At 69.9% G+C, this 57,671-nt stretch carries 44 protein-coding genes and 1 riboswitch (2 of these 45 cut by a window edge); of the genes, 18 read left to right on the top strand and 26 right to left on the bottom strand.

Annotated elements, in window-relative coordinates:
- A protein-coding gene (locus AC069H_RS12645; RefSeq protein ID WP_478232333.1) for an MFS transporter crosses the window boundary here: on the top strand, nt 1–911 show its 3' portion. It extends 634 nt beyond the left edge of the window; only the last 911 of its 1,545 coding nucleotides appear in the window; its start codon lies off the left edge, out of view; the stop codon is at nt 909–911.
- A 343-nt stretch (nt 912–1,254) separates the two neighbouring features.
- On the top strand, nt 1,255–4,017 hold the full coding sequence (locus AC069H_RS12640; RefSeq protein ID WP_478232332.1) for a helix-turn-helix transcriptional regulator: 2,763 nt from the start codon (nt 1,255–1,257) through the stop codon (nt 4,015–4,017).
- Nucleotides 4,018–4,024: 7 nt separating this feature from the next.
- On the opposite strand, the gene AC069H_RS12635 is transcribed toward AC069H_RS12640, so the two are convergent.
- The 7 genes from AC069H_RS12635 to AC069H_RS12605 form a co-directional block, all read right to left on the bottom strand.
- A complete protein-coding gene (locus tag AC069H_RS12635) occupies nt 4,025–6,748 on the bottom strand; it encodes an AAA family ATPase (protein WP_478227600.1) in 2,724 nt (907 codons plus the stop codon).
- A 9-nt stretch (nt 6,749–6,757) separates the two neighbouring features.
- Nucleotides 6,758–9,496 (bottom strand): AAA family ATPase, encoded by a 2,739-nt coding sequence (locus tag AC069H_RS12630; RefSeq protein WP_478232331.1) that lies wholly within the window; start codon nt 9,494–9,496, stop codon nt 6,758–6,760.
- Entirely contained in the window at nt 9,493–12,189 is a 2,697-nt protein-coding gene (locus tag AC069H_RS12625) for an AAA family ATPase (protein ID WP_478232330.1), read from the bottom strand. Before AC069H_RS12625 ends, AC069H_RS12630 begins: the two co-directional genes overlap by 4 nt.
- A 472-nt stretch (nt 12,190–12,661) precedes the next feature.
- Nucleotides 12,662–13,327, bottom strand: a complete 666-nt coding sequence (locus AC069H_RS12620) for a helix-turn-helix transcriptional regulator (protein ID WP_340683040.1) — start codon at nt 13,325–13,327, stop codon at nt 12,662–12,664.
- Between the two features lie 501 nt (nt 13,328–13,828).
- Nucleotides 13,829–14,164, bottom strand: a complete 336-nt coding sequence (locus AC069H_RS12615; protein ID WP_478232329.1) for a hypothetical protein — start codon at nt 14,162–14,164, stop codon at nt 13,829–13,831.
- Nucleotides 14,165–14,336: 172 nt separating this feature from the next.
- The gene (locus tag AC069H_RS12610) at nt 14,337–15,122 is read right to left on the bottom strand and encodes an SDR family oxidoreductase (protein WP_478232328.1); all 786 of its coding nucleotides are present in this window, start codon (nt 15,120–15,122) and stop codon (nt 14,337–14,339) included.
- Nucleotides 15,119–15,871, bottom strand: a complete 753-nt coding sequence (locus AC069H_RS12605) for an SDR family oxidoreductase (RefSeq protein WP_340683043.1) — start codon at nt 15,869–15,871, stop codon at nt 15,119–15,121. Before AC069H_RS12605 ends, AC069H_RS12610 begins: the two co-directional genes overlap by 4 nt.
- 122 nt (nt 15,872–15,993) lie before the next feature.
- Here AC069H_RS12605 and AC069H_RS12600 point away from each other — a divergent pair, with 122 nt between their 5' ends.
- The gene (locus AC069H_RS12600) at nt 15,994–16,608 is read left to right on the top strand and encodes a TetR/AcrR family transcriptional regulator (RefSeq protein ID WP_340683044.1); all 615 of its coding nucleotides are present in this window, start codon (nt 15,994–15,996) and stop codon (nt 16,606–16,608) included.
- 158 nt (nt 16,609–16,766) lie between these two features.
- Nucleotides 16,767–18,137, top strand: coding sequence for an MFS transporter (locus AC069H_RS12595; RefSeq protein ID WP_478232327.1), 1,371 nt, complete (start codon nt 16,767–16,769; stop codon nt 18,135–18,137).
- Here the strand turns inward: AC069H_RS12595 and AC069H_RS12590 are convergent.
- Nucleotides 18,096–19,055, bottom strand: a complete 960-nt coding sequence (locus tag AC069H_RS12590) for a helix-turn-helix transcriptional regulator (protein ID WP_478232326.1) — start codon at nt 19,053–19,055, stop codon at nt 18,096–18,098. The two genes, AC069H_RS12595 and AC069H_RS12590, sit on opposite strands and share 42 nt — an antisense overlap.
- Nucleotides 19,056–19,198: 143 nt before the next feature.
- On the opposite strand from AC069H_RS12590, the gene AC069H_RS12585 reads away from it, so the two are divergent.
- Nucleotides 19,199–19,636, top strand: a complete 438-nt coding sequence (locus AC069H_RS12585) for a nucleoside deaminase (RefSeq protein ID WP_478232564.1) — start codon at nt 19,199–19,201, stop codon at nt 19,634–19,636.
- On the opposite strand, the gene AC069H_RS12580 is transcribed toward AC069H_RS12585, so the two are convergent.
- Nucleotides 19,633–20,892 (bottom strand): GGDEF domain-containing protein, encoded by a 1,260-nt coding sequence (locus AC069H_RS12580; protein WP_478232325.1) that lies wholly within the window; start codon nt 20,890–20,892, stop codon nt 19,633–19,635. The two genes, AC069H_RS12585 and AC069H_RS12580, sit on opposite strands and share 4 nt — an antisense overlap.
- A gap of 223 nt (nt 20,893–21,115) precedes the next feature.
- Between AC069H_RS12580 and AC069H_RS12575 the strand changes: the two genes are divergently transcribed.
- On the top strand, nt 21,116–22,066 hold the full coding sequence (locus AC069H_RS12575) for a chitinase (RefSeq protein WP_478232324.1): 951 nt from the start codon (nt 21,116–21,118) through the stop codon (nt 22,064–22,066).
- Nucleotides 22,067–22,209: 143 nt separating this feature from the next.
- On the opposite strand, the gene AC069H_RS12570 is transcribed toward AC069H_RS12575, so the two are convergent.
- From AC069H_RS12570 to AC069H_RS12510, 13 genes are all read right to left on the bottom strand, one after another.
- Nucleotides 22,210–23,748, bottom strand: a complete 1,539-nt coding sequence (locus tag AC069H_RS12570) for an ABC transporter substrate-binding protein (RefSeq protein ID WP_478232323.1) — start codon at nt 23,746–23,748, stop codon at nt 22,210–22,212.
- Nucleotides 23,749–23,797: 49 nt separating this feature from the next.
- Nucleotides 23,798–25,828 (bottom strand): hypothetical protein, encoded by a 2,031-nt coding sequence (locus tag AC069H_RS12565; RefSeq protein ID WP_478227589.1) that lies wholly within the window; start codon nt 25,826–25,828, stop codon nt 23,798–23,800.
- A 177-nt stretch (nt 25,829–26,005) separates the two neighbouring features.
- Complete coding sequence (locus tag AC069H_RS12560) at nt 26,006–26,521, bottom strand: hypothetical protein (protein WP_478232322.1); 516 nt, start codon at nt 26,519–26,521, stop codon at nt 26,006–26,008.
- 123 nt (nt 26,522–26,644) lie between these two features.
- Nucleotides 26,645–26,914 (bottom strand): hypothetical protein, encoded by a 270-nt coding sequence (locus AC069H_RS12555; RefSeq protein WP_034311873.1) that lies wholly within the window; start codon nt 26,912–26,914, stop codon nt 26,645–26,647.
- A gap of 86 nt (nt 26,915–27,000) precedes the next feature.
- Nucleotides 27,001–27,633, bottom strand: coding sequence for a TetR/AcrR family transcriptional regulator (locus AC069H_RS12550; RefSeq protein WP_478227587.1), 633 nt, complete (start codon nt 27,631–27,633; stop codon nt 27,001–27,003).
- A complete protein-coding gene (locus AC069H_RS12545; protein WP_478232321.1) occupies nt 27,630–28,481 on the bottom strand; it encodes an SDR family oxidoreductase in 852 nt (283 codons plus the stop codon). Before AC069H_RS12545 ends, AC069H_RS12550 begins: the two co-directional genes overlap by 4 nt.
- Before the next feature lie 67 nt (nt 28,482–28,548).
- On the bottom strand, nt 28,549–29,715 hold the full coding sequence (locus tag AC069H_RS12540; protein WP_478232320.1) for an acyl-CoA dehydrogenase family protein: 1,167 nt from the start codon (nt 29,713–29,715) through the stop codon (nt 28,549–28,551).
- Entirely contained in the window at nt 29,712–31,664 is a 1,953-nt protein-coding gene (locus AC069H_RS12535) for an acetyl/propionyl/methylcrotonyl-CoA carboxylase subunit alpha (RefSeq protein WP_478232319.1), read from the bottom strand. The genes AC069H_RS12540 and AC069H_RS12535 overlap by 4 nt, the downstream gene beginning before the upstream one ends.
- Before the next feature lie 183 nt (nt 31,665–31,847).
- Nucleotides 31,848–33,446 (bottom strand): acyl-CoA carboxylase subunit beta, encoded by a 1,599-nt coding sequence (locus tag AC069H_RS12530; RefSeq protein ID WP_478232318.1) that lies wholly within the window; start codon nt 33,444–33,446, stop codon nt 31,848–31,850.
- Complete coding sequence (locus AC069H_RS12525; protein WP_478232317.1) at nt 33,443–34,591, bottom strand: acyl-CoA dehydrogenase family protein; 1,149 nt, start codon at nt 34,589–34,591, stop codon at nt 33,443–33,445. The genes AC069H_RS12530 and AC069H_RS12525 overlap by 4 nt, the downstream gene beginning before the upstream one ends.
- The gene (locus AC069H_RS12520; RefSeq protein ID WP_478232316.1) at nt 34,588–36,279 is read right to left on the bottom strand and encodes an acyclic terpene utilization AtuA family protein; all 1,692 of its coding nucleotides are present in this window, start codon (nt 36,277–36,279) and stop codon (nt 34,588–34,590) included. The genes AC069H_RS12525 and AC069H_RS12520 overlap by 4 nt, the downstream gene beginning before the upstream one ends.
- Nucleotides 36,276–37,070 carry a TIGR03084 family metal-binding protein gene (locus AC069H_RS12515; RefSeq protein ID WP_478227580.1) on the bottom strand — a complete coding sequence of 265 codons (795 nt, stop codon included), beginning with the start codon at nt 37,068–37,070 and terminating at the stop codon, nt 36,276–36,278. Before AC069H_RS12515 ends, AC069H_RS12520 begins: the two co-directional genes overlap by 4 nt.
- Nucleotides 37,071–37,340: 270 nt before the next feature.
- On the bottom strand, nt 37,341–38,201 hold the full coding sequence (locus AC069H_RS12510; protein ID WP_478227579.1) for an NAD(P)-dependent oxidoreductase: 861 nt from the start codon (nt 38,199–38,201) through the stop codon (nt 37,341–37,343).
- A 50-nt stretch (nt 38,202–38,251) separates the two neighbouring features.
- On the opposite strand from AC069H_RS12510, the gene AC069H_RS12505 reads away from it, so the two are divergent.
- The 10 genes from AC069H_RS12505 (at nt 38,252) to AC069H_RS12460 (ending at nt 51,837) form a co-directional block, all read left to right on the top strand.
- Nucleotides 38,252–38,644, top strand: coding sequence for a MerR family transcriptional regulator (locus AC069H_RS12505; protein ID WP_478227578.1), 393 nt, complete (start codon nt 38,252–38,254; stop codon nt 38,642–38,644).
- Entirely contained in the window at nt 38,641–39,120 is a 480-nt protein-coding gene (locus AC069H_RS12500) for a tetratricopeptide repeat protein (protein ID WP_478227577.1), read from the top strand. The genes AC069H_RS12505 and AC069H_RS12500 overlap by 4 nt, the downstream gene beginning before the upstream one ends.
- 41 nt (nt 39,121–39,161) lie before the next feature.
- The gene (locus tag AC069H_RS12495) at nt 39,162–40,001 is read left to right on the top strand and encodes an enoyl-CoA hydratase-related protein (protein ID WP_478227576.1); all 840 of its coding nucleotides are present in this window, start codon (nt 39,162–39,164) and stop codon (nt 39,999–40,001) included.
- A complete protein-coding gene (locus AC069H_RS12490; protein WP_478232315.1) occupies nt 39,998–40,606 on the top strand; it encodes an acetoacetate decarboxylase family protein in 609 nt (202 codons plus the stop codon). Before AC069H_RS12495 ends, AC069H_RS12490 begins: the two co-directional genes overlap by 4 nt.
- 222 nt (nt 40,607–40,828) lie before the next feature.
- A complete protein-coding gene (locus AC069H_RS12485; protein ID WP_340683062.1) occupies nt 40,829–43,813 on the top strand; it encodes a ribonucleoside-diphosphate reductase subunit alpha in 2,985 nt (994 codons plus the stop codon).
- A 74-nt stretch (nt 43,814–43,887) separates the two neighbouring features.
- A complete protein-coding gene (locus AC069H_RS12480; RefSeq protein ID WP_340683063.1) occupies nt 43,888–44,964 on the top strand; it encodes a ribonucleotide-diphosphate reductase subunit beta in 1,077 nt (358 codons plus the stop codon).
- A 154-nt stretch (nt 44,965–45,118) separates the two neighbouring features.
- Nucleotides 45,119–45,341: riboswitch (cobalamin riboswitch) on the top strand.
- 99 nt (nt 45,342–45,440) lie between these two features.
- Nucleotides 45,441–47,714: a 5-methyltetrahydropteroyltriglutamate--homocysteine S-methyltransferase gene (gene metE, locus AC069H_RS12475; RefSeq protein WP_478232314.1), complete on the top strand. Its 2,274-nt coding sequence runs from the start codon at nt 45,441–45,443 to the stop codon at nt 47,712–47,714.
- Nucleotides 47,715–47,852: 138 nt separating this feature from the next.
- Nucleotides 47,853–49,298, top strand: a complete 1,446-nt coding sequence (locus AC069H_RS12470) for a cytochrome P450 (RefSeq protein ID WP_478232313.1) — start codon at nt 47,853–47,855, stop codon at nt 49,296–49,298.
- A 209-nt stretch (nt 49,299–49,507) separates the two neighbouring features.
- Entirely contained in the window at nt 49,508–51,355 is a 1,848-nt protein-coding gene (locus AC069H_RS12465; protein ID WP_478232312.1) for a putative bifunctional diguanylate cyclase/phosphodiesterase, read from the top strand.
- A 17-nt stretch (nt 51,356–51,372) separates the two neighbouring features.
- Nucleotides 51,373–51,837, top strand: coding sequence for a peroxiredoxin (locus AC069H_RS12460; protein WP_034311845.1), 465 nt, complete (start codon nt 51,373–51,375; stop codon nt 51,835–51,837).
- Here the strand turns inward: AC069H_RS12460 and AC069H_RS12455 are convergent.
- The 4 genes from AC069H_RS12455 to AC069H_RS12440 form a co-directional block, all read right to left on the bottom strand.
- A complete protein-coding gene (locus AC069H_RS12455; RefSeq protein WP_478232311.1) occupies nt 51,824–52,354 on the bottom strand; it encodes a GNAT family N-acetyltransferase in 531 nt (176 codons plus the stop codon). The genes AC069H_RS12460 and AC069H_RS12455 overlap by 14 nt on opposite strands.
- A 61-nt stretch (nt 52,355–52,415) precedes the next feature.
- Nucleotides 52,416–53,630, bottom strand: coding sequence for an LCP family protein (locus AC069H_RS12450; RefSeq protein WP_478232310.1), 1,215 nt, complete (start codon nt 53,628–53,630; stop codon nt 52,416–52,418).
- 94 nt (nt 53,631–53,724) lie between these two features.
- On the bottom strand, nt 53,725–54,987 hold the full coding sequence (locus AC069H_RS12445) for a class I SAM-dependent methyltransferase (protein WP_478227570.1): 1,263 nt from the start codon (nt 54,985–54,987) through the stop codon (nt 53,725–53,727).
- A 21-nt stretch (nt 54,988–55,008) separates the two neighbouring features.
- The gene (locus AC069H_RS12440) at nt 55,009–55,704 is read right to left on the bottom strand and encodes an alpha/beta hydrolase (RefSeq protein ID WP_340683070.1); all 696 of its coding nucleotides are present in this window, start codon (nt 55,702–55,704) and stop codon (nt 55,009–55,011) included.
- Nucleotides 55,705–55,835: 131 nt separating this feature from the next.
- On the opposite strand from AC069H_RS12440, the gene AC069H_RS12435 reads away from it, so the two are divergent.
- A complete protein-coding gene (locus AC069H_RS12435; RefSeq protein WP_478227569.1) occupies nt 55,836–56,564 on the top strand; it encodes a sugar isomerase domain-containing protein in 729 nt (242 codons plus the stop codon).
- Nucleotides 56,565–56,656: 92 nt separating this feature from the next.
- On the top strand, nt 56,657–57,671 hold the 5' portion of the coding sequence (locus AC069H_RS12430; RefSeq protein WP_478232309.1) for a serine hydrolase domain-containing protein. 131 nt of this gene lie beyond the right edge of the window; only the first 1,015 of its 1,146 coding nucleotides appear in the window; its start codon is at nt 56,657–56,659; its stop codon lies beyond the right edge, outside the window.

Genomic DNA, 57,671 nt, shown 5'->3' with positions numbered 1-57,671 from the left:
ACGCGCTGAAAGGCGCGTTCTACGCCGGGCTTTGGTATCCGGAGGTGCTCGGCGCGTTCGCTCTCGGAGGTGCGTCGCTGCTGTGGTTCGGCAGGCGCCAGCGTCGGCTGGAGCAGCCGCTGATCGATCTCGATCTGTTCCGGCGCCGCGGTTTCTCGGCGTCGGTCGGCTCGAATCTGGTGTCGGTGTTCACGATGTCGGCGTTCGCGCTGATCTCGAGCCAGTACTTCCAGCTCGTGCTGGGCTGGAGTCCGCTGCGCTCCGGGCTGGCCTTCGTGCCCGGCGCCGTCGCCGCACTCGTCGCGGGCGGTGTCGTGGCGGCCAAGGCGGTGCGCCGGTTCGGCCGGGCACCGACGGTCTCGGGCGGGCTGGCGCTGGCGTCGATCGGCTTCGGGCTGTTCGGCGCGGTGAGCACGGACTCGCCGTACCTGCTGGTGCTGGCCGCGCAGGTGGCTTTCGGCGCGGGCGCCGGGCTCACGCTGACCGTCACCGGCGACACCATCCTCGGCACGGTGCCTCGCGACCGCGCCGGTGCCGCGTCGGCGATCTCCGCCACCGCCTACGAACTCGGCGGCTCACTCGGGATCGCGGTGGTCGGCAGCGTGCTGTCCGCCGTCTACCACGCCGAACTGACGCTGCCCGCCGGAGTGCCGCCCGATCTGGCCGCCCAGGTGCGGGAATCGTTCAGCGCCACCGCGGCGGTCGCGACCGGCCTGCCCGAACCGGTGGCGACGGCGGTCCGCACCGCTGCCGAGGAGTCGTTCGTCGGCGGCATCCGGACGAGCATGCTGGGCAGCGCGGCGGTGATGACGATCCTCGCGCTGGTGGCGCTGCGGAGCCTGCGGGGCGTGCCGAAGGTGATCGAGACCGACGTGCCGCCTCCGCGGCCCGCTCCGAGCCCGCTGCCGTGACTTGGTGGGCGTCGCGCAGGGTCCGAAGTACACGAAGCGGTCCTTCACGGACGTACGGCCAGGAACGACGTGAAGGCCTCCTTCCCTACTCTCAAGGTAGGGAAGGAGGCCTTCACGGACTTGGCCGGGCGTGTCTCGCCGGCCCCCTCATGACGAAGTGACGTTCCCTTCCGCACTGCCACGGACCATCCCGAAGAGCGGCCGACCGTGGTCCGCCGGGGCAACTATGCTGGCCGAAGGTGCCCCGGCCGCCTGACCTCCCGACCGAACGGTCCTCCTTGCGCCATGCTCGGAGCGACCGTCGCCCGGCCGCGCCGTGGACCCGCGACGGCCGAGGAGGGAAATGGGAGCGACGGCCGTCACGAGCGCCGGACCGGAGGACGCGCAGGCCGCGTTGGACCGGGTGCTCACGGGGCCCGGCGCGATCTGGGTGGTGCACGGGCCTTCGGGCAGTGGCCGCAGCACCGTTCTCTCCGGTCTCGCCCAGCGCGGCCGCCGCTCCGGTGCCGCCGTGCTGGCCGTGCCCGCCGGCCTCGAGCCCAGGACCGTCCTCCTCCGGCTGACGACCCAGCTGGCCGAGCTGATCACCGTCCTCGACCGCCCCGAGCTGGTCAGCATGCTCAGCGCGGTCGCCTGGCTGCGAACCCGGCTCGAATCGGGTTCCGGCGCCGGACCGCAGACGACGGCCCACGATCTGGTCACCGTCCTCGCCACGCTCGCCCCGCGCGGCCGCATCGTGCTGCTGTTCGACGACTTCGACCTGCTGCCGCCGGAGCTCGCCACCGTGCTCACCCTGGTCGCCGAAGGCGCCCGCGCCACCGGGACGGTCACCGTCGCGACCGTGACCGGCCGGAGCAGGCGGGACGGCCCGGTCGGCAAGGTGTTCGCCGTCGCCGACGGCGCGATCGGTCTCCTGCCGCTGACCGCCGACGAGGCGACCGCGCTGCTCCCCGCCTGGACGACCCGCGCCGGGCGGATCGCGAGTGATCCCGCGTTCGTCACGGCGGTGCGCGCCGCGCTCGGGCCGCTGTTCGGCAATCCCGGCACGGTCGGCGCGACGGTCGCGGGCCTGCGCGCCACCGGCAGGCTGGCGGTCATCGACGAGCACGTGTGCCTGATCGGCGCGGGAACGCCGATCGTGCTGCCCGGCGGGCATCCTGAGACGCTCCGCCTGCGACGGCTCGGGCCGCGCGCCCGGCGGCTGGCCGCCATCATCGCGGTGCTGGGCGAACAAAGCGCCGTCACCCTCGAAAGACTGCCTTGGCTGGCCTCCGCGGCGGGAATGACGCCGTCCATCGTGGGACAGGCCCTCGACGATCTGGTCCGGGCCGGGATCCTTCGCACCGGCAGCGGTACCGACGGCGCGATCGAGTTCGCCGTCCCCGCCCTGGCCGACAGGCTCCGGCTGGAGCACGGCGCGCGCTGGCGCGCCGTGCTGCATCGGCGGATCGTCCGGGAGCGGCGATCCGCCGAGATCGCCCCGCATCTCGCGGAGCTTCCGCCGTCGCCGCCGGATCCCGAGGCAGCGAGCCCGCTGCTGGAAGCCGCGGCGAACGCCGACCTGCCCACGGCCCGCCGCTACCGGAGGGCGGCGCTGCGGCTGCTCGCGCCGGCCGACGCCCGCTTCCCCGAAACGCTCCGTGCGCTGCTCGCGGACAGCCTCGCGGCCGGTGAGTACGGCACGCTGGCCGACGACCTCGCCATCGTCGTCGCACCGCGACTCGCCGACGCCGAGCCGTCCGCACGGCTGTCCGTCACCGCGCTGCTGTGCTGGCTGGGTGCCCTCGCCCACGATCAGCGGCTCGCCGAACTCGACGTCGTACGATCGCTGGCCGTCGAGGTCGCCCGCGCCCTCGACTCGGCTCACGAATGCCACCGCCTGCTGGACGCGGTCAACCGGGCCGACCGGCCGGTGGCCGCCGAGGCGGTCCGGGCGCTCGCGCGTGCCTGCGGCGCCGAAGACGACCGTCTGTTCGCCCTCGGCGCCGGGATCCTGCTCGGCTCGTTGCCCGGCGACGGTGGCAGGCCTGCCGAAGAATGGCTGGTATCGACGGAGATGCCGCCGCACGAGGACGTCGCCGAGGCCGCCGAGGTCCTCGACACGGTCAGCGTGCTGAAGGTCCTGCTGTGCGGCCGGTACCAGCCGCCCTCGACCGGGTTCTCGTGCGACTGGCACGCCGTCCGGCAGGCCTACCGCGAAGGCGAGTGGGACACGGCGCTGTCGCTGGCGCGGCGACTCGAAGGCGACCGCCTGTGGTGGGATCCACCCCGTCGCCACCGGTTCGCGAGTGTGTTCGCCGCGGAGATCTGCGCCCAGCGCGATCAGCCGGAACGAGCAGCGGATTGGTTGCGCCGCTTGCCTTTCCGGACGTCCGTCGACGCCTGTGCCGCCTGGGTCCGCTGCCGGCTGCGCCAAACCGAAGGACGGCACGACGAGGCGGTGGAGCGCGGCTGGCGGGATTACCTCGACTGCCGCGAACGCGGCGTGCGCGCGGGTATGGAACGGCTTCTCGCGCGGCTCCTGTACGGCGCGCGGCGTCAAGGTGACACCGAGACCGTGACCCGTCTGCTGGCCGAATTGGAGAACCTCGCGACCCGATGCCCGACCCCGTCGGTCCAGGAGGCGGCCCTGGTGTGCGGCGGTCTCGTGCGCGGGGACAGGGAATCGGTGCACGCGGGGGTCAAACTGGCCCGGCAGTCCGGCGACGTGTTCCGGATCGCCGAGGCGTGCACGGCGTTCGGCGAGGTGAGCCCGGTTCCCGCGCCGTCGCTGCTGGAAGCGCGCCGGACGCTGGAGCGGCTCGGCGCGGTCGCCGAGCTGGCGTCCGTTTCGGCGCTGCTCGACCGGCACCGCATCGCCGTCTCGCCGGAGCAGGCGGACCGGACCGACCGGGCGGCGCTGGATCCCTTGGAGCGCCACATCGTCGGCCTGATCGCGAGCGGCCACACGAACCGGCAGATCGCGGCCGCGCTGCAGGTCAGCGAGAAACGCGTCGAAGCGCGGCTGACGTCGCTGTTCGAGCGCACCGGCAGTCATTCCCGTGTGGAGCTGGCCGCGGCGTGGCTGCAGGGCCGCCTCGACACGGCGGCGCCCACCGGATCCTGATCGGCATTCACCCCGCCCGGTGGCCCCGCATCGCCGCGGCCAGCTGGGCGCGGCCGGTGATGCCCAGCTTGCGGTACGAACTGGTGAGGTGCTTCTCCACCGCGCGCACCGTGACCTCCAGCAGTTCCGCGATGTCGCGGTTGCGGCGCCCGGACACCGCCAGTTCCACGACGCGCTGCTCGGTCGCGGTCAGCAGGCCGTCCGCCTGATCCGGCGGCTCCCCGGATCCGGTCAGCCAGCTCGCGCCGCATCCGGCCGCCAGGCTCCGGCCCTCCCGCAGCCATTCGCGGGCGTCGGGCCCGGTGGCCCGTTCGCCGAGCAGGACCAGGGTGCGGGCGAGTTCGAGACGATCTCCCGAGCGGGACAGGGTTTCCGCGGCTTCGCGCAGCACCGGGACGGCGTCCTCGTCCCGATCGAGCAGCGTCGCGCGGATCCGCAACGCCCGGCCGACCGAAGACGGCGCGCCCCACGACAACGCCCGCTCGACCTCGCCCTGCGCGACGGCTTCGGCCCGCTTCGGGTCGTCGGTCGCCGCGAGCAGCAGCGCGATCTGGCCGCGCAGCGGCAGCAGCACCCGGTTCCCGAACCGTTCCAGCTGGTGCACGCAGTCGAGGAAGTACTCGGCGGCCGCGGTGTGATTGGCCTCGGTCAGCGCCAGGGTGCCGTAGGCCAATGACCGCAGCCACGGATCGTGGTCGGCCTCCAGGTTGTCGACGAGCAGCCGCGCGAGCGCCGGATCTCGTTGCTCCATCGCGATTTCGGCCAGCACCCGCATCGCCGTCATGGTGATCCCGACCCGGCTGGGGCCCGCCGAGGCGAGCACCGCCTGCGCGCGGTCGCGGGCGACGCCGAGCAGCCCCGTGGCGGAGGCCACCAGCGCCTGCCCCGCCCACGCGACCAGCGTCGGGAGGTCGGGGTCGGCGGCGGGGCCGCACGCCGCCGCGAGCCAGGAGTCCACTCCCTCCAGCGAATCCGCCGCCGCCAGCACCAGCACGGTGAGCGGGAACGTGGTGTACATCTGGTCCGGTGAACCGGGTTCCCGCGCCAGCACCTGCCTGGCTAGGTCCACAATGGACTCCCGGGGTGCGACACCCGCGACGGTCATCAGGTACAGCAGGACCGCGACCAGTTCCCGCTGGGCCGAAGACTCCTGCGCGGGCGCGGGACCGAGTTCGGCCAGCCGGTCCGCCGCCGCGTCCCCGGCACCGGGCACTCCTCGTTCGAGGTAGCGAAGCCGGGCTTCCATGCGCAACGCCGCTTCGGCCGCGGCCGGGCCCGGGACCTCCCGCAGTTCCACGAGCACCTGCCGGAGGCGGCGGACATCCGCGGCGAAACGGAGCCCGGCCACCACCGGGAGCAGGCCGAGCGCGAAGGCGCGATCGACCGGATCCCGCATCAGGCCCAGTGCCTGGTGCAGATGCCGGTGGGCGGCGGGCAGGTCGTAGCCGCGTTCGACGGCGGCGAGATCGACGAGCAGTTCCGCGCGATCGGCGCCCGGATGCGCCAGCGCGTGCCGCAGGTACTGGGCGGCCGTCCGGGGCGACGAGTTCGCCAGCGCGGCACTGGCCGCGGTCCGCAGGACGTCCGCGGCCCACGGCTCGGGTTCGGCGACCGTCGCGAGCAGCTGGCGGCCGATCTGCTCGACCGGCCTTCCGTTGCGGTACAGGACGTTCGCGGCACGCAGGTGCAACCGGTCCTGTTCATCGGCGCTCAGCTGGTCGGCGACGAGATCACCGGCCATCCCGCCGGCGAACCGCAGCAGCCCGTCGGCGGGGGTCTCGACGATGCCCAGCCTCCGCAGCGCCCGCAGCGCCGCGTCGAAGTCCGGGGAATCGAGTCCCGCGAGTTCGGCGAGGACGCCGGCCTCGGTCTCCTCGCCGAGCGCGGCCATCGCCTTGGCCACCGCGCGGACGTCGTCCGGCTGGGCGCGCAGGCAACGGGTCAGCCGGGCCGCCGCGGGCGAGGGGCGCAACGCGGCGAGTTCGGCCGCGGCCGAGGCGACCGGGCGCAGCCCGTGCCCGAGTATCGTGTTGACCAGCGCGTCCAGCAACATCGGCGAACCACCCGTGCGGGCGAAGCAGGCGTCCGCGAACTCGGGGGCGGGTTCGGCTCCGCAGCGGGCGGTCAGGTAGGCCCGGACGCCGGCGGCCGAGAGCGGGGTGGCGTGCACCGTACGCGCCGCGGTGCGGGCGATGTCCTTGACCACGATGTCGTCGGCGGAGTCGTCGCCCTCCAGCAGGGTCGCGACGACGAGGACCCGCAGCCTGCTCATCCGTTTGGCCAGGTAAGCGAGCCAGCGCGCCGACGCCGCGTCCGCCCATTGGAGATCGTCCACGAGCAGGGCCACCGGGCCGGTGTCGCGCACCATTTCGGTGAACAGTTCCAGCAGTTCGTGCAGCACGAGATGGGCGCGGCGCGCGTCGGGCGGGCCGGCGGGGAATTCGCTGTCGGCCCGGACCGCGGTGAGCAGTTCCCCGCGACGGCCCGCCTCCAGCAAGGGTTCCAGCAGCAGCCAGACGACGCCGTGGGCGACTCCGCGCTCCAGCGGTGTCGCCGCCGCCCGGACCACGCGCACTCCCCGCGCGGCGGCCTCCTCCCCCGCCGCGTGCAGCAGGGCGGACCGCCCCGCCCCCAGGCCGCCGCGGACGACGACGAACTCGCCCGCCCCGGCACGGGCCTCGGCGACCGCCCCGGCGATCGCGGCCAGCTGATCCGCTCGCTCGATCATCATGACGGCGGCTCAGAGCTCCTTGTCCAGCGCGTCGAACAGCTCGCGCAACTCGGCCCGCCCGGTCACCTCGAGCTGCCGGTAGATCGCGGTGAGCCGCAGCTCGACGGCGCGTTTGCTCACGCCCAGTTCTTCAGCCAGTTCGGCGTTGGAGGCGTTCGCGAGCACGCGGCGGACGAGGTCGGTCGCACCGGGCGAGAGCGCCCGCCAGCGCCGGGACGCCGTGCGGTAGGACCGCCGCGGCCGGTCGGACAGCCGTTTCCCGAGGTCCGCGATCCGGGACGTGGCCCACGCGAGCTGATACGCGGTGGCCAGCCGTTCGGCTTCGCGCAGCAACCGCGGCACGCCGCTGGTCTGGCCGCGGTTGAGCTGGGCGGCCGCGAGCAGCAGGACCGCCTCGACGTAGAGCACCCTGGCCGGCGACTGCTGGAGCGCGTTGACCGCCTGTGTCAGCCGGAACACCGCGTCCTCGGCGCGGACCGCGACACCTGCCCCCAGATGGGTCCGCCCGATCGCGGTGCGCGTGCCCCAGTTCTGCGCCAGCCGCCATTCCTCGCTGATCATCGCGGCCGCGGTGTGCTCGTCGCCGAGCGCCTGCGCCGCGATGGCGACATGCGAACGCCACGGCACCAGGCCCGGGTTCAGCCAGCCCGCCGCGTTCATCCGCCTGCCGCATTCCTGGAACAGGCCCAGCGCCCGGCGGTGGCGTTTCAGGTCCAGTTCCAGGAGCCCGCGCATGAAAAGCAGGTAGGGCGCGGAGTACAGCGGCCCGCCGTCGCCCGCGGCGTCGACGGCGCGCTGGGCGGCCTCGAGATCCCCGCGGGTGAGGGCCGCCGCGATCTGGATCGTGCTCAGCGACGTGGCGACCGTCGACGGCCAGCCCTCCGGTGGGCCGGAGGCGGCGGCTTCGGCGAGCGCGTCCTCGGCGGCCTGCACGCGACCGCGCTGCAGATGGATCCAGGCCTTGCCGGTGAGCCCGAGGGCCACCGGCACGCCCGCCCCGGCCGCGCTCGCGTCCGCGATCATCTCCTCGTACACCGAAAGCGCTTCCAGGACGTCGTCGGTCTGGGTGAAGGTGATGGCCAGCGCCAGCCGCGGCGAGTAGAGGGTGATGGGTTCGCGGGACGGATCCGCCGCGCGCCGGGCCAGCCGCCGGGCGGCTTTGCCGTCGCGGCAGGCGATCGTGGCCAGCCAGGACGCGGCGGCCGCCTGCGCGGAGGTCAGTGCCGCCGGGTCGAGATCCGGCAGTGCGGGGATGCCGAGATGGACGGCGCCCGCGCCGCTCCCGTCGGCCAGCCAGTACAACGCCGCCAGATCCGCGCGGTCCCGGTCGTCGACCGCGGCCTCGCTCAGGAGGGCCAGCTCGCGCAAGGCGTCTTCCCTGGCGCCTCGCTGCATCATCAGGTCCACAGCGGACAGTCGCGTTCGGACGGTGTCGTCACCGGAAACCCTGGTCGCCCTCGCCAGCCGCAGCCCTCCGGTGAACGGGCACGACGACGCCTCGACGGTCTCGAGTTCCAGCCGCAGCCGCGCCGACATCCCCGGCGGCGCCGGTTCGGCCAGCGCTCTCCGGTAGTAGCGCGCCGCTTCGGCGTGATCCCCGGCTTCGCGGCGGCGCAACGCCGCGGCGTGCAGCGTCTCCAAGGCCCAGGCCTCGCCGACCGGTTGCGAGCCGAGCAGCAGCCCGGCGACGACCTCCTCCGGGGCGGCCCGGCGATGCCCGAGTTCGGCGGCCCGGCGACGCGTCCCCGCCCGCTCGTCCGCTCCGGTCTCGGCGAGCACCCAGGTGGCCACCTGCGGGTTCATCGGCTCGGCGGGATCGGTCCCGATCAGGCCGGAGTCCGCCAGCACCCGCAGCGCCCGGCCCAGCGGCATCCCGAGCGGCCCGGCGAGCGGCCGCAGGTAGGCCTCGTCGAGGGTGCCGATCGCGGCGATCGTCCGGACCAGCGCGGCGAGATCGGACGGCAGCCGGGCGAGCAGGTCGAGCACGGTGTCGCGGCGCACGTCCGCGGTGACGGCGGTGATCTCCGGACCGGCGGACGACCGGGCGAGCACCTCCGCGAGCAGGGCGGGATTCCCCCGCGTGGCCGCGTAGACCTCGGCCACCGGCGGCCGCGGCGCGGGGACCGCGTGCACCAGCCGCCGGACCGCCGCCTCGCTCAAGGGCCGTAACCGGACGACATGCCGGTTCTCCCAGGGAAGACCGCCGAGCGACAAGGGATCCGCTTCGTCGGCGTCCTGCGGGCCGGAGTGCGCGGCGATGAGCAGCACGGGGGCGTTGCCCCGGCGTCGCTGCAAGGCGGCCAGCCAGGCTTCGGACTGCTCGTCGGCCAGGATGAGGTCGTCGACGACCAGCAGGACCGGGCAGCGCCGGGCCGACTCCAGCAGCCGCTGGCAGAGCAGTTCGTGCAGGACCTGCACGTCGGTGCCGTCCGAGAGCGCGGCATGCAGCCACGGGACGTCCGCGAGCTCCGGGATCGGTGCCAGCAACTGGGAAAGAAGCCCGTACGGCAGCTGCGCCTCGGTGGCCGAGCCGCACGCGGTGAACACCTGCAGTCCCCGCTCGGCGGCCAGGGACGCGACCTGGTCCAGCAGCGCCGTGCGCCCGCTGCCCGCCGGGCCGAGCACGGCCGCGGAGCCGCCGTGGCCGTGTTCGAGATCCCCGATCAGGCGAGTGAGCAGACGCAGTTCGGTCTCGCGTTCGACGAGTTCGTCCGCACCGTCGGCTTCGAGCCGCCGGACGGCGCTCACCGGGCACCTTCGAGGACGGCCGGACGCTCTTCGGTCTCCTCCAGCACCACGGCCAGTTCGGTCCGCCCGCTGATCCGCAGCTTCCGGTACACGCTCGTCAGATGTGTCTCGATGGTCCGGACGGTGACGAAGAGCCGTTCCGCGATGACCCGGTTGCTGATCCCGCGTCCGGCGAGCCGGGCGATATGCCGTTCCGCGGGACTCAGCGAGGCGAACGGGGACATCTCGCCCGGGATCCCCGCGTCGGCGGCGGTCCGCTGGGCGCGGCGGAGCAGGAACCGGTCCCCTGTCCGCAGGCTCAGCTCGGCGCAGCGCCGCAACCGGGTGCGCGCGGCGACGGTGTCCCCCGCTTCGACGAGCGCGCGGCCGAGGTGGTACTCCGCCAGCGCCTCCTCCAGCCGGGCGGGTGAACCGGCCAGGATGCCCGCCGCCTCTTCGATCAACGCGATCCGGTCGGGGCCGCGGGTGGCGACCGCGGTCGCGAGCCGGGCCATCCCGACCGCCCTCGGGGTGCCCCACCGCAGTGCCGGTCCGGTTCCTTCGGCCGCGAGGTCAGCGGCGGCCTCGAAACGTCCCTCGTCGGCCAGCATGCAGGCGGCCTCGAACCACCACGGCGCCAGCAGCGGGTTGGCGATGCCGACGTCCGCGAGGCTCTCCCCGCAGCGGTTGAAGAGGTTCAGCGCGGCCTCGCGGTCTCCCGCCGCCCAATGCACCCGCGCGTCGACGAGCTGGAACCACGGGCGCATCACCGTGTGCTCCCACAATTGCGGGGAATCCGCTTCCCGCAACAACTTCATCGCCTTCGCGGTCTCGCCCTGCTGCGCCGCGACGGTCGCGTACGCGATCCGCGGGACGACACCGCCGGTCCGGCCTTCGGCGCGACGGCTGAGCGCGTAGGCCTGTCCGGCGTCGGCCGACGCGGTGGCGAGATCACCGCACCAGTGCCCGAGCAGGCCGCGGAAGGCGAGATATTCGCTGCGCTGGGCCGGCACGAGTTCGATGGCCCTGGTCAGTTCGTCCCTCGCGACGTCGATCTCGTCCGCGAGCAGCAGGGCCAGCACGGCGGAGCTGACGGCCGAATCGTCGGTGGTCGGGGTGTACCCGCGGATCGCGCGCATCGCCCATTCGGCGGCTTCACGCGGCCGGGTGCCGTCGAGTGCGGCGACGACGGCGCAGACGGCCAGATGCCTGGCGTCGACGACCGCGTTGTTCGACCGCGGCTGGATCCGGGTGTCGAGTTTCGCCAGGCTGTCGCGGTCTTCGATGCCCACCAGGCACAACAGTCCTTCGAGCTGCCCGCGCAGCTGCTGGTCCATCTCGCCGCCGAGCACGGTCAGCACCCGGTCCAGCACGGTGACGGCGGTCCCGCAGCGGCGGGCGACGAGCGCCGCGCGGCCCAGTTTCACCGCGGCCCTGGCCTGGTCCACCGGATCCTGTTGCAGTTCGAGCGCGCGGCGCAGGAGGTCGAATCCGCTGTCCGGTTCCAGCAGCGCGACCGTCTCGGCGAGTTGAACGGCCAGCCCGGCGTCGGAGGGCCGGGCGGCCGCGGCGGGCCGGAGATAGCGCAGCGCGTCCCAGGGCGCGCCCCGGTCGCAGGCGCAGGTCGCGGCGTCACGCAGCAGGTCGACCATCCAGGTGTCGAGCTCGGCGAGTTCGAGCAGGTGTTCCGCCACTTCCTCCGGTGATCCGGCCGCGTCGCTCAGCAGGATCGCCGCGGTCCGCCGCCACCGGCCCAGTTCGGCGGGTTCGAGAGCGTCCAGCAGCCCTTCCCGCACCGGATCGTGCCGGAAGGAAAGCCCTTCCGCGGCGAGGATGTGCCTGCCCCGGAGCAGCTCGACGGCGGTTCCGGCGGTGCGGGCAGGCACCTTGGCCAGACGGGCGACCAGTGACAGGTCCTGCCCGCCGAGCACCGCGATGGCGGTGGCGACCGCCTTGGCGTAGTCGGGGACGCCGGCGAACAGGGAGCGGATCAGCGCCGCCCCCGCCGCGGACCCGGCCACCGGGGCGATCCCGGACGCGACCTTGCCCAGTTCGTCGAGCATCTCCCGCAGCAGCAACGGATTCCCGCCGGACTGCTCGACGCAGTGCCGCACGAACGGCTCGCCCGGGTCCGACCCGACGGCCTCGCGCGCGAGCGAGGCGACCGCCTCGGCGGGCAGCGGGCCGAGGTCGAGCGCTTCGGTGCCGTACCAGGATTCGAGATCCGCTAGGCGTTCCGCCGCGCCGTCCGGCCCGTCGGCGGCCGACCGGACCAGGATCATCCGCACCGGCAGCCTGGTGGAATGCCGGGCGATCAGGCTCAGCCACCGCACGACCGCTTCGTCACACCAGTGCACGTCGTCGACGGCGAACACGATCGCGGGCAGTCCGGTCGCCCATTCGGCGAAAGCCTCGTACCAGGCGGCGAAGTCTTCCGGGTCCGGGACGCGGGCGCCCGCGCGGCGCAGCTCCGCGAGTAGTTCCCCCGCGACCGCGGCCCCGTCACCCGGAACACCGGTGCCCCGGCAGACGACGGTGTCCGTGAGAGCCGCCAGCGCGGTGTCCAGCAGGCTGGACTTCCCGATACCCGCTTGCCCCCGCACGACGATGACGGAGCCTTCACCGGGTGCACCGGGGCGCAGCCGAGCGGCGAGCCAACGGAGCTCGTCGTCACGTCCGGCCAGCGCGCGTCCGGGTCTGTTGGCGTCCCTCATCTCCCGCCTCCCTGTCGTCCCATCGGGGCCGTTGCCGTCACACAGAGCGAACAATCGCTTACGTGCTTCCATCTCATCGTGTGATCGTCTTACCGAATAGAGCGTGCAACCTCGATAAGGGTTATCCCTCACTACGGGGACGGCGGGCGCTCAGATGAGCACGGCACCCATCAACGGCGGGATTTCGAGCGCGAAGCGGCGCGGGTCGGCGCGCGGACCCGGGTCGATCAAGACCGACAGAAGTCACAACCGAAGGAAACAAGGCATGAACCAGCGACACCATCGAAGTGACCGCCCGGCTACCAGCTGACTCGCTCGACAGGCCGCTATCCGCTCAAACGAGCGAAATCACCGCGCGGGTCATTACGAATTCTGCCGAAATACATGCAAACGAAGTGGCCGTTCACTGGGACCGCACCGTGATCGCACGAGCACGTCACGCGATGGCCACCCGCGCGTCAGATCCCGGCGATCAGCTCGCGCGCCGGGACTCCGGCACCCGCGGCGGCCAGGCCGTCGAGTCCAGCAGGCCGGTGGCGAAGGCGCGTGAAACCAGTTCGACCCGGTTGCGCGCCTTGAACTTCCGCTGGAGGCGGGCGACGTGATAGTCGATGCCCTGCCGGCTCAGGTAGAACTTGTCGGCCATCTCCAGACTGGACAGGCCACTGGCGATCCCCTGGAGGATCTTCGCCTCGATGTCGGTGACCGAGCCGAGGTGTTCGGCGCGGGCGACGGCGGGCGCCGCCTCCGGGAGCATGGTCAGCAGGATCGCCGTACCCGGCGCCCGCATCCGGCCCGCCATGATGGTCAGCCTGTCGGAGCCGCCGGAACCGAGCCCGGTGACACTGCCGCGGAACCGCTGTTCCCAGCCTTCGGCGACCCGGTTCAGCCGGTCGCGTAAATGGTCCGGACCAGTGGTGACCAGCTCGGGGAACGATTCGCCGAGCACGTCGGCGGGACGGCGGCCGAGCAGGCGGAAGAACGCGGCGTTGCCGCTGCCGAGCCGCAAGCCGGCACTGAGCGCCGCGAGCGGCATGTCGGCGACTTCCACGAATTCGCTGATGGTTCCGGGTCGTACGGTGCGACCCGCGTCGAAAGCGCGCGTGCCGATCGGGGAAATCGTTCGGATGCCGGCCATGGAAAGCCCCCTTCTGCCTGAGCCAAATGTGTCCACCAAAGCCGTCCCTGCCCAAGACTCGGCAAACACTACGAAGCGGCGATCCACGAGGTCAACGAATTCCGGAGCAGTTCGTGGCCACCGAACCCACCGTGCGGACGGGCCGCACCGAAGGTTCGGTATCGGGGCCTCGGCTGGAGAATCCTCAGCTCAGCGGCCGGTTCGGCGACCGAACCTCGCACCGAGAGGGAGGCGAAGCGAATTCCACGTGAAGAAACTCTCGCGTTTTCGCTCCGTCACGATAGCACCGAATCCGCCGATCCTTAACATTGATTTAAGGTGGGCCCGGATCGCGATTCGCGAAGCGGGTGGCCCGATGATCGGTACACGGCCGGTGACCGCCTGTCGATCGACCGAATGGCCTTCAGCGAAGAAAACGATCGGCCGACCGGAACCTTCTATCCATTGTAGACACAGAGCCGCCACGGGCGTGGTGACACCCGGGGCGGCTCCGCTGGAGAATCAGACGGTTTCGCGCGTGGTCACCGCGTCCTTCTCGGCGGCCAGCGCGGTGCAGGTGCGCACCCAGAGTTCCCAGCCGCGCAGCGCCTGGTTGCAGTTCCAGCCGGTCCAGCGGCCCGCCTGCGCGCCCTCGTTGCCGGCGCGGTTGCAGGCGGTTTTGCTGCTCCAGCCCTCACTCACCTTGCGATACGGCGTGCAGGAAGCCGCTGCGACGTCGCCCGGCACCCCGGCCGCGCACGGTTCCGCGGTGCTCGCCATCGCCGATCCCGCGGTCAGCACCGACCCGGCGAGGGTGGCGGCGAGAACGGCACCACGGATCACGAAGCGTTTGTTCATCGAGTTTTCCTTACCGCGAGCAAGACCCCTGCCCACAGTGGCCGATCCGCCGACGAAGATCAACCGCCTTGTGCCGGGCGAGTCACCGTGGTCGTGAGTGGCGATTCGGGTTCTAAGCCGAATCGCCACTCACGACCACCCGGACCTGCGCAGCCTCCGCAGCCGGGCGAGGTCATTCACCGATGACCTGCTCCACCTTGCGCTGCAGCTTGTTCATCCCGCCGAGCCAGCGGTCGGTCTGCGTGGCCCGCGCGGCGTAGTAGTCCGCGACCTCGGGGTGCGGCAGCACCAGGAACCGGTCGGCGGCGACGGCTTCGAACAGCGCGTCCGCGACCTGCTCAGGCTGGATCGCCGACGCGCCCATCAGCAGCTCGCCCGCGGGGCCGGTGTTTTCCAGCATCGCCGTCCGCACGCCCTGCGGGCAAATGGCCTGCACGGTGAGCCCGCGGTGCCGATAGGTCGCCGACAGCCATTCGGCGAAGGCGAGCGCGCCGTGTTTGGTCACCGAGTAGGACGCCGAACCGAGACTGGTCAGCAATCCCGCCGCCGACACCGTCGAGATGAAGTGGCCGCGGCCACGTTCGAGCCACGGCGGCAGGAGCAGCCGCGCCGCGCGCACGTGTGCCATGACGTTGACGTCCCAGATCCGCGCCCAGTCCTCCTCGGGCGCGTCCACGCCGCCCATCGGCGCGATCCCGGCGTTGGCGCAGAAGACGTCGATCTCGCCGAGGGTTTCGCGCGCCGCTTCGATCAGGGACGCGACACCCGCTTCGCTCGCGGCGTCACCGGCGACGGCGGTCCCGCCGATCTCCTTCGCGACCTCGGCCGCGGCCTCCCCGTTCAGGTCACCGACGACGACCCGGGCGCCCTCGGCGGCGAACCGGCGGGCGAGGACGGCCCCGATGCCGCCGCCCCCGCCGGTGACGACGACCCCGGAACCGGTGAACGACGCGGTCACAGGCCACCCGCCAGCGTGACGCCGCCGTCGAGGACCACCGTCTGCCCGGTGATCCAGCCTGCCTCTTCCGACAGCAGGAACGACACGGCGCTCGCGATGTCCGCCGGAACGCCGAGGCGCTTCATCGGGTACGACTCGGAGACCTCTTCTTCGCGGCCTTCGTACAGCGCGGTCGCGAACTTGGTCTTGACCACGGCCGGCGCGACGGCGTTCACGCGGATCTTCGGGCCCAGTTCGAAGCCGAGCTCCTTGGTGAGCCGGATCAGCGCGGCCTTGCTGACGCCGTACATGCCGATCCCTGGCGAAGCGCCGAGCCCGGCGATGGACGCGACGTTCACCACCGCGCCGCCGTGCTCCCCCATCCACGCGTCCCGCGCCCGGCGGGTCCACGAAAGCGGCGCGAGCACGTTGACGGCGAAGATCTTCGCGGCGGCCCCGGGGTCGATGTCCAGGGTCGGCCCGAACACCGGGTTGATACCGGTGTTGTTGACCAGCATGTCGAGCCTGCCGAAGGTTTCGATGGTCTTGGCGACGGCCTCGTCCTGGTGCGCCTCGTCGTCGGCCTTCCCCGGAACGGCGATGGCGACGGCCTCGCCACCCAGTTCGGCCACGGCCTCGGCCAGCGGCTCCGGCTTGCGCGCGGTGATGCACACCTTCGCGCCGCGCTCGACCAGTTCCTTGGCGATCCCGAGGCCGATACCCCGGCTGGCGCCGGTGACGATCGCGACGCGATCCTTGAACGAGTTCACTCTTCGATCTCCTCTGTGTTCACTGGCGACGCAATCACTAAGCGAGCGCTCACTTACAATGGGAAGGTCCGGAGACGGTGTCAAGCCCGCCATCCGGAACGAGCGTCTGGGAGGATCTGCGGATGACCATGTCGCTGTCGGCCGAGCTGTGGCCCGACGTCCAGCCGGAGACGGCACGGCGGCTGATGCTGGCGGGGGTCGAATCCTTCGCGCGCCGTGGCTATCACGCGACCACCACCCGGGACATCGCCTCGGCGGCGGGCATGAGCCCCGCGGCGCTGTACGTGCACTTCCCGTCCAAGGCCGCCCTGCTGTTCGCGATCTCGAAGTACGGCCACGAGCAGACGCTCTCACTGGTCGAGAGTGTCGTGGCACGGGAGACCGACCCGGTCGTGCGGATCCGGCTGCTGGTCGAGGACTTCGTGGCATGGCACGCGCGGAGGCACACCGTGGCCCGCGTCGTGCAGTACGAACTGCACGCGCTGCCCGACGAGGAGTTCGAGATCGTCGCGAAACTGCGCCGCCGCATCGAGCAGGTCGTGCGCGAGGTCATCACCGAAGGCGCCGCGGCGGGCGTGTTCACCGTCGGCGACCCGCACACCGCCGCCCGCGCCGTGCTCTCGCTCGGCGTCGACGTCTCCCGCTGGTACAGCGAGCGAACGCGCCAGACCCCGAAGAAGCTGGGCCAGGAGTACAGCGAGCTGGTGCTGCGCATGCTCGGCACGAAACTCTCCTGACCAGTACTGATCGACCTTTCCCGGCGATACCGCCACCAGAGTGACATACCAACTGGTCGGTATCTAGAATTACCCGTTGAGACGTTGACCACATACTAAGCGGTTGTTAACTTGCCCGGACTGCATCGCCGCAGCAGCGCCGAGCGAAGGGCATCCAGATGGCCGACACCGCACCGAACGCCCCTGAAACCGCCGCCGAACCGACGATCACCGTGTCCCAGCGCAGGAGGGCCGCGACCGCGGCGGCACTCGCCTCCTCGGTCGAGTGGTACGACTACTTCGTCTTCGGGATCGCGGCCGCCCTGGTCTTCGGGAAGACCTTCTTCCCCACCAGCAACGCGGCGGCCGGCGTCCTCGCCTCGTTCGCGACCTTCGCGGTCGGCTTCCTCGCCCGGCCGCTCGGCGGGATCATCGCGGGCAGCCTCGGCGACAAACGGGGCCGGAAACCCGTGCTGGTGCTGGCGATCGCGCTGATGGGCGCGGCGACCACGCTGATCGGCCTGCTGCCGACCTACGACACGATCGGCATCGCCGCACCGATCCTCCTGGTCCTGCTCCGGCTCGTACAGGGGGTCGCCGTCGGCGCCCAGTGGGGTGGCGCGATGCTGCTCGCCACCGAGTACGCGCCGCCCGGCAAACGCGGTCTCTACGGCAGCCTCGTGCAACTCGGCGTCCCGATCGGGGTGGTGCTGGCGAACACGGTGTTCCTGGTCGCCGCCCAGGTCGCGCCGCCGTCGGATTTCCTCGTCTGGGCGTGGCGGATCCCGTTCCTGGTGGGTGTCCTCGTGCTCGGGCTGGCCTGGTACATGCACGTCAAGATCGACGAAACCCCCGAATACCGTCGTGCGGAAGCGAAACTCGCCGCCGAGGAACGCGGCCGCGCCAAGTCGCCGCTGCGCGACATCCTGCGCGACCACAAGGGCACGGTGCTGCTGGCGGGCGGCTCGTTCATGGTCAACACCGCCACCTTCTACATCCTGCTGAACGGTGTCCTCGACTACGCCACCCGTTACCTGGGGATGTCGCGGACCACCGTGCTCGTCGCGACCCTGCTGATCAGCACGCTGCAGCTGGCGATCATCCCGCTGGCGGCGAAACTGTCCGACCGGATCGGCAGGCTCAAGATCTACACCTTCGGCGCGGTGGGGGTCGCGCTCTGGGCGATCCCGATGTTCCTGCTGATCGACACGGCCTCGCTTCCGCTGTTCGTCATCGCCTCGTTCGTCGGGTCGCTGTTCCTCGGCATCATGTACGGCCCGCAGGCGGCGCTGTTCGCCGAGCTGTTCACGGCCGAGATGCGCTACACCGGCGCCTCGCTCGGCTACCAGATCAGCGCGGTCGTCGGCGGCGGGCTGGCGCCGTTCATCATGGTGCTGCTGGAATCCACCGGGACCTCGATGTCGGTCTCGCTCTACATCATCGTGCTGGCCCTGATCTCGCTCGGCTCGATCGGCCTGCTCGCCAAACGCGCACGGTCCACTTCGGACTCAGACGACCGCGCGCGCGAAGCGGTCGGCGACCAGCCGTAGCCGCTCCTTGACCTCGTCCGGCGCCTCCTCCACGACGAAGTCGACGTCCCAATGGGCTAGGTAGTAGGGCATCACGGAAAGGTCGTTGGAACCGACCCGGACCCGGCAGGTGTGCTCGTCGATGGCCTCGATCGTCCCGGCGGTCGGGGACACGTATTCGGCGAGCGCGTCCGCCGAGGCGCTCACCCGCAGCACCATCTGGTGCGGATACGGCGAAGACGTGATCCCGCGGGAGACGTACGCCGCGAGGTCCTCGGCGGGCGGTTCCCTCGGCGTGAACCGGAAACTCGTGTCCGGGACGCCGTCGATGCGGTCGACACGGAAGGTCCGCCAGTCGTCCCGGTCGAGGTCGAACGCGACCAGGTACCACCGGCGCCCGGTGTGCACCAGGCGCAACGGCTCGATGTAACGCTCGCTGACGTCACCGTTGTGGCTGCGGTAGCCGAACCGCAGCCGCTGATGGTCACGGCACGCGGACGCGATGACCGTCAGCGCCGCCGCGTCGATGACCGGGACGACGCCGCCGAGCGGGATCATCGCCGTGTTCAGCGCGGTGATCCGATGCCGCAGCCGCGCGGGGAGCACCTGCTCCAGTTTCGTGAGCGCGCGCACCGAGGTCTCCTCGATCCCCGAGACCGTCCCGTTCGCGGCCGTGCGGAGCCCGACGGCGACCGCGACGGCCTCGTCGTCGTCCAGCAGCAGCGGCGGCAACGCGGCCCCCGCGCCGAGCCGGTAGCCGCCCGCGACGCCGGGAGTGGCGTGCACCGGGTAGCCCAGTTCGCGCAGCCGCTCGACGTCGCGCCGGACCGTTCGGACGTCCACCTGCAGCCGGTCGGCCAGATCGGCGCCCGGCCAGTCGCGGCGTGCCTGCAGCAGGGAGAGCAGCCTCAGCAGCCGTGCCGACGTGCCCGTGGTCATCGGTTCGCTCGCTTCATGGGAGGAGTGTCGCAGATATTCAGGACAGTTCCGGTCCGCATTGGGCTCGTGAGTGGTAATGACGGTTAGAACCGTCCTAGCCACTCACGAGCCGTAAGGTGACTCAGGTGATCGATCCCGCGCGAATGCTGTCCGTCGCCCGTGAAGAGGCCGAACTCGGCAAGGCCGAGGGCGGGGTCCCGATCGGCGCCGCCCTCTTCGACACCGCCGGCGTCCTGCTCGGCCGCGGCCACAACCGCCGGGTCCAGGACGGCGACCCGTCGATGCACGCGGAGACCTCGGCCTTCCGGAACGCGGGCAGGCGGCCGCACTACCGGGACACGATCATGGTCACCACGCTGTCCCCCTGCTGGTACTGCAGCGGGCTGGTGCGCCAGTTCGGCATCGGCCGGGTCGTCATCGGCGAGGCCACCACGTTCGAGGGCGGCCACGGCTGGCTCGAGGAACACGGCGTCGAGATCACCCTGCTCGACGATCCGGCGTGCACCGCGCTGATGACCGAGTTCATCCGGGATCACCCGGACCTGTGGTTCGAAGACATCGGCGTCCCGGCCGAGGACTAGGTTTCGGCCTCGAAGACGACGGTCCGGTTGCGCCCGGCTCCCTTCGCCGCGCGCAGCGCCTGGTCCGCCGCGCCGACGAGCCGGTCGAGTGTCTCGCCGCAGGTGGGATGCGACGACACTCCGATCGAGACGGTCGTCCCCGCGAACGTCCCACCCAGTGAGACGAACGTCGAGGAGATCCGCAGCCGGATGCGTTCGGCGATCGCGTGCGCGTCGAACCGGCTCGTGCCGGGCAGCAGGACCACGAATTCCTCGCCGCCGAACCGGCCGACCAGGTCCGCGGCACGGACCTCGGCGCGCAAGGTGTCCGCCACGGCCCGCAGGACGTCGTCCCCGACGTGCCTGCCGTGCCGGTCGTTGAGCCGGGCGAAATGGTCGAGATCGAGCATCAGCAGCGAAAGATCGGCGCCACGGCCGCGAAGCAGCTCGAACTGGGTGCGGGCACCGTCCAACCAGGACGACGCGGTGAGCAGTCCCGTGCCGGAGTCCGTGCCCGCGTGACCACGCAGCGCACGCATCGTCCCCGCCCGGTGAAGTACCACGAGCGCGCCCGCGAGTACCACGGTGACGAACGGCCAGTCCGCCGCCGACCACGCGAGCAACAGTCCGAACGCGACCATCGCCGCGTCGAAGGCGAATCCCGACGGTTCCGCCCCGAATTCGGCCGCCGGTGCGGCCAAGGCCGCGTCGACGGACAGGAAAACCAGACCGGTCGCGAAAACCAGGGCGAAACTTTCGAAATCCCTTGCCGCGCCGATGAACGGCGGCGCACCCAGCAGTACCGGGATGATCGAGGCGCCGAGCGCCGAAAGCATGGTCGCGGACGCCGCGAACACCTGCCGGTGCGGGATCCCGCGCCGGATCCGGAACCAGCGATATCCCGCCGAGGCGACGACGAGCACCGCCGCCAGAGCGGGCGGCAGCAGGAGCGCACCCGCGAAAATCCACGCCGCGTCCAGTCCGGCGCCGAGCCGGGTGTCGGCGCGGGACCGCTCGACGGGGCGCGAAAGCTCCGCACTGAGGACCATTCCGGTTAACAGAGCGGAAAACGGAAGAAACGACGACGGCGCGGGCGGCCGCAGGACGAAGAGGTAGGTGGTGGCGGCGATGGCGGCGAAGTCGACGAGGAGCAGGTACCCGATCAGGCCTCGCCTGGGTAATTCCCACAGGCTCCACGAGCCTAGTGCCCGCCGCGGCGTGGCGAACCGGCCTCTCCGGTCGCGGCTTCCGGTCGCCATCAGGGAGTCCCCCACCATTTCGGCAAACTAGCCGGTAATCGCGATGGTGTCGATCCGCTTTCCGGGTCATGGCCCCCTACTAAGGTAGGTCGTTTCCGGCGGGTATTCCGGTGAATTCTTGACAGTCCTCAATGGTCTAGTCCACCGTGAGTAGGCGCACCCTCCCAGTTGATACGCCGCGTCAAGACGGAGGTGCTCCACACCTGCGCGCCTCGCCGCGCGCGTACCAGTTGGAGGACCGATGAAATCCTTACGACGCTGGGCAACACTGGCCACCACCGTCGGCGCCGCTCTCGCCACGGCCGCCGGCCTCGCCCCCGTCGCCTCGGCGGCCCCGGATCCGGTGCTCGCCTCACCCTATCTGTACCAGTGGTCGGGACAGACGGACCCGATCGCCGCCATGAACGCCACCGGCGTCAAGGCCTTCACCCTCGCGTTCATCCTCTCCGACGGCGGATGCAACCCGAAATGGGACGGCAGCCGTTCCCTCACCGGCTCCGACGCCACGATGATCAACAACATCCGGGCCAAGGGCGGTGACGTCATCCCGTCGTTCGGTGGCTGGTCGGGCACGAAGCTCGGCCCGAAGTGCGGCACTCCCGCGGCACTCGCCGGTGCGTATCAGAAGGTCATCGACGCCTACAAACTCAAGGCGATCGACCTCGACGTCGAGAACACCGACGAGTTCGAGAACTACACCGTCCAGGACCGGATCCTGAACGCCGTCAAGATCACGAAGCGGAAGAACCCCGGCCTGCGCGTGGTCATCACCATCCCGACCGAGGTCGGCGGCCCCAACGCGCACGGCAAGCGGCTGATCAACCAGTCGAAGGTGCTAGGCGCGGGCGTCGACGCGTGGTCGGTCATGCCGTTCGACTTCTCCAGCGGCGGTGACATGGCCGGCAAGACCCGCAGTGCCGTGGACGGGCTGAAGAATGTCGTGAAGTCCACTTTCGGCCTGAGTGACGACGCGGCCTACCGGCGCAGCGGGCTTTCGTCGATGAACGGGAAGACCGATGTGGCGGGCGAGACCGTCAGCGTCGCCGACTTCCGCGCGATCCGCGACTACGCGGCGAGCAAACATCTCGCCCGGCTGTCGTTCTGGGCCGTGAACCGCGACTGCGACAACTGCGCGGGAATCTCGCAGGGCAAGTACGACTACACCAAGATCGTGGCGGGTTACACCGGCTGACTTCCGTTCCCCACCGGTGTCAGTCCGTGAAGGCCTCCTTCCCTACCTTGAGAGTAGGGAAGGAGGCCTTCACTACGCGTGGCGTAACGCCAGAACGCGTCGCGAAGGCCCTACCCCTCAAGAGAACTCGGAACCGGAGCGAGTCAGCGACCGCAGTCCGGCGCCGTGTTCAGCGGCCGCCCGCGCGACCACACGAGGTCGACCGGATGCACCGAACCGTCCGGATCGATCGACAGGATCGGCAACGCCTTGTCGAGCTGGTTCCCCGTCGCCTGGTCGAACGCGATGAAGCCGGTCGCGCCGGGCACCGGGGAGTTGCAGTCGATGCTGCGCAACACGTTCGCCACCGAGACCGGATCCGCCGACACGTTCTGCACGGCCGCTTCGACGGCCGCGGCGACCGCGTCGTGTTCGATCATCGCGGCGCCGTCCCACAATTCCCCCTTGGGAAAACCGTGGGTACCGGTGAATTCCGCGACGAAGTTGTCGTAGTTCTTCTTGTACGTGGGATGCGCCGGGTCGGCGGCGAACATATCCCACTGGTCGGGATAAGCGAGCGCCGTGTAGCGGAGCCGGACACTGATGTCCTTGTTCAGCTCCAAGGGTTTTCCGGCGAGCGTGCTCGCGTCGTCCCCGGTCATCACGGTCACCGTGTCGAGGCCCTCGCAGGCGCCGTCGCCCGCCAGCGCCGCCACGAGGGCACCGAGATCGAGCCCGCGGCCGGCGAAGTAGATCAGATCGGGTTTCGCACCGCAGATGTCGTTGTGCCATCTGCTGAACAGCCCCCGCAGGTACGCCTCGCGCGAAGTGTCGGCGAGCGGTTTGACGTCATAGGTCTTGGTGAACACGACCGGGACCTTCGACGAGTTCTGGAACGCCTCGGCGAGCGTGGTCGCGTAGGTGTCCTCCTTGCTGACTCCCTGGATCAGCATCACGCGCCGGAATCCGTGCGCGGCGATGTATCCGGCCGCGGCGCGGGCCTCGTCGGTGTTGGTCGGGCCCACGCGGAAGAAGTTGTCGATCCGCGCGCCCTTCGGGTCGGTGTTCATGTTGTCCGCGGTGACGGTCGCGCCGATCGTGGCGATACCGTGCCTGGACAGTTCGGCCACCAGCGCCCGGCTGTTCTCCGAGCTGGTACCGACGTCGGTGACCGCCACGATGCGCTGGGCGGCGGCCGCGGCGACGATCTCCTCGGCGACGACGCGCCAGTGATCGGCGTTGCTCCCGTAATTGGCCAGCAGGAGCTTGATCCCCGGCGGCCCGTTCTCCGGCCACGCCGCGGTGATCGCACCCTGGACCTCCCGCCGCACGAACGGGAACGGCTGGCTGTCGACCTTCGGATCGGGCGCGAGGTTCTCCAGCACCACGATGGTCTTGAAGTTGTCCCCCGCCATCTCGTTGCGGCTCTTGATGAACTTCTCCAGCGGGTCGAGCGGATCGTCGTCCCGCATCGGGCCGGAGTCGAGGTTCAGCCCGACGCAGACGTAAGACGACCCGACCGACTCCTCGTCCGCGTCCACCGCCCGCAGCCCGGAACCGCAGGACTCCCACGGTCTGAACCCCGCCAGCAACGCCCCTGCCAGCACGACCACGGCCAGGATCAGCAGCAGCCGATGGCGGCGCGCCCAGCCGCGTGGCCGGACCGGCGGTCCCGTCACCGCACGTTCACGGGCCTCGGACATGCGTGTTCTCAACGAATCGAGCCAGGACATCACAGAGTTCCGTTCCGGGTCAGGGGAATTCGCCGCGGCGGGCGGCTTCCTTCGCCGACACGAGCGCGCCGACGTCGGGCTGATGCGAGGTGGTGGCCAGCGCGGCGAAGGCGTTCGCGATCACCTGGTGCTGGTTCTGCCCGCGCACGGCGAACGGGTTGGCGGTCAGCCAGCCCGCCGCGATGAGCCGGGCGACGTTGTTCCGGATCTCGGATCGGTCGTTCGGGCACCGCGCGTTGTCCAGATTGACGAGTTCTTCGTACAGCTCCGCGTGATCCCGCTCGGGCGGCAGATCGTCCGGCGCGTTCAGGACCAGCTCGAGTTTCGCGATCCACTCCGCGTGCGGGATCCGGTTGAACTCGCGTTCGAAGAAGGCGACCACCTCGCCGATGTCGCCCAGCGCGAGGTTGCAGTAGGCCAGGCGCACCGGATCCTGCGCGGTGTCCGGATCGTCGCGCAGGGCCTTGAACTGGTCGGTGTAGGTCGGCCCGTCGCCGTCGCCGCGCCGGGCCAGCGCGGACACCAGGTTCGCGGCGATCCAGGGATGCAGGGCCGCCTGGTCGTCCGTGGAACCCGGCGAGTTCCGCGCCCTCACCCACAACGAGGTGCGCAGTTCGGTCAGGATCCGCCCGACGTGCGGCTGGTCGATCCGGCTCTGAGCGGCGTCCGGGATCAGCCAGGGCGCGGTCGCGAACGGGGCCGCGGTCACGAAGTCGTCGACGTGGACGTCGTCGAGGTGCTCGGTCAAAGCGAGCTCGGTCAGCCTGCGGTAGCAGGGATCCTGTTCGTCACGAGGATCGGTGGTGAGCAGATCGCGGTCGCCTTCGCGCGCGTCGCTCGCCCGCAACCGCCCCGCGAGCTGTTCGACCGCCGACGGCAGTCCACCGGTCGCCCGGTGCGCGAGCGTGACCTTGGGCGTGCGCGCGCCGGAATCGAGGATGCGCGCGATCCGCCCGATCGACTGGGGCGAGATCCGGACCGGGTAGTAGGGCGAGTCGAGCGCCCCGTTGGCCGGGTTCGCCCAGTCGTCGTACGAGGCCTCCTCGCAGTCCGCGATCGTCCGGACGGCGGGCGGGGCGCCGGACGCGGGTTTCCACGGCGCCAGCCAGGCGGTCCCCCAGTCGTCGTGCCACCGCCCGCTGGTGGCGATCACCAGCAGCGCGTCGTGGGCTTCGCGGTCGTTCGGATGCTGGACGGCGTAGCGCTCCCGCGCGGCGATGAGGTCGGCGAGGAACTCGGTGCCGCCGGCGTGGTCGACGTCGTCCAGCACCACCACCCAGTTGTGCCAGTGCCTGCGCTGCGGCGAGATGTCGCAGGTGCAGGGGCTCTTCTCCTCCGGCTTGGCCATCCGCGGATGGTTCTCCCGGACGTCGCCGAGGAACGCCGCCATCAGCCACTCGTTGACCGCCTTGGCGTCGCGGGCGCTGCCGTGCGCGAGCCGGTTGAGTTCGAGCAGCGCGTCGAACGGCGATCTCCCCTCGGCGTTGGGGAAGTCCGCGAGCGACCGCAGCGCTTTGCCGAGCCGCGGCCGGATGTTCCGGACCAGATGCGGGAACGTCTGGCGGAACAAGTCCGCATACGGGGGCTCGACGAGGCCGGTCGCCTTCGCCGTCTCGGTCAGCGTGTCGAGCGCTCTGTCCAGCGCCGGTGTCCAGATGATTCCGTGAAAACTGTTGAGCAGCGACTTCAGTTGCACGAGGTCTTCGTCGCGATTTCGGCCGGAAAGCTCCGCCTGAACTGCGATCAACGCGATCGTGAACCGAACAAACTGCGGTTTCGGCCGATTTCGCCATTTACTCGACAACCCATAGGCCAGTTTCGTGAGCACGTCGATCGTGCCCGCCCTGCCGCCCTGCCCGAAATCGAATCCGGCGTGCACGACACCCCAGCCCAGGTCACGGCGGATCGCTTCCAGTGCCGTGGTCTTCCCCGAACCGACCGGCCCGAGCAGCAGCGTCACCGGCTGCGGGCGGGACGGATTCCCCGTCTCGCGGTTGAGCAGCATTCTCCGGGCGAGCTGCACCGCGGGAGAATGTCGGTCCACACTCATTTTTCCTGTTCAACCCCTAGTCATGCTCCGGGAGGAATGGAGAGCGCGAACCATCGTAGGTACCCGGCCGGAGCCGGGACACCGGAAAAAGGGCACCGGACACGAACGGACGAATTCAGGGGATGAATCGTAATTCTTGTTCGACAGCGCGCGACGCCGTCGATCACCCGATCGGCGCTATCTACCCCATTGCGGCCGGCGGCCGCCGCCGGGGTATCCGCCGTGATTCCAGTCGTAATACCACCCGTGGTGACCGGCACGCGGATCCGGCCGTTCCTCGGGCCGCGGCGTGGGCGCCGGGGACGGCGTCTCCGAGCCGTGCATCGACGCGGTCATCGGCGGCGGAGGGGCGACACTGCCACCCGAAGGCCCCGACGGGACGGGTGAGGACACCGCGTCGTCCGGGACCTCGACGGCCTGCGGGGCGATGGTCGGCGACGGCGGCGGGAGCGGCGTCCCGGGGACGACCTCGGCCTGGTCGCTCGGGGTGAGCAGCACGGCCAGCAGCCCGCCGACGACGAGACCGCCCGCCGAAAGCGCCGAGATCCGCCGGATCCTCCCGCTCCCGGGAGCGGCGTCCGGAGCCCGGTGCTTCGGCCTGCGCGGCTCCCGGCGACGGGGTGCGGCGCCGGCTTTCCGCATCAACTCGCTGAGGGCGTCCGCGCCGGAATCGTGGCGAGCCGTGCGTGCCATCGGCACCTCCCTACCCGGTCCGCCGCTCGACGGCGACGGCCTCATCCCGGGGTGGATCCTAGGAACGCGGGAGGTGGTTGTAAACGGTCGTCGTCCACTGCGGACAGACGATGCGGTGAAGGGTCAGGCTGCCGCGGTGACCGCGATGGCGGCTTCGCCGGCCTCGGTCAGCTCGGCGGGCACGCGGCCGGTGACCGCGGCGGGGCCGGTGGACGCGCCGGGGCGGATGTAACCGCCGCGAGCCAGCGCGTGCGCGGTCATCTGATCGCAGCAGGCGAACCCGTCGATGAAGAGATCCGGCTCGCAGCTGCACGACATCTGGGCACGGCGCGCCGCGACCGCTCGCAGCATCGCCATCGCGCGATGGGACAGTTCGATCTCTGAACCGGACACCGGACGGACCTCTCTCGATCAGCTACCTGAATCAGCAGCACTTACACCGTGTTATCGGCCGCTGCTCCATCAGTGTTAACAAGATCTCAGACGTTGTCGGTGACTTCTTGGTTCCGTGAGATCTTCGCCGACGCCAGGGGCGGCTCCAGAACCCGCGCCCACTGGGCGACGATCTGCTTGCGCCGCTTCGTGTCGTCGGTCAGCAGGTTCGCCAGCCCCAGGCCGCGGGCAAGATCGAGAGTGGCCTGGACCAGCTCGCGAACGCCCTGGTGGGACTCGTCGACGCCGAGCAGCTCGACGGTCACCCGGTGCGCTTCCCGCCCGACCCGCGCCTCCAGCGGCACCAGGGTCGCGCGCAGGGCCTCGTCGGTCGACGCCGCGACCCAGAGGTGGAGCGCGGCGCGGAACAGCGGCCCGCTGTAGAGGTTGAGCACCATGTCGACGGCCCGCTCGATCCGCGACCGCCCCGACGGCAGTTCCGCGGCGCGGGCGCGCAGTTCCACGATCTGGATCTCGCCGACATGCTCGACCGCGGCCGCGACCAGGTCCTCCCTGGTCGGGAAGTGGTGCTGGGCGGCACCGCGCGAGACACCGGCGCGTTCGGCGATCAGCGCGACGGTGGTCCCGTGCCAGCCCAGCTCCCCGATCGTCTCGACGGCGGCCTCGACCAGCCGCCGCCGGGTCGTCCGGCTGCGCTCTTGCTGCGGTTCGCGGATCATGGCCCTGATTCTGGGGTACGGCTTTCGACCCAGAAATCGAGCTGCAGGTCTTCCTCGCGTCCGCCGACGCGGTACTTCGAGAAGTCCGTGACCCCTTCGGCGGTCAGCACCTCGTCGTCGAGGTAGAAGTTCCCCGTCGCCTCGGTGCTCGGCTTGGTCAGGATCGCGTGCGCCGCGTCCGCCATGATCTCCGGCGTCCGCGACTTGGCCGCCAGTTCCGCGCCGACGACGTTGCGGATCGCCGCGGTGTCGATCGTCGTCCGCGGCCACAGCGAGTTCGCCGCGATCCCGTGCTGCCGCAGTTCCGCGGCCAGCCCGACCGTCACCAGGCTCATCGAGTACTTCGCGATGCTGTACGCGAGGTGCCCGGCCCGGAACCACTTCTCGTCGAGGCTGATCGGCGGCGACAGCGTCAGGATGTGCGCGTTCTCCGCCTGCTTCAGGTACGGGATGGCGAGTTTCGACAGCAGGAAAGACCCGCGCGCGTTGATGTCCTGCATCAGGTCGTAGCGCTTCATGCTGACTGTTTCGGTCGGTGTCAGGTCGATCGCGCTGGCGTTGTTGAGCACGATGTCGATACCGCCGAACTGCTCCGCGGTCCGCGCGATCGCGGCCTCGACCGACGTGTCATCCCGGACGTCGCCGACGATCGGCAACGCCTGCCCGCCGGCGTCCTCGATCGCTTTGGCGGCGGTGTAGAGCGTGCCCGGCAGCTTCGGATGCGGCTCGGCGGTCTTGGCGAGCAGGGCGATGTTCGCTCCGTCGCGGGCCGCGCGGACCGCGATGGCCTCGCCGATCCCGCGGCTGCCGCCGGAGATGATGATCGTCTTGCCGTGCAGCGTGCTCATGAGTTCGCCTTCCGTAGTGGGCTCGTGAGTGGCAAGGACGGTTAGAACCGTCCTTGCCACTCACGAGTCAGTAGGACCGGGGCAGGCCGAGACTGTGCTGGCCGACGAAGTTGAGCACCATCTCGCGGCTCACCGGCGCGATCCGGCCCAGCCGGACGGCCGTGACCAGCGTGCCCAGCCCGTATTCGCTGGCGAGACCGTTGCCGCCGTGGGTCTGCACGGCCTGGTCGACCGCGCGGATGGCGACCTCGGCGGCGGCGTACTTCGCCATGTTCGCCGACTCGCCCGCGCCGAAGTCGTCACCGGAGTCGTAGAGCGACGCGGCCTTCTGCGTCATGAGCTTCGCCAGTTCCAGCTCGATCTTGATCTCGGCCAGCGGATGCGCGAGGCCCTGGTGGGTGCCGATCGGCGCGCCCCACACCTTGCGCTCGTTGGCGTAGGAGACGGCCTTGCCCAGCGCGTAGCGGGCGATGCCCAGCGAGAACGACGCGCCCATGATGCGTTCGGGGTTGAGCCCGGCGAACAGCTGCGCGATCGCCGCGTCCTCCTCGCCGACCAGCGCGTCGGCGGGCAGGTGGACGTCGTCGAGGAACAGGCCGAACTGCTTCTCCGGCGAGACGATGTCCATCTCGATCTGCTTGTACTCGAAACCGGGTGTGTCGGTCGGGACGGTGAACAGCGCGGGCTTGAGCTTGCCGGTCTTCGCGTCTTCGGTGCGGCCGACGATCAGGACGGCGTCCGCCTCGTCGACACCGGAGATGTAGACCTTCCGTCCACTGAGGACCCAGCCGTCGCCGTCGCGTTTCGCGGTGGTGGTGATCTTGTGCGAGTTCGACCCGGCGTCCGGTTCGGTGATCGCGAAGACCATCCGCCCGCTGCCGTCGGCGATGCCGGGCAGCCAGCGCTTCTTCTGCTCCTCGGTGCCGAACCGCGAGATCACCGTGCCGCAGATCGCCGGCGAGACGACCATGAGCAGCAGCGGGCAGCCCGCCGCGGCGAGTTCTTCGAGCACCGCGGCGAGATCCGCGATCCCCGCTCCCCCGCCGCCGTACTCCTCGGGCAGGTTCACGCCGAGGTAGCCGAGCCGTCCGGCCTCGGCCCACAGCTCGTCGGTCTTGAGCCCGGCACGGGCCTGTTTCGCGTAGTACTCGTGCCCGTACTTCTTGCCGAGTTCGGCGACCGCGGCCCGCAGCGCGACGCGCTCCTCGGGCTCGGTGAAGTTCATCGCGTTCATTCGTCGTCTCCTACCACCGCGAGGATCGTGCCCACTTCGACCTGTTGTCCGACCACCACCGGGAGTTCCGTCACGACGCCGTCGGCGGGCGCCGCGATCCGGTGTTCCATCTTCATCGCTTCGAGCCACAGCAACGGATCGCCGGTCTTGACGGTGTCACCCGCCTCGACCGCGAGCCGGACGACCGTGCCCGGCATCGGCGCCACCAGCGATCCGGCGGCGAGCGCCGCGTCGGGATCCGTGTACCTCGGCACCACACCCAGTTCGACGGCGCCTTCCGGCGAATCGACGTACACCGTGTCGCCGTACCGGGCGACGGCGAACTTCCGCCGTACCCCGGACACTTCCAGGACGACGGCGCCGCTCTCGGCGGAAACCGGTTCGACACCTTCGAAACCGTCGGCGCGCAGACCGTCCCGGCCGAGGCTGTAGCCGACTTCGATCTCGACGTCGCCGTGACGGAAACGTTTGCGCTGTCCCTGGGAGCGGACGTTGCGCCAGCCGCTCGGCAGCCGCCGCTGCACCCGCGCGTCCGAGCGGTTCGCCGCCGCCCCCGCCAAAGCTGCGGCCAGCGCCGAAATCCGTACGGTGTCCACAGTGGCCAGTGGGCGGGCCAGGGTTTCGAGACCGTGCCGGTCGAAGAACGCCGTGTCGGTCTCTCCGGCGAGGAAAGCCGCGTGGCGCAACACGTTCACCAGCAGATCGCGGTTGGTCACCACACCGTGGATCTCCGCGCCTGCCAAGGCGCCGGCCAGTGCCCGCGCCGCGCTCCGGCGATCCGGGGCGTAGGCGATGACCTTGGCGAGCATCGGGTCGTAGTGCACGCCGATGGTCTGCCCGCTGACGAACCCGGAGTCGAGCCGGACACCCGGGCCGACTTCGAATTCCCGCTGTGCCGCGGGAAGCTCGAACCGGTGCAAGGTGCCGCTCTGCGGCTGCCAGCCGGCGGCGGGATCCTCGGCGTAGAGCCGGACCTCGATCGCGTGGCCCCGCGTCTCCGGCTCGTCGATCGGGAGGTGCTCCCCTTCCGCGATCCGCAGCTGCAGCGAGACGAGGTCGAGCCCGGTCGTGACCTCGGTGACCGGATGCTCCACCTGGAGCCGGGTGTTCATCTCCAGGAAGTAGAACCGCCCGTCCGGCCCGGCGAGGAACTCGACCGTCCCGGCGCCGACGTAGTCGATCGCCTGCGCGGCCTTGCGCGCGGCGTCGAACAACGCCTCCCGCATGGCTTCGTCGACGAACGGCGACGGCGCCTCTTCGACGACCTTCTGGTGACGGCGCTGGATCGAGCATTCGCGCTCCCCCACCGCCCATACCGTGCCGTGGGTGTCGGCGAGCACCTGGACCTCGATGTGACGGCCGGTCTCCAGGTACCGCTCGCAGAACACGGTCGGGTCGCCGAACGCCGACGCGGCCTCCGCGCTCGCGCCTTCGACGGCCTCGGCGAGTTCGCCGAGCGAGCGCACGACGCGCATTCCGCGTCCGCCACCTCCGGCGGATGCCTTGACCAGCAAGGGAAGGTCTGCTTCGGTGACCTCGGCCGGGTCCAATTCGGACAGGATCGGAACCCCGGCTTCGGCCATCATCCGCTTGGACTCGACCTTGGAGCCCATGCTCTCGATGGCTTCCGGCGGCGGCCCGACCCAGGTGAGCCCGGCGTCGATCACGGCGCGGGCGAACGCGGCGTTCTCGGACAGGAAACCGTAGCCGGGGTGGATCGCGTCGGCGCCGGTCTCGACGGCCGCCTTGATCAGCAGCTCAGCGCGCAGGTACGTGTCGGCGGGCGCGTTGCCCGGCAGGCGGACGGCGACATCAGCCTCGGCGGTGTGCGGCGCGTCGGCGTCCGCGTCGGAGAACACCGCGACCGTGCCGATCCCGGCGTCGCGACAGGTGCGGAACACGCGGCGGGCGATCTCACCGCGGTTGGCGACCAGCAATTTCTCGATCATGCCGCTCACATTCCTTTACGCGAGATTGCGCGCGTCCGCGATCGGGCCGGCAGGGCGCAACTTCGCGTAGCACCCGCACTGTTGGTCGACAAGCGCCCTGCCACCCCGATAGCGGGGCCTTCGGCCGAGCGCGCGCCTTGACGTACATCTGGTTGCCGCGACATCAGTCTGCTCCGCCTCCCGTCACATACGGAAGACGCCGAAGCCCTCGGCGCCCTTCACTGGTCCATTGTGGATCACGGACAGGCTGAGCCCGAGCACCGTGCGGGTGTCGCGGGGATCGATGATCCCGTCGTCGTAGAGCATCCCGGAGAGGAACATCGGCATCGACTCGGCTTCGATCTGGCCTTCGACCATGGCGCGCATGGCGGCGTCGTGCTCCTCGTTGTACTCCTGCCCGCGCGACGCGGCGGCGGCACGGGCCACGATGGACAGCACGCCCGCCAGCTGCTGCGGTCCCATGACCGCGGATTTCGCACTGGGCCAGGCGAAGAGGAACCGGGGATCGTAGGCGCGGCCGCACATGCCGTAGTGGCCGGCGCCGTACGAGGCACCCATGAGCACCGACAGATGCGGCACCTTCGAGTTCGACACGGCGTTGATCATCATCGCGCCGTGTTTGATGATGCCGCTCTGCTCGTATTCTTTGCCGACCATGTAGCCGGTGGTGTTGTGCAGGAAGACCAGCGGCGTGTCGATCTGGTTGGCCAGCTGGATGAACTGTGCGGCCTTCTGCGACTCTTCGCCGAACAGCACCCCCTGCGCGTTGGCGAGGATACCGACCGGGTAGCCGTGGATGCTCGCCCAGCCGGTGGCGAGACTGCTGCCGTACAAGGGTTTGAACTCGTCGAAGTCCGAACCGTCGGCGACCCTGGCGATCACCTCACGCGGATCGAACGGCACCTTGAGGTCGGCGGGCACGATGCCGAGCAGGTCTTCGGCGGAGTACAGCGGCTCGGCGTAGTCCGGCTTCGGCGTCGGCCCCTGCTTGGTCCAGTTGAGCCGTTTGACGATGCCGCGCCCGAGCCGGATCGCGTCTTCTTCGTCCGCCGCGAGGTAGTCGGCGAGGCCCGACGTGCGAGCGTGCATTTCGGCGCCGCCGAGCGACTCGTCGTCGGACTCCTCGCCCGTGGCCATCTTGACCAGCGGCGGACCGCCGAGGAATACCTTCGCGCGTTCCTTGACCATCACGACGTAGTCCGACATACCCGGCAGGTACGCGCCGCCCGCTGTCGAGTTGCCGAACACCAGCGCGATCGTGGGCACCTTCGCCGCCGAAGACCGCGTGAGGTCGCGGAAGATCCGGCCGCCGGGGATGAAGATCTCCTTCTGCGTCGGCAGATCCGCCCCGCCGGACTCGACGAGGTTGATCACCGGCAGGCGGTTCTGCGCGGCGATGTCCGCGGCCCGGTAGCTCTTCTTGGCCGTCCACGGGTTGCTCGCCCCGCCTTTGACCGTGGGGTCGCTCGCCGAGATCATGCATTCGACGCCTTCGACGACGCCGATGCCGGTGATCACGCTGGCGCCGACCTGGTAGTCCGAACCCCAGGCCGCCAGCGGAGACAGTTCCAGGAACGGGGAATCCTCGTCGAGGAGGAGTTCGATCCGCTCACGGGCGAGCAGCTTGCCACGCTTGCGGTGGCGGGCTACGTACTTCTCGCCGCCACCCGCGATCGCCTTGGCGTGCTCGCCGTCGATCTCGGCGAGTTTGCCGAGCATGGACTCGCGGTTGGTGGCGAACTCCTCGGTCCGCGTGTCCACTCCTGACCTGATCGTGCTCATGCGGTGTATCCCAATCGCTTCGCGGCCAAGCCGGTGAGGATCTCGTTGGTCCCGCCGCCGATACCGAGGATGCGCACGTCACGGTAGTGACGCTCCACTTCGGACTCCCGCATGTAGCCGAGTCCGCCGTGCAGCTGCACGGCCTCGTTGACCACCCATTCGGCGGTCTCGACGGCGGTGTTCTTCGCGAAACAGGCTTCGGCGATGACCTCTTCGCCCGCGACGTGCCGCTGGGCGACCTGCCGGGTGTAGGTGCGGGCGACGTCGATCTTGCGGGCCATCTCGGTCAGCTTGTGCTGCACCAGCTGGCGGGAGATCAGCGGACGGCCGAAGGTCTCGCGCAGGCGGCACCAGTCCAGCGTCAGGTCCAGAGCCCGCTGCGCGTGCGCGTAACCCTGCACCGCCAGCGAGACCCGCTCGGTGACGAACTGGGTGGCGACCTGCGCGAACCCGCTGTTCTCGGCGCCGATCAGGTTCTCCGCGGGCACCCGGACGTCCACATAGGACAATTCGGCGGTGTCCGAGCAGAGCCAGCCCATCTTCTCCAGCTTGCGGGAGACGGTGAAGCCCGGTGTGCCGCGTTCGACGACGATGAGCGAGATCCCGTGGGCGCCGGCTTCACCGGTACGGACCACGGTGGTCACGAAGTCGGCGCGGCAGCCCGAGGTGATGAAGGTCTTGGCGCCGTTGATGACGTACTCGTCGCCCTCGCGTACCGCCGTGGTGCGGATCCCGGCGACGTCGGAGCCGCCGTCGGGTTCGGTGACCGCGAGCGAGCCGATCTTGTGGCCCTCCAGGGCCGGCCGGACCCAGCGTTCGATCTGCACCGGATCTCCGGCCGCCGCGATATGCGGGACGGCGATGCCACAGGTGAACAGCGAGGCGAAGAGCCCGCCGGAACCGCCCGCGTAGTGCAGTTCCTCGGCGATGACCACCGCGTCGAGGTAGTCGCCGCCTCCGCCGCCGACCTCCTCGGGGAAGCCGACGCCGAGCAGTCCGAGTTCCCCGGCGTTGCGGTGCAGATCGCGGGGCAGTTCGCCCTCGCGCTCCCACTCTTCGAGGTGGGGCAGGATCTCGGTTTCGGCGAACCGCCGCACGGTCTTGCGCAGTTCGGCGCGTTCCGGCGTGGAGAAGGGGTCGGTCACAGGAGGGCCTCCGGGATGTCGATCTCGCGGGAGCGCAGCCATTCCCCGAGCGCCTTCGCCTGCGGGTCGAACCGCGCCTGCGACGCGACGCCCTCGCCGAGGATGCCTTCGACGACGAAGTTGAGCGCCCGCAGGTTCGGCAGGAGATGCCGCCTGACCTCGAGGTCCGCGGTCTCCGGGAGCAGCAGTTTGAATTCGGTGACGGTGAGCCGGTGCGCGAGCCAGCGCCATGCTTCGTCGGAGCGCGCCCAGACACCGACGTTCGCGTTGCCGCCCTTGTCGCCGCTGCGGGCGCCGACCACCCTGCCCAACGGTGCGCGACGGACCTGCCCCTGGGTGAACGGCGCCGGCAGCCGGTCACCGTCCACATCAGACAAGGGCAGCGTTTCGGTGGCGGGCGCGATGTCGCGGCGTGTTCCGTCCGGCAGGACGGCGACGTGTGGCACCTCGTGCGCGTCGACGAAAGCGGGCCGGTACACGCCGTAGGGCGAGGCGGCCGTGGGCGGCGCGGTGACGTGGAAGCCCGGGTAGCTCGCCAACGCGAGTTCGATCGCCGCGCCGCTGAACGCGCGCCCGGCGACCTCCGGGTCGGCGTCCTTCACCGCGACATGCAGCAGCGCGCTCGCCTGCTGCTCGGTTTCGGCGTCGGGCCGGTCGGTGCGAGCCAAGGTCCACTGGACGCCCGCCGGCGGCTTGGCCTTGAGCGCGCCTTCGAGTTGTTCCTTCACCAGCGCGGCTTTCGCCTCGATGTCGAGTCCGGTGAGGACGAACGTCGTCTCGTTACGGAAACCGCCGAGCCCGTTCAGGCAGACCTTCAGGGTCGGAGGCGGCGGCTCTCCGGTGACGCCGCTGATCCGGACGCGGTCCGGGCCGTCCTCGGAGAGCGTCAGCGTGTCGAACCGCGTCGTGACGTCCGGCCCGGCGTACCGGGCGCCGGTGATCTCGTAGAGCAGTTGCGCGGTCACGGTTCCGGCGTTCACGACACCGCCGGTGCCGGGGTGTTTGGTGATCACGCTGGAGCCGTCGGCGGAGATCTCGGCGATCGGGAACCCCGGCACGCCGAGCTCGTGCTCGGTGAAGAAGGCGTAGTTGCCGCCCGTGGCCTGCGTGCCGCATTCGATCACGTGCCCGGCGGCGACCGCGCCCGCCAGCGCGTCGTAGTCGTCGCGAGCCCAGCCGAAGTGCGCGGCGGCCGGGCCGACGATCACCGACGCGTCGGTGACGCGGCCGGTCACCACGATGTCGGCGCCCGCGTTCAGGCATTCCGCGATACCCCACGCGCCGAGATACGCGTTGGCGGTCAGGGTCTTGCCGAAGCCGAGTTCTTCCGCGCGCTGGATGAGGTCGTCGCCCTCGACATGCGCGATCGCGACGTCGACGCCGAGTTTCGCGGCCAGTTCGCGGAGCGCGTCCGCGAGACCGGCGGGGTTGAGCCCGCCGGCGTTGGCGACGATCTTGACGCCCTTTTCCTTCGCCAGCGCGAGATTCTGCTCCATCTGGCGCAGGAAGGTCTTGGCGTACCCGCGGTTCGGGTCCTTCATCCGGTCCCGGCCGAGGATGAGCATGGTCAGCTCGGCGAGGTAGTCGCCGGTCAGCACGTCGAGCGGGCCGCCGGTGAGCATCTCGTGGACCGCGGAGAACCGGTCGCCGTAGAACCCGGACGCGTTGCCGATCCTGATCGGGGTCATGCGAACTGCCCCGGTTTCCGCCCGGCACCGGGAGGTCCGGCGAAGGCCTGCGCGATCCCGAGCCATTCCTCGACGTCCTTGCCGGTGGCGACCAGGTCGGTGTCGGCGGGGTGACGGCGCTGGGTGATGACGAGGCAGAAGTCGACGGCACTGCCGGTGAGCCGCTGTCCGGCACCCTCGGGCCCGAAGTCCCAGGTGGTGCCGTCGGGCGCGGTCAGCTCGACACGGAACTCCTCGCTGGGCGGGGAGAGCGAGTTGAGCTTGTAGGCGAAGTCGCGAGTGCGGGTGCCGAAACGGGCGATGTGCCAGATCCGCGCGGTGTTCTCCCGCGTGACGCCGAGCGCGTCGTAGATGTCCTGGCCGTGCGCCCAGGTCTCCATGAGGCGCGCCGTCACCATGGACGCGGCGCTCATCGGCGGGCCGTACCAGGGGATCTTCTGTCCGTCGGGCACCGCCGCGAGCGCGTCGGCGAGTTTCGCGCGGCCGGCGCGCCACTCCGCCAGCAGCTCACGCGGCGGCGTCTTCGCGCCCTCCGCCGCGCCGTCGTCGACGTAGGACTCGCCCGTCGCGAGCAGCCCTTCGATCTCGGCCTGCCACTCGGCCTCGGATCCGCGCGCCGCGATCAGCGCCTTCTTGTCCGTCCAGGCCAGATGAGCGATCTGATGGGCGATCGTCCAGCCTTCGGCCGGGGTCCGCCGCGCCCAGTCCGACGCGGGCAGATCCGCCACCACGTCGTCGATGGCCTGCGATTCCGCCGCGAGATCCCCAAGGATCACGCCCAGGTCAGCCATGCCCGCCTCCTCGCGTCTCCCTCAGGCTGGCACCGCCCGCCGGAAAAATCAAGCACGCCTGATTGTTTTCCTCAGTCGGCGTGCAGCCGCGACTCCAACTGGCTTCGAGATGTCCCCAATGTGGCATCGGAGACGCTCAGTGTCCCCAATGCCACATTGGGGACACTGAACCCCGTCGCCCACGACCTCCGCGCGACATCGCCTCGACTACCGACACACCGATGGTGAAGAAGGGTCCCTCAAGGAGGCCTTCACGGACATCGGGCCAGGTCAGCTCCCCGGCCGCTCGAATTCCCGGATCAGCACCGGGTACTGCTCCCCGCCGTGCCCGGCGGCGATCGCACGGTCGGCCATCGCCTTGAACAGCTTCGGCAGTTCGGCGTTCACGCCCAGTGCCTCGCATTCCTCGACCAGATGCGCCATTGCCCGTGCATCGGTTTCCAAGGCCGACACCTCCGCGGGGAAGGAATCCTTGTCGACCTGTTCGGCGTACCCGGGCAGCCAGCCCGCCACCCCGACGGCGATCTGCTGCGCGAAGGGCGCGTACGTCGCGGCGTCGACACCGGCCGTCTTGAGCATCGCGGTGCCCTGAAGCCACGCGTTCAGGACGCTCCACATCATCGTCAGGCCGGCGACGTCGTACAGGGACGCGAGTCCGGGGTCCTCGCCGAGGTGGCTGATCGTGCCGAGCGCGCCGATCTCGAAGTCCGGCCGCGGCCCGCTCAGCAGGATCACCGCGTCGGCGGTCCCGATCGTCGACGGGATGGCCATGATCGCGCCGTCCACGTACCGGGCGCCCCGTTTTTCGGCCCAGGCGGCGGTTTCCCGCGCCTGGGCGGAGTCGCCCGAGGTCAGGTTGACCAGTGTCGTGCCCGCCAGCACGGCGTCGCCGAGCAGTGCACGCACGGCGGAGTAGTCGGTGAGGCACAGGATCGTCACACCGCCCGAGCCGAGCGCGTCGCCGATCGTGGGCGCGAGCCGCGCGCCTTCGGCCACGAGCGCGTCCGCCTTGGCGGCCGTCCGGTTCCACACGGTCGTGGGATGCCCCGCCTTCAGGAACGCGCGGGCGAGCGCGGTGCCCATGAGACCGAGGCCGACGACCGATACCGGGGTGTTCTCGTTGTCTGTCATGGCACGATCGTCAACGTTGATACCGGTATGAAGGTCAAGTGGGGAAAGCGATGAAGATCGGTGAACTGAGTCACCGGACGGGCGTCAACGCCCACCAGTTGCGCTACTACGAGGCACAAGGCCTCCTGGAGGCGAGCCGCGGCGCGAACGGTTACCGCGAGTACGACGAGACGGCTTTGCTGCGGGTGAAGCAGATCCGTCATCTGCTCGCCGCCGGCCTGTCGTCCGAAGACATCGCGTACCTGCTCCCCTGCGCGATCGGCGAGGAACCCGAGCTGATCGGCTGCCCCGAGTTGCTGGCCGCGATGCGCGAGCGGCTCGGACGCCTGGACGAGCAGCTGGCCAAGCTGACGCGATCGCGCGACGCGCTGGCCGAGTACATCGTCGTGGCCGAGCGGGTCGGCGGCGAGACCTATCCGCCTTTCGACGGCGCCGCCGCGTGAACGAGGCACACGAAGCGATCCGGCTGCGGGAGCAAGGCACCGACGAGGCGCGCCTGCGGCTGATCGAGCTGGCCGGGCGGCACCCGCGGGACGCCGTGATCGCCTACCAGACGGCCTGGGCCCACGATTCCGCCGGACTGGAGGCCGAAGCGGCCCCGTTCTACGAACAGGCGCTCGCGGGCGACGGTCTGTCCACAGAGGACAGGCATGGCGTGTTCGTCGGGCTCGGCAGCACCTATCGCGTCCTCGGCCGGTACGACGAGTCGCTCGCGACCTTGCGGCGCGGCCTCGGCGAGTTCCCGGACGACGCGGCGCTGAGGACGTTCCTCGCGATGGCGCTCTACAACGTCGGCGAGGCGCGCGAGGCGGCGGGAACCTTGCTGAAGGTGCTCGCGGCGACCAGCGCGGACGACGGCGTCCAGCGGTACCGGCGAGCGGTCGAGTACTACGCGGACCATCTGGACGACGTCGAATGAGCCTTATTGACACCTTGTCAACGTAGTCTTACTTTCACGTCATGAGCGCGTACGCCGAAATCACCTACGAGGTCGCCGACCGCATCGCGACGGTCACGCTCAACCGGCCCGAAGCCCGCAACGGCTACACCATTCGCATGGCCGACGAACTCGGCGACGCGATGGACCGGGCCGACCGCGACGAGGACGTCCGGGTGGTGATCCTGACCGGCAACGGCAAGGATTTCTCGGTGGGCGCCGATCTCACGCAGGGCGGCTTCGACTTCGACCCGGAGACCGGCCCGGACGCGGCGTGGCAGGAGCCGGCGGGACGCTGCTCGAAACGGATCTTCACGATGAACAAGCCGGTGATCGCGGCCCTGCGGGGCGCGGCCGTCGGCGGCGGCATCACGATCACGCTGTCCTGCGACTACCGTCTCGCGTCCACGGATTCCCGGTTCGGCTTCGTCTTCGTCCGCCGCGGGATCTACCCCGAAGGCGCGTCCGCGTGGTTCCTCCCGCGGCTCGTCGGGATGGGAACGGCACTCGATTGGATGGTCAGCGGGCGTGTCTTCGGCGCCGAGGAGGCGAAGGCCGCCGGGCTGGTCCACAGTGTCCACGAGCCCGAGGAAGTGCTCGGCAAGGCGCGCGAACTGGCCCTCGAGATCGCGACGACCACCTCACCCGTTTCGGTCGCGGTGACCCGGCAGCTGCTGTACCGGATGGCGAGCGCCGCGTCGCCGTTCCCGGTGCACGAACTGGACTCCAAGCTGATCGGCGGGCTGGGCGCCAGCCCGGACGCGGTCGAGGGAGTCGTGTCCTTCCTGCAGAAACGACCACCGGAGTTCTCCATGCGCGTCGACACCGACCAGCCCGCCTATCTGCCGTGGCGGAACTCGTGACCGCCTATCCCCCGGAGCCCTGGAACCTGGCGGGTCAGGCGTACCTGTCGATCTGGCGTATCCCGGTGAGCGAACTGCCCGAACTGCCCAGCCGCGCCGAGCCGATCACGCTGGGCGGCCGCGCCCAGGTGTTCACCGCCTGGATCGACTACCAGGAGCCCGGGCAGCTCCAGTACCACGAACTACTGGCGACCGTCGCGGTCCGCGGCGAACGCCTCTCCAGCTCCATCACCGACATCTGGGTCGACAGCGAGGTCTCCCTCGCCGGCGGACGCGCACTGTGGGGCATCCCCAAGGATCTCGCCGCGCTCGACTTCGCCCACGGGCGGACCTTCACCGCCTCGGCGGCCACCCACGAGGACTGGATCGCGACGGCGGCCTTCACCCCGCGCCCGAGCCTCCCGGTGCGGATGCCCGCGGCCTTCGACGTCGTCCAAATGCTGGACGGCCGTGTCAAAAGAAGCCCCGTCCGAGCGACGGCGAACCCGCGTCCCGCGGCCGCGGATTGGCGGATCAACGAGTCCGGCCCGTTCGGCTTCCTTGCCGGTCAGCGGCCCGCGCTGAGCGCCTGCCTGCGCGACTTCAAGATCGTTTTCGGCGGCTGACCAGCCGCTCAGCGTGATCGTCTAACCCGCCAGGGTGAGACCACGACACGCCACCCATTGGGGCACGTGCGGCCTCCGACCCCTACATGTAGTCTCTGGGAACCGGTACCGCCCAGCGACGGGGAGACCGCTCGGGAGCGGTTGCCGGACAGCTTTGTGAACGTGCAGCGCACGGCCTTGTGCGGCCTTGCGGTGCTTCAACGCGCCCTTTGGAGACTACGCATGTCAGTGGAAATCGGTCAGCGGCCACCTTCGTCCTCGGACACCACGCCCGCGACCGTGCGAGTCATCCGGCGGGACGGCAGCGTGTCCCCCTTCGACGCGAACAAGATCTCGGTCGCCGTGACCAAGGCCTTCCTCGCCGTCGAGGGCGGTGACGCGGCCGCCTCGTCGCGGATCCACCACCTGGTCAAGGAATTGACCGAGCAGATCGAGACCACCCTGCTCCGCCACGCCGGTCCCGAGACCGCGCTGCACATCGAGCAGATCCAGGACATCGTCGAACTGGCGCTGATGCGCGGCGAGCACCACAAGGTCGCCCGCGCGTATGTCCTGTACCGCGAGGAGCGCGCGAAGGCCCGTGAGGCCGAGAAGCCCGCGTCGTCCGACGTCGCCATCAGCGTCAAGGCGGCCGACGGCTCGCTTCGCCCGCTCGACTGGGCCCGCGTCTCGCACGTGGTCGGCGAGGCCGTCGCCGGCCTCGAGGACGTTTCGGCCGAGCCTGTCCTGGCCGAGGCCAAGCGCAACCTCTACGACGGCATCAGCGCCGACGAACTCGCCCTCGCCCAGATCATGGCCGCGCGCGTGCTCGTCGAGCAGGAGCCCAACTACTCCTACGTCAGTGCCCGGCTGCTCGCGGACAAGCTCCGCGGCGAGGCGCTCAGCTACCTCGCGGGAGTGCCGCAGCAGGCCAGCCAAGACGAGATGACCGCGAGGTACCCGCAGTACTTCCGGGACTACCTCAAGCGCGCCATCGAGCTGGAGCTGGTCAACCCCGAGCTGCAGACCTTCGACCTGGACAAGATCACCGCGGCCATCCGCGCCGAGCGTGACCTCGACTTCGGCTTCCTCGGCCTCCAGACCCTGTACGACCGGTACTTCCAGCACCACGACGGCGTCCGCTTCGAGCTGCCGCAGGCGTTCTTCATGCGCGTCGCGATGGGCCTGGCGATCCGCGAGGACGACCGGGAAGCCCGCGCCATCGAGTTCTACGAGCTGCTCTCGACGTTCCACTTCATGGCGTCCACCCCGACGCTGTTCAACTCGGGCACCACGCGCCCGCAGCTGTCGTCGTGCTTCCTGACCACTGTGGACGACGACCTGGACTCGATCTTCCAGGCGTACAAGAACAACGCGCTGCTGGCGAAGTACTCGGGCGGTCTCGGCAACGACTGGACCCCGGTCCGCGGCCTCGGCGCGCACATCAAGGGCACCAACGGCCAGTCGCAGGGTGTCGTGCCGTTCCTCAAGATCGCCAACGACACCGCGGTCGCGGTGAACCAGGGCGGCAAGCGCAAGGGCGCGGCCTGCGCGTACCTCGAGACCTGGCACGTGGACATCGAGGAATTCCTCGACCTGCGCAAGAACACCGGTGACGACCGTCGCCGCACGCACGACATGAACACCGCGAACTGGGTGCCGGACGAGTTCCTGCGCCGCGTCGAGGCCGACGCGCAGTGGACGCTGTTCTCGCCGAACGAGACCCCGGATCTGCACGACCTCTACGGCAACGCGTTCGCCGAGCGCTACCGCGAGTACGAGGCCGCCGCCGAGCGTGGCGAGCTGAAGGTGTTCCGCAAGGTCCGCGCGGTCGACCTGTGGCGCCGCATGCTGACCATGCTGTTCGAGACCGGCCACCCGTGGATCACCTTCAAGGACCCGTGCAACCTGCGTTCGCCGCAGCAGCACGTGGGTGTCGTGCACTCGTCCAACCTGTGCACCGAGATCACGCTGAACACCACCACCGACGAGGTCGCGGTCTGCAACCTCGGCTCGGTGAACCTGCTCAAGCACGTCACCCCCGAGGGCCTCGACACGAAGCGCCTCGAGAAGACCGTGCGCACGGCCGTTCGCATGCTCGACAACGTGATCGACATCAACTTCTACACGATCCCGGAGGCGCGCCGCTCCAACCTGCGCCACCGCCCGATCGGGCTGGGCCTGATGGGTTTCCAGGACGCGCTGTTCGAGATCGGTGTCCCGCTGTCCTCGGACGAGGCCGTGCAGTTCGCGGACACCAGCATGGAGCACATCAGCTACTACGCGATCTCGGCGTCGACCGACCTCGCCGAGGAGCGCGGCCAGTACCAGACGTTCGAGGGTTCCCTGTGGAGCAAGGGAATCCTGCCGATCGACTCGATGCAGCTGCTGATCGACGCGCGGCAGGGCGACGCGCTCGACGTCGACACCTCGTCCACTTTGGACTGGGCGCCGCTGCGCGAGCGGGTCAAGACCGTCGGTATGCGCAACTCCAATGTGATGGCGATCGCGCCGACCGCGACGATCTCCAACATCTGCGGGGTCGGGCAGTCGATCGAGCCGCTGTTCCAGAACCTGTTCGTCAAGTCGAACATGTCCGGTGACTTCACCGTGGTGAACCCGCACCTGGTCCGCTCGCTCAAGGAGCGCGGGCTGTGGGACGAGGTCATGGTGTCGGATCTCAAGTACTTCGACGGCAGCCTCGGCCAGATCGACCGCGTGCCGGACGACCTGAAGGCGCTGTACGCGACCGCGTTCGAGATCGAGTCCAAGTGGCTGGTGGACGCCGGTTCGCGGCGCCAGAAGTGGATCGACCAGGCTCAGTCGCTGAACCTGTACATCGCGGCGCCCAGCGGCCGCAAGCTCGACGAGCTGTACCGCTACGCCTGGCACAAGGGCCTCAAGACCACGTACTACCTGCGGGCGCGGTCCGCGACGCACGTGGAGAAGAGCACCCTGCGCGGCACCGACGGCAAGCTGAACGCGGTCTCGGCCACCCCGGCCCCCGCCGCACCCGCTTCGCCGAAGCCCGCCGCGCCGGCCCCGGCTCCCGCCGCTTCGCCCGCCCCGTCGGCTTCCGCCGCGGTCCCGGCCGTGCCGGTCACCGCGCCCGCACCGGCCGCCAAGCCGGAGCCGAAGGAGATGCCGAAGGTCTCGGACGTCGACTTCGTCGCCGCCGACGGCGCCGCCTGCCGGATCGACGACCCCGACTGCGAAGCCTGCCAGTAACGACATCCTCGTGAGTGGTAAGGGCGGTTAGAACCGTCCTTACCACTCACGACGCCTCTTGGAGTGTGCCCTTCATGACCACCTTTGACGCCTCCACCGACGCCACCGGCCTCGGTGAGATCGAAGTCGGCGCCGCCCGCATCAACGTCGACGACAAGCGGATGATCAACGCCCGCGCCGACGTCAACCAGCTGCTGCCGATGAAGTACACCTGGGCGTGGGAGAAGTACCTCGCCGGCTGCAACAACCACTGGATGCCGACCGAGGTCGCCATGCAGGCCGACATCGCGCTGTGGAAGTCGCCCGACGGCCTCACCGAGGACGAGCGCACCATGCTCAAGCGCAACCTCGGTTTCTTCGCCACCGCGGAATCGCTGGTGGCCAACAACATCGTGCTCGCGGTATACCGGCAGATCACCAACCCCGAATGCCGCCAGTACCTGCTGCGCCAGGCGTTCGAGGAGGCCGTGCACACGCACACCTTCCAGTACATCTGCGAGAGCCTCGGCCTGGTCGAGGGCGAGCTGTTCAACATGTACCGCGAGGTCCCGTCCATCTCGGACAAGGACGCGTGGGCGCTGAAGTACACGCAGAACCTGGAGAACCCGGACTTCGAGACCGGGACGCCGGAGGCCGACCAGGCCTTCCTGCGTGACCTCGTCGCGTTCTACGTGATCTTCGAGGGCATGTGGTTCTACACCGGCTTCGCGCAGATCCTGTCGCTCGGCCGCCGGAACAAGATGGTCGGCATCGCCGAGCAGTACCAGTACATCCTGCGCGACGAGTCGATCCACCTGAACTTCGGCATCGACTGCATCAACCAGATCAAGATCGAGAACCCGCACCTGTGGACCGAGGAGTTCCAGGCCGAGGTCCGCACCATGCTGACCGAGGCGTGCGAACTCGAGGTCGCCTACGCCCGCGACACCATGCCGCGCGGCATGCTCGGGCTCTCGGCCGAGCTGATCGAGCAGTACATGCACTTCATCACCGACCGGCGGGCGCAGCAGATCGGTCTCGCGCCGATCTTCGGCGAGACGGAGAACCCGTTCCCGTGGATGTCGGAGGCGATGGACCTCAAGAAGGAGAAGAACTTCTTCGAGACCCGCGTCATCGAGTACCAGTCCGGTGGTGCCCTCGACTGGGACTGAACCCCGAACTCGCGTGCTCAGGCACGTGACTCGCGTGCTTGAACACGGAACACGCCGGGCGGACTTCCGCCCGGCGTGTTCCGTCTCCAGGCACGCGTGTTCCGCCTCCGATCACGTGAGTTACGCCTCCAGTCACGCGAGACCCGAATTCGGTACGCTCCTGGGTGCTACTGGTTCGCCCGGCCTCCCAGGCCGGTCGAGGTAACAGGGAACCCGGTGCGAATCCGGGACTGCCCCGCAGCGGTATGTGGGAACGAAAGCCGTCACCGTGCGAGACACGGTAAAGCACTGGGACATGGCGCCCCGGGAAGCGACGGCCGGTAGGAACGAGCGAGTCGCCCACGAGTCCGAAGACCTGCCCGTGGTACGCGCGCCGACGGCGTGCGTGAGTCCGGGCCTCGTGGGATGGGCACGACCGAACGGCGGTCATCCCCGCGCGCTCCGGGCTCGCCCGACAAGCTCGCGAGGAGAGAGCTGTGACCGAAATCGGCACGACTGTGCTGGGCTACCCCCGGATCGGACCGGACAGGGAACTCAAGCGTTCACTCGAACGCTACTGGGCGGGCAAGATCGACGAGGCCGAACTACTGGGCACCGGCCGCGCGCTGCGCACCAGGACCTGGCGGGAACTCAAGGACGCGGGACTGAAATCCGTCCCCTCCAACACCTTCTCCCACTATGACCAGGTGCTCGACACCACCGAACTGTTCGGAGCGCTGCCGGAGCGCTTCACGACGCTCGGTCTCTCGCCGCTCGACACCTACTTCGCCGCCGCACGCGGGGTGCAGGACGCGCCGGCGATGGAGATGACGAAGTGGTTCAACACGAACTACCACTACCTCGTCCCCGAACTCGGCCCGGACACGACGTTCTCGCTCACCGGCACCAAACCGCTCGACGAATACCGCGAAGCCCGTGCGGTCGGTGTCGAGACCCGGCCGGTGCTGGTGGGCCCGGTGACGTTCCTGCTGCTCGCGAAGCCGGCCGAGACCGCTCCGGAGGACTTCCGACCGCTGGACCTGCTCGACAACCTCCTCGACGGCTACGTCGAGCTGCTGCGCCGACTGCACGACGAAGGCGTCGAGTGGGTTCAGTTCGACGAACCCGCCTTCGCCGCGGACCGCACCGAGAGGGAGCTCAACGCGCTCATCCGCGCCTACCACCGGCTCGCGAAGGAGACCGCGCGGCCCAAGATCCTGGTCGCCGGGTACTTCGGCGGTCTCGGCCGTGGCTTGGGTGTGCTCGCGCGCTCTCCGATCGACGCCATCGCGGTCGACCTCGTCACCGATGAGTCCTTTGTGGACGCCGTCGCCGCCGAACCCGCCCTGCGGGACAAGGAGGTGCTGGCCGGTGTCGTGGACGGGCGCAACGTCTGGCGCACGGATCCGACCCGCGCGCTCAGCCGAGCGGCGATGCTGCTGGGTATCGCGAAATCGGTCAGCGTGTCGACGTCCTGCTCATTGCTTCACGTGCCCTACGACGTCGAGCGGGAGGACGGACTGCACCCGCGTCTGAAGGGCTGGCTCGCCTTCGCCAGGCAGAAGGTCGACGAGGTCGTCTTGCTCGGGCGCGCGCTGAAGGAAGAGGGCGTCGACCTCTCCGCCGCCCGTGCCGCGGCCACGGATCGCGCGACGGCGGCCGACCTGGCCGACAGCGGGGTCCGCGCCCGGCTGGAGGCACTGCGGCCGGAGGACACCGTCCGCTCCCCCTACGCCCGGCGCGCGGCGGCTCAGCAGGCCGCGCTGAAGCTGCCGCCGTTGCCGAGCACGACGATCGGCTCGTTCCCGCAGACCACCGACGTCCGCAAGGCGCGGGCCGCGCACAAGGCGGGTTCGCTGGACGACGCGGGCTACGAAGCCGCGATGAAGGCGGAGATCGAGCGCGTCGTCCGGCTGCAGGAGGACCTCGGCCTGGACGTGCTGGTGCACGGCGAACCCGAGCGCAACGACATGGTGCAGTACTTCGCCGAGCGGCTGGCCGGGTTCGCGGCCACCGACTTCGGCTGGGTACAGTCCTACGGTTCGCGCTGCGTCCGGCCGCCGATCCTGTACGGCGACGTCTCCCGGCCGGAGCCGATGACCGTCGAGTGGGCGCGCTACGCGCAGGGCCTGACCGGCAAACCCGTCAAAGGCATGCTGACCGGACCGGTGACGATCCTGGCGTGGTCGTTCGTCCGCGACGATCAGCCGCTGGGCGAGACCGCCCGTCAGGTGGCGCTGGCCATCCGCGACGAAGTGCACGAACTGCAGGAGGCGGGCATCCGCGTCATCCAGGTGGATGAGCCGGCGCTGCGGGAGCTGCTCCCGCTGCGCGCGGCGGCGCACGAGGCGTACTTCGCGTGGGCGGTTTCGTCGTTCCGGCTGGCGACTTCCGGAATCGACGACGCGACGCAGATCCACACCCATATGTGCTACTCGGAATTCGGCGACGTGGTCAAGGCGATCGACGCGCTCGACGCCGACGTCACCAGCATCGAGGCCGCGCGGTCGAAGATGGAGGTCGTCACCGACCTCGGCGCGGCGGGCTTCGGCCGCGGCGTCGGGCCTGGCGTCTACGACATCCATTCGCCGCGCGTCCCCGCGGTCGACGAGGTCAGCGGGCTGCTGCGGACCGCCGTCGGCGCCGTGCCCGCCGAGCGGATCTGGGTCAACCCGGACTGCGGTCTGAAGACCCGCGGGTACGCCGAGGTCGAACCGGCGCTGCGGAACCTGGTCGCGGCCGCCCGCGTGGTCCGCGCCGAACTGGCCTGACCGGTCCGTGAAGGCCTCCTTCCCTACCCTCAAGGTAGTGAAGGAGGCCTTCACGGAACTTCCACCGGGGTATTGTCAGGACGTCAATAAGGGTGCGATGGTGGAACGGTAACCGATCTCAGCGGGGAGATGGTCGCCATGGCGAACGCCGTCGAAAAGGTCACCGGGGCACTGCGCGAGCGGGTCCCGCCGCTCACCTCGATCCCCCTGCCGCGTTCGGTCGACCAGCGCTGGCTCGGCGCGACCTGGCCGGTCCGCGAGCTCGCGCCCGCCCCGCCGGGCCTCAAACCCGTCCTCGGCGACGAAGGCCCGCCGGTCATCGGGCACGCCCTGGACTTCATGCGCTTCGGCATCGAGTTCGGCCTCAAACGCTACGAGACCTACGGACCGGTGTCGTGGATGGGCGCGTTCGGGCGCCGCATCGTCGCGCTCACCGGTCCGGAGGCCACCCAGATCGCGTTGGTGAACAAGGACAAGGCCTTCTCCCAGGAAGGCTGGAAGTTCTTCATCGAGCAGTTCTTCGACCGCGGTCTGATGCTGCTCGACTTCGGCGAGCACCATCTGCACCGGCGGATCATGCAGGCGGCGTTCACCCGGCAACGGCTCACCGGTTACGTCGACCAGATGGGGCCGGCCCTGCGTAAGGGCGTCGCCGCGTGGGCCGACCGGCCGAACCCGCGGATCTACTGGTCCCTCAAGCAGCTCACGCTCGACGTCGCGACGCGCGTGTTCATGGGCATGAGTTCCGGCGACGACGCGGCCGCGATCAACCGCGCGTTCGTGAACTCCGTGCGCGCGGGCACGGCCATCGTGCGGTTCCCCGTTCCCGGCGGCCGCTGGGCGGCGGGTTTGCACGGCCGCAAGGTCCTCGAACGCTACTTTTCGGCGAACCTGCCGGCGAAACGGGCCGGCGACGGCGACGACCTCTTCACCGCGTTGTGCCACGCCACCACCGAAGACGGTGACCGCTTCACCGACTCCGACGTCGTCAATCACATGATCTTCCTGATGATGGCCGCGCACGACACCTCGACGATCACCAGCGCCGCCGCCGTCTACCACCTCGCCAAGAATCCCGAGTGGCAGGAACGCGCGCGCCGGGAATCGCTCGCGCTCGGCGACGACGTGCCGGACATCGAGGCGCTGGAGACCCTGACGACGCTGGATCTGGTGATCAAGGAAGCCCTGCGGCTGGTGGCCCCGGTTCCTTCCCTGACCAGGAAGACCGTGAAGGACACCGAGGTTCTCGGGCATTTCATTCCCGAAGGGACACTCGTCGGGGTTTCCCCCACCGTCAACCACTTCTCGCCGGAGCACTGGACCGACCCCATGCGGTTCGACCCGGACCGCTTCGGCGAGGACCGCCGCGAGGACAAGTCGCATCGCTACGCGTGGATGCCGTTCGGCGGCGGGGCGCACAAGTGCATCGGCCTGCATTTCGGGACGTTCGAGGTGAAGGCGCTGCTGCACGAGATGCTGCGGGCGTATCGGTGGTCGGTACCGGAAAACTACACCGCACGCTGGGACTACGTCTCGCTGCCCGTGCCGGCGGACGGACTGCCGATCCGCCTGACACCCCGCTGAAGCCGGACCAATCGGACAAACACGATCGAGCACTCTTGGTAACTTCCGGTCACCACTCGTGTAGCAGCGATCACCCTTTCAGCCGGTAGACACCCCGGATCGCGCATGATGCCGTGACACTACACCCGGTCGGCCCATACCTAGTGTGGGTCCGTGGGCTCGGACACCCGGTCTGAGCTGGCCATCAACCGAGCATGAAGAGGTGAAGTGTGCCCGAACCTGGTTCCGCGCCAGGGTTGGTGGACGTCGCTCGGAGATGGGCCGAGACGCTCGCTGACACTAAAGGAGTATCGCTTCCCAAGGAGCAACTCGAACAGCTGCTGCTCGGTGTCGCCCAGGACGCCGTCTTGGCCGAGCCCGACCATCAGCCCGCCGTGCTGCGCTTCTCCAAGCTCTATTCCGCCTCTCCCATCGGGATCGCCCTCGCGGACGCCAACGGCACCATCGTGGAGGCGAACGCCGCGCTCGGCCGTCTCCTCGGCTGCCGCCCCTCCGCGCTGCGCGGGCGGGAGATCCCCGATCTCGGCTCCGCCGAACACGACGTCGCCCGCCTGCGGAACGCGCTCGCGCAGCTCATGACGCACGGGCAGCCGACACAGCAGGAACGCCTGCTGCTGGATCACAGCGAGGAAGGCTCGCTCTGGGTCGACGTGACTCTCACCGACCTCCCGGGTGACCGGCCCGATTCGACCTATCCGGTGCTGATGGTCTCCGACGCCAACGAGATCCACCTGCTGCAGGAACGGCTGCTGCACCAGAACGTGCACGACGCGCTGACCGGCCTGCCCAACGCCACCGCGTTCGGCAACGCCCTCGAAACCGCGCTGGCCGGGTCCGGCGGCGAGCAGGTCGCGCTCGTCTATCTCGACGTCGACGGCTTCAAGGTGATCAACGACGGTCTCGGGGCCGGCGTGGGCGATCAGGTGCTGCGCGGGGTCGCGAAGAAGCTCACGTCCGTCTTCACCGGCAGGCACAACGGCTCGGTCGCCCGGCTGTCCGGCGACGGGTTCGCCGTCCTGCTGCGCGGCGACTTCACCCCGCCCGAGGTGATCGCGCTGGTCGAGCAGGCCTTGGAGGAGCTGGTCGAGCCGATCTACCTCGGCGGGCACGGTATCGGGGTCAGCGCGAGCGCGGGCATCGTCGTCCGCCCGGTCGCCGACGGCGGACCCGAAGACCTGCTTCGCGCCGCGGAAATCGCCCTGCACCGCGCCAAGGAGGCGGGCAAGGCGCAGTGGATGCTGTTCGATCCGGAACTCGACGCGCGTGACCGGGGCCGCTACCAGCTCGGCGCGGTCATCGCGGGCGCGCTGGAGAACGGTGAGTTCTCGCTGATCTACCAGCCGACGGTGAAGCTCGCGAATCCCGACCAGCTGGCCGCGGTCAACGCCGGGTTGCGCTGGAGCCACCCGGAGAAGGGTGAACTGGACTCGGACGATTTCTATCCGCTCGCGCAGATCACCGGGATGACCATCCCGCTCGGCCGATGGCTGCTGGCCGAATCGCTCGCCGCCACCGCGAGATGGCGGAACAGGTTCGGCGAGGCCGCTCCCGACGTCTGCGTGCGGCTGCCGAACCGGCTGGCCATCGAGCCCGATCTGGTCCTGTTGGTCAAGGAACAGCTCGACCGGCACAACCTGCCCGCCCAGGCGCTGCGGCTGTGCACGGACCGCGAGTCCGTGCTCGACTCGAGCGGCGAGGTGCTGGACTCCTTCGCCGTGCTGGCCGATCTGGGCTCCCAGCTGGTGCTGGCCATCTCCGGTTCGGACGATCTGGAGCTGATCCCGCGCCACGGGCTGCCGGTCCGCCACGTGATCCTGTCCGGCGCGGTCGTCGACGCGCTGGCCGACGGCGAGGACGAGGCCGACGTCCGCCACCTGTGCCAGCTGGTCGCCAGGGCCAAGGAGCTGAACCTGCGCATCGGCGCGGAGGGCGTCCGGAGTCACGAACAGGCCGAACGGCTGCGGCGGTACGGCGTACTCGCGGCGCGTGGTTCGTTCGTGGCGGATTCCGCGACCGGGGACGAGGTCGACGAGCTGATCGAACGGCACGCCCACTGACGTGACAGGATCGGTCCATGGACCAAGGTGACATCGCCCCGGACTTCACTCTGCCCGACGACAAGGGCGAGGAGCGCACGCTGTCGGACTTCCTCTCGTCCGGCCCGGTCGTGCTGTTCTTCTACCCCGCCGCGATGACCAGCGGCTGCACCGCGGAAAGCTGCCATTTCCGCGACCTGGCCGCGGAATTCGCCGAAGTGGGCGCGCACCGCGTCGGCATCAGCCCGGACGCCGTAGCCAAACAGCAGGAGTTCTCCGCCAAGCACGGCTTCGACTACCCCCTGCTGTCCGATGTGGACGGTGTGGTGGCGAAACAGTTCGGCGTATGGCGCAAATTCAGCCCGCTGCATGCCAAACGGCACACCTTCGTCATCGACACCGATCGCAAGGTGCTCGAAGTGATCAAGAGTGAGCTGAAGTTCACCGTGCACGCCGACAAGGCGCTCGCGGCCTTGCGCGAGCGCAAGACTAAGGACGCTTGAGCCGCCAGATCCGGTTGACGCCCGCGCAGGCGGGGGCGAGCGGCGGTTCGGCGGCCTCGTCGCCGGTCATCGTGAAGCCCAGCCGCGCGGGCACGGCACCGCTCGCGAGGTTCTTCTCGTCGTGCCGGATCTCGATCTCCGGCGCGCCGAGCCGGAAAGCCTCGTCGGCCAAGAGCTTCGCGGCCCTGGTCGCGAAGCCGCGACCGGTGTGGTGCCTGCCGAGCCAGTAACCGATCTCGATCCGGCCCGGATGCGTGATCATGCCCGCGCCGCCGACGAGGTCTTCCCCGCTGAGGATCGCGAAGTCGTAAGTCTTGCCGTCGGCCCAGTTCTCCGCGGTCCGCTCCAGGAAGTCGGCGGCTTCACGACGGCCGTAACCGTAGGTGGCCCAGATCATCCAGGCGCCGAGATGCCCGGCGGAGTCGCCCGCGACGGCGGCGAGGGTTTCGAGCTGCTCCGGCTTCCAGCGGCGCAGCGTGACGACGTCGTCGGCGAGGGTTTCGGCGGGCGCTTCCATCAGGCTCCTCGTGAGTGGCAAGGACGGTTAGAACCGTCCTTACCACTCACGAGGCCGAAGATCAGGTCAAAATCGCGCTGTCCGGGATCTCCGTGTCGTTCTTCAACGCGTCGAACAGCAGCTTCGACTTCGTCTTGTCCCAGTTCTCCGCCGAACCGCTGGTCACCGGCACCGTCGTGGTGACGACGCCGCCCGAGGAGATCCCGCGCATCGCCAGCGCCAGCCCCACCAGATTGTGCACGTGGTCGCCCGAATCCATCGTCAGCGCGTCCGGCGCCGTCGACAGCAGCGGGAAAAGCGAGAACGGGTTCAGCAATGTGCCGGGGCTGCCGATCTCGCTGACCATCGCGCCGATGAACTTCCGCTGGTTGGCCACGCGGTCGAGGTCCGAACGCGGGGTGGCCTCGCTGTGCCGCATGCGGACGAACCCGAGCGCCTGCGGGCCCTGGAGGTCCTGGCAGCCCGCGGGGATCTTGATCTTGGTGAGGGTGTCCTCCATCGGCTTCTCGACGCACATGTGGACCCCGCCGATCGCGTCGACGATCTTCGCGAAGCCGCCGAAGCCGATCTCGGCGTAGTGGTCGATGCGCAGGCCCGTGGCGCCCTCGACGGTCTGCGCGAGCAGCGTCGGGCCGCCGATCGAGAACGCCGCGTTGATCTTGTTCTTGCCGTGCCCCGGGATGGTCACCTGCGAGTCGCGCGGAAGGCTCAGCAGCGTCGGTTTGGTGCTGTTGTCAGGGACGTGCGCGATCATGATGGTGTCGGTGCGCTTGCCACCGCCTGCGGCCTTGCTGTCCCCGGTGACCAGCTTCTCCTGCTCTTCGGGGGTCAGCCCGTCGCGGCTGTCGGAGCCCACGATCAGCCAGTTGGTGCCTTCGGCCGCGACGGGGCGGCCGGAGTAGTCGGCCAGCGCGTCGACGCGGTTGATGGAGAACTCCAGGTACACCCACACGCCGGCGAGGAACACCACGAACACGGTCAGCAGGGAGAGCAGCACCTTGCCGAAGCCCCAGCGCTTACGTCGCCGCGGCGGCCGCGCACCGTCGTCGGCCGGGCGGCCAGGAGGGGGCTGCGGCGGGCCTGGACGGCGTGGTGGCGGACCGGCGGGCCGTTCCTGGCCGCCGTGCCCCATGGGCCTCGTCCGCTCGTCGTACGGGCTGCTCCCCCGGCCCGGCAGCGGCATCATCTGCGCGGGCTGATGCCGCCGGGGGCGGCCGGACGGCGGCCGTTGCGGCGGCGGCATCCGTCGCCCTCGGTCGTCGCCTCCATACGTCATGCCGAATCACCCGTCCCGGTCTCGCGTGTAGGGCCCAGTCAACCGCAGACCCTAGGTGAAGGACGTCCGGCACCCCGCATCGGTTGGGTGGAGATCACCGTCCGTTTTCGGCGAATCCGAACTGGTGGACCTTGAGATACCCCGAACGGAACCCCGCTTCGGAGTACGCCAGATAGAACTCCCACGTCCGCTTGAAGACGTCGTCGAAGCCCAGTTCGGTGATTTCGTCCCACCGCTGGCTGAAATTCTCCCGCCACAGCCGCAACGTGCGGGCGTAGTCCTGGCCGAACTCGCGTACTCCCTCCAGTTTCAGCCTGGTGTGCGCCAGCATGCCCTGCTCGACCGACGTCGTGGACGGGATGAGCCCACCGGGGAAGATGTACTTGTGCACCCAGGTGTAGGACCGGGCCGCGGCGAGCATGCGTTCGTGGTCCATGGTGATGGCCTGGAGCCCCAGCCTTCCGCCCGGCTTCAGCCGCTTCCCGATGGTCTCGAAGAACGTCGGCCAGTACGCTTCCCCGACCGCTTCGATCATCTCGACGCTGACCACGGCGTCGTACTGGCCGGTCGAGTCGCGGTAGTCGCACAGCCGGACATCGACGCGGTCGGCGAAGCCCGCCGCCGCGATGCGCTCGGTCGCCAGCTTCGCCTGCTCCTCGGAAATGGTCAGCGAGGTGACCGTGGCCCCGCGCGCGGCGGCCCGGATCGAGAGTTCGCCCCAGCCGGTGCCGATCTCGAGCACGGTGCTGCCTTCGCGGACCCCGGCGTAGTCGAGGACGCTGTCGATCTTGCGGTGCTGGGCGGCGGTGAGGTCGTCGTCCGGGCCGAACAACGCCGACGAGTACATCATCGACGGGTCCAGGAACGCGCCGAACAGGTCGTTGGACAGGTCGTAGTGGCGATGGATGTTCGCCCGCGCGCCCTCGACGGTGTTCTCCTCTCCGGCCGGGTGGCCGCGGTCGACGAAGCGGCGGAACCGTTGCAGCAGCGGCGGGATGAGCGTCGCCATCCGCTCCGCGAACGGGGTCAGCACCTCGGCGAGCGCGTCGCTCGTCCAGTCGCCGACCATGTAGGCCTCACCGAAGCCGATCTTCGCGTCCACGCCGAGGCGGTGGAAGAAGGCGGCGGGGCGGTTGAGCCGCATCTCGGGCGCGTCCGGCCCGCCGGCGCCGAGCTGCGAGCCGTCGGGCATGCGCACGCGGACGTTCAGCGGGCGCACCGCCTGCCGGAACAACTGCTCGGCGATCCGCGCCCGGAACGGGGAATGCGGCGGGGTGGCCAGTCCGGGCCACCGGTTTTCGTCAGGGGTGGGCAGGCCGGACGAACCGGCCGTCCGATCGACGCTCGACGTGGACATGAGTACTCCCTCCCGCCCGGTCTAGACCGGGATCCGCAGCCGTTCCGAGCTCGGCCGCCCCCAGGCGCCGCTCAGCGTTTCGTCAGTTCCCCCGGCTTCGATCAGCTCGAGTGTGAAAGCGCGTACGAGACGGTTCCAGACGCGAGACCTTCGTAGCATCGCGTGCCCTTCGCCGCCTATTTCAAACCGCGCGGATCGCGACGTCACCTTTTCGGCGCGTTCCGCGAAAGCGTGTGATGCCACCGGATCGGTCATCCGGTCCTTGGTCCCGTGCGCGATGAGCACGGCACGGCCGCCGACGGCACCGATGGGTTCACCCGGTGGTGTCCACGGTGCCAGCGCGCAGACGCCGATGACGGCCGGATCGTCGGCGACGCGCAGGGCGACCCGCCCGCCCATCGAATGGCCGACGAGGATCACCGGAACCCCCGGATGGTCATCGCGGACGCGTTCCAGTGCCCAGCGCGCGTCGGCGAGCGCGTCGGTGCCGTGGTCGTTCCAGCCGTAGATCCGGTTGCGCAGGAGCCTCACCTCGACCCCGTGCGCCCGGCCCGCCCGATGGACGTCCCTCGCCAGCGGCACCATCCGCTGGTACGCCAGCCGCCACGGCGCGACGCGGGCATGACTGTGCTCCGCGCCGCCGTGCAGGACCAGCACCACGCCTTTCACCCGGCCGCGTACTCGCCAAGTCCGCACCGCGGGATCAGCCTCGCTCACCCTGGACCCTCCAGTCTCCGAAACCCCGGCCGCAGTGATCGGGTCAACCTCGATCATGACCCGATGTATTCCACTTCGGCCATTGGTCCACGCGATACATTCGTCGCTGATCTCCAGACGGAAGGGCGGATGTGGTGAGCACCACCGAACGTTGTGCAGGCGTCACCGAACGGCTCGCTGAGGCCGAACGGGGTAACGCGGAGCAGATCCGGAAGTCGGCCGAGCTGATCCTGGGGGTCATCCGGGCGGACGCCCTGGTGTTCACCGCCGGGGCCGGACATTCACTGGCCGCGGTCGCCGAGACCTTCTACCGGGCGGGTGGGCTCGCCTGTGTGTACCCGGTCTACCACCCCGAACTGCTGCCGTTGCACGGCGCGCAGCACAGCACCAAGACCGAGCGCCGCTCCGGGCTGGCCGAAGAGGTGCTGGCCGAGCGCGCGCCGGGCCCGGACGACGTACTCGTGGTGTTCTCGACCTCGGGGGTCAACCCGTACCCGGTCGAACTGGCCGCCGGTGCCCGGAAGCGCGGGGCAGCGGTCATCGCGGTGAGTTCGGCCGCGTCGGTGGCCAAGGCGCCCAAACGCGCGGCCACGACGCTGCTCGAGGAGGCGACCATCGTGCTCGACTCCCACGTCCGTCCCGGGGACGCGAGCTACCCGCCGGAAGCGCCGCGGACCGCGCCGCTGTCCACGGTGATCAACGCGTTCCTGTGGAACCTCGTGCTCGCCGAGGTCGTCGACCTCGGTGCGGCGCAGGGCGTCGACATCCCGCTGTGGCGCAGTTCCAACGTGGACGGTGGCGACGAGGCCAACGCCGCGCTGCTGGCCAAGTACGGCGCGCGGGTTCCCGCTCTCCGCTAGTTCTTTACCGCGCGGACGAGTCCCTTGACTCGTCCGCGCGGCGCTTCTACGGTCACATACCGACCGGTCGGTGTCCGCAGGAGGTCCGTGCCATGCCCGAGATCCACGGCGAGTGCGCGGCGGGCTTCGAACCCGTCCGCGCCGCCTTCGAGGAGAACTTCGCCGAACGCGACGAGATCGGCGCCGCGTTCTCGGTGACGCGGCACGGCGAGACCGTGGTCGATCTCTGGGCCGGCTGGGCCGATCCGGACCGGACGACCCCGTGGCGGGCGGACACGCTCACCAACGTCTGGTCGACCACCAAGGGCATGACCGCGCTCTGCGCTCACCACCTCGCCGACGCCGGACTGCTCGAGCTCGACGCGCCGGTCGCGAAGTACTGGCCGGAGTTCGCGGCGGCGGGCAAGCGGGAGATCCCGGTGCGCTGGCTGCTCTCGCACCGCTCCGGGGTGACCGGGGTCGGCTTCGACCGGCCGGTGACGGTGAAGGAACTGTACGACTGGGACCACATCACCGGACTGCTCGCCGCGCAGGCGCCGCTCTTCGAACCGGGCACCGCCAGCGGCTACCACGCGCTGTCGTTCGGGTTCCTCGTCGGCGAGGTGATCCGCCGGGTGAGCGGGCAGGACGTCCGCGCGTACTTCGCCGGGCACATCGCCGGCCCGCTGGACGCGGACTTCCGGATCGGCCTGGACTCCGACGCCGATCTGGCGCGCTGCTCCACCCTCGTCGAGCCCGTGCTCAGCGCCGAGATGACGACCGCGCTGACCCAGGCGTTCACCAACGCAGGCCCGGTCGCCCTCGCGGCGCTGGCGAACCCGCGCGTACAAGGCCGTGACGCCAACGATCCCGCGTGGCGGCGCGCGATCCTGCCCGCCTTGAACGGTCACGGCACCGCCCGGGCCATCGCGACCATTTACGGCGCGCTCGCCTCCGGGCGCCTGCTCTCGGCCGGAGCGCTCGCGACCGCCCGTGAAGGACAGGGCCGCGAGGCCGACGTCGTCGGCGGGCTGGGCAACGAATGGGCGCTGGGGTTCTACCTCGGCAGCGAGGAACGCGGCTTCGGGCCGAACCCGCGCGCGTTCGGGCACGACGGGTTCGGCGGCT

The sequence above is a fragment of the Amycolatopsis sp. NPDC043887 genome (assembly GCF_056435665.1).
This window is presented reverse-complemented; position numbering and strand designations above follow the sequence as displayed.

Coding starts and splice junctions, on each gene's coding strand:
- AC069H_RS12640 (WP_478232332.1), top strand. CDS start 1,255: ATGGGAGCGACGGCCGTCACGAGCGCCGGACCGGAGGACGCGCAGGCC.
- AC069H_RS12635 (WP_478227600.1), bottom strand. CDS start 6,748: ATGATGATCGAGCGAGCGGATCAGCTGGCCGCGATCGCCGGGGCGGTC.
- AC069H_RS12625 (WP_478232330.1), bottom strand. CDS start 12,189: ATGAGGGACGCCAACAGACCCGGACGCGCGCTGGCCGGACGTGACGAC.
- AC069H_RS12620 (WP_340683040.1), bottom strand. CDS start 13,327: ATGGCCGGCATCCGAACGATTTCCCCGATCGGCACGCGCGCTTTCGAC.
- AC069H_RS12615 (WP_478232329.1), bottom strand. CDS start 14,164: ATGAACAAACGCTTCGTGATCCGTGGTGCCGTTCTCGCCGCCACCCTC.
- AC069H_RS12600 (WP_340683044.1), top strand. CDS start 15,994: ATGACCATGTCGCTGTCGGCCGAGCTGTGGCCCGACGTCCAGCCGGAG.
- AC069H_RS12595 (WP_478232327.1), top strand. CDS start 16,767: ATGGCCGACACCGCACCGAACGCCCCTGAAACCGCCGCCGAACCGACG.
- AC069H_RS12590 (WP_478232326.1), bottom strand. CDS start 19,055: ATGACCACGGGCACGTCGGCACGGCTGCTGAGGCTGCTCTCCCTGCTG.
- AC069H_RS12585 (WP_478232564.1), top strand. CDS start 19,199: ATGCTGTCCGTCGCCCGTGAAGAGGCCGAACTCGGCAAGGCCGAGGGC.
- AC069H_RS12580 (WP_478232325.1), bottom strand. CDS start 20,892: ATGGTGGGGGACTCCCTGATGGCGACCGGAAGCCGCGACCGGAGAGGC.
- AC069H_RS12575 (WP_478232324.1), top strand. CDS start 21,116: ATGAAATCCTTACGACGCTGGGCAACACTGGCCACCACCGTCGGCGCC.
- AC069H_RS12570 (WP_478232323.1), bottom strand. CDS start 23,748: ATGTCCGAGGCCCGTGAACGTGCGGTGACGGGACCGCCGGTCCGGCCA.
- AC069H_RS12565 (WP_478227589.1), bottom strand. CDS start 25,828: ATGAGTGTGGACCGACATTCTCCCGCGGTGCAGCTCGCCCGGAGAATG.
- AC069H_RS12560 (WP_478232322.1), bottom strand. CDS start 26,521: ATGGCACGCACGGCTCGCCACGATTCCGGCGCGGACGCCCTCAGCGAG.
- AC069H_RS12550 (WP_478227587.1), bottom strand. CDS start 27,633: ATGATCCGCGAACCGCAGCAAGAGCGCAGCCGGACGACCCGGCGGCGG.
- AC069H_RS12545 (WP_478232321.1), bottom strand. CDS start 28,481: ATGAGCACGCTGCACGGCAAGACGATCATCATCTCCGGCGGCAGCCGC.
- AC069H_RS12540 (WP_478232320.1), bottom strand. CDS start 29,715: ATGAACGCGATGAACTTCACCGAGCCCGAGGAGCGCGTCGCGCTGCGG.
- AC069H_RS12535 (WP_478232319.1), bottom strand. CDS start 31,664: ATGATCGAGAAATTGCTGGTCGCCAACCGCGGTGAGATCGCCCGCCGC.
- AC069H_RS12530 (WP_478232318.1), bottom strand. CDS start 33,446: ATGAGCACGATCAGGTCAGGAGTGGACACGCGGACCGAGGAGTTCGCC.
- AC069H_RS12520 (WP_478232316.1), bottom strand. CDS start 36,279: ATGACCCCGATCAGGATCGGCAACGCGTCCGGGTTCTACGGCGACCGG.
- AC069H_RS12515 (WP_478227580.1), bottom strand. CDS start 37,070: ATGGCTGACCTGGGCGTGATCCTTGGGGATCTCGCGGCGGAATCGCAG.
- AC069H_RS12510 (WP_478227579.1), bottom strand. CDS start 38,201: ATGACAGACAACGAGAACACCCCGGTATCGGTCGTCGGCCTCGGTCTC.
- AC069H_RS12505 (WP_478227578.1), top strand. CDS start 38,252: ATGAAGATCGGTGAACTGAGTCACCGGACGGGCGTCAACGCCCACCAG.
- AC069H_RS12495 (WP_478227576.1), top strand. CDS start 39,162: ATGAGCGCGTACGCCGAAATCACCTACGAGGTCGCCGACCGCATCGCG.
- AC069H_RS12485 (WP_340683062.1), top strand. CDS start 40,829: ATGTCAGTGGAAATCGGTCAGCGGCCACCTTCGTCCTCGGACACCACG.
- AC069H_RS12480 (WP_340683063.1), top strand. CDS start 43,888: ATGACCACCTTTGACGCCTCCACCGACGCCACCGGCCTCGGTGAGATC.
- AC069H_RS12470 (WP_478232313.1), top strand. CDS start 47,853: ATGGCGAACGCCGTCGAAAAGGTCACCGGGGCACTGCGCGAGCGGGTC.
- AC069H_RS12460 (WP_034311845.1), top strand. CDS start 51,373: ATGGACCAAGGTGACATCGCCCCGGACTTCACTCTGCCCGACGACAAG.
- AC069H_RS12455 (WP_478232311.1), bottom strand. CDS start 52,354: ATGGAAGCGCCCGCCGAAACCCTCGCCGACGACGTCGTCACGCTGCGC.
- AC069H_RS12450 (WP_478232310.1), bottom strand. CDS start 53,630: ATGACGTATGGAGGCGACGACCGAGGGCGACGGATGCCGCCGCCGCAA.
- AC069H_RS12445 (WP_478227570.1), bottom strand. CDS start 54,987: ATGTCCACGTCGAGCGTCGATCGGACGGCCGGTTCGTCCGGCCTGCCC.